Raw genomic sequence first — 57,671 nt, forward strand, 5'->3', positions numbered from 1 at the left:
CAACGCCAACCCCCAACTGCCATGGTCCTTCCTCGCCAATACCGGCCTGACCATCCACCCACCACACCAACCGAACTTACGAAAAGATCAGTAGTCGAACCGGGAGCTGGGTACCGGACCCGGTGAACCGAGATGGGAGCGCGGACCCGTCGCCCACGCGGACGCGGTGGCGGCGACGAAGGCGCCGAACATCTCGTCCGGTTCGTCCGGGGTCTGTCCGTCGCCGGGGTCGGGTTCACCGGCCGCCTCGGCGATCTCGGCGGCGATGTCCGCCTCCGGCCTCGGGTCCGGCGGGAGTTGTTCCACCCCGTTGTCGACCGCGCGCAGCCGTGGCCCCCAGGGCTCGACGACGCTCTGGCAGAGCAGGCCGCTCATATCGGCGCCGACGGCCGGGGGCCCGGTCCAGCAGGTGGCGTGCTCGTACAGGATCTGGCCGTCGGGGCGGTACCTCAGGGACTCGGCGAGGTCGCGGTCGACGGTGTTCAGGTCGTAGGCGACGACCACGGTGTCCGTACGCTGCGGATCGTACGGCTCCAGGGGCAGCGCGAGTACGCGGGCCGCCGCGACGCCGAGGATCTCTTGTGCGCGGCCGGGCAGCAGGGAGACGGTACGGGGCTCCCGGCCGGCGCCGCGCAGTGCGAGGGCCAGCCGGCCGAGGCCCCGCCGGCACTGCTCCACGCTGTCCTGGACATAGGCGTACCGGCCGTTCATCCCGGCGTCGAAGCCGTAGGGCGACAGGACGGCCAGATGGCCGCCGGTCAGGGTGTAGTGCCAGCCCCGCAGGTCCCGCCGGTCGAGCGGGGACGCCCCGGCGGCGAGTTCGGCCCGGTGCAGCATCCCCGAGATCCGTCCGTACGCCCATTCCCAGGAGTGGTCGTCGGGCGGGGGCAGCCGCATCACGCTGTCATGGGCCCGGGCGAGGTCCCCGGCCAGCAGGGAGTTGTAGACGAGGAGATAGCGCTCGGGCCAGGCGTGCAGCACGGCGTCACGCTCCGCGAGCAGTGCTGCCGCCTCCTCGTGGCGGTGCTCCCCCTCCAGCGCGGAGACCAGTTCGCTCAGCAGGGAGCGCGAGTCGGGCACCCTGCGCAGGGCCTGGCGCAGGGCGGGCACGGCAAGGAAGGAGATGCCCCGGTCGATACAGCCGTAGCCGAAGTCGAAGAGGGCCTGGGGATCGTCGGGTTTCCTCGTCAGTGTCTTCGCGGCCCCGGCGAGGTCCTCGAAGCCGACGGCGGTCGCGAGCTGGCGCACCACCTGCGCCAGGTCGCGCAGGGGTGTGGTTTCGGCGATCGGGCGCAGCGCCCGTACGGCTCCGGGAATGTCCCCGGAGTCCAGGAGCTTCTGCGCTCCGGCGAGTTGACTGGTCATCGCCAGTGATCATTGTGCGGCGGCCCCGGGGCCGCAAGACTTTTTCGCGCGGTACCGTCGGCGGATATGAACGGCGGGGCGGTGGGAGGCGGCCTGCGTACGGGAGCCGGGCCGGTGAACGCGGGAGCGGCGGCGTACGGCGGTGCCGGGGGCGGCCAGTTCATCTGAGGACCGCGGCCAGGACCGCGAGGGCGGCGGCGAGTGCGGCGAGGACACCGAGCGTCCAGCTCTTCCACCCCGCCCTCAACTGCCCGACCAGCAGAGATCCCCGGGCCTCACGGCGGGGTACGACGGTTTCACCGGTGATCCTCCGGCCGAGTCCGTACAGGGGCATGACCGTCTGGAGGGACTCCCCGCCCAGCAGGGTGGTGACGACGAGGAGGGGCCGGGCGTCGGGGCCCACCAGATGGGCGTCGAGGCCGAAGCCGTTGTGCTCTCTCTGCTTGTCGGAGGTCGGCTGGGCGGCCGTGTGACCGGCCAGGGCCGCCAGCATCCCGGCGGCTCTGCTCCGGGTCTCCGGGGAGTCGGTGTCCGTCCGGACCTCCCGCGGGTCGGGAAGGGCGGTTGCCCCCGGCATGCCGTCCCCGGCCCCGGTCAGCAGAGCCGCCCAGCGCGCCGGGTCGAGGGCGAAGCCCGGGGTGCCCGCGGGCAGTCCGTGGTCGAGGGGCAGTCGGTCCTCCAGGCTCCCCGTGAGAAACAGGCACGCGAGGGCGAGCATCCCGGGCGGCGGTGCAGCGGCGTCGGCGGTGCCGAGGACCGTCGCCCGCACGGCGCGACGCATATGGTCGGTGCCCGCCCCGGGCGGGCGCAGCCCGGTCAGCAGCAGAATCCACCGGGGCCTCAGATCGCTCCGCTGCCTCAGGGCGTAGAGCAGCAGTGACGGCTTGGTGTCGTCGACGAGGTCGCTCACCGACCGTCCGGCGCATCCCTCGAGCAGCAGATCGGGGTCCGCGCCGGGGCCCTGCCCGGCCGGAAGCCAGGTGTAGCCCTGTTCGGGGAGGGCCCCGCAGGACTGTACGGCCCAGACCGCCGGCGTACTCATCCGCGCCCCTGGTCCGCCGGATGCAGATAGGGATGGTCCTGGATCACCTGGATTCCGGCGCCCGTCCGGGTCCCCTCCGTGAACTGGGCGATCGCGGCCTCCAGGGCGCGGTCGGTGCGGAAGGTCTGCTCCATCATCTCCCGCCAGGCGCCGCGCCGCTCGCGGCGGTAGACGTTGATGACGAACCGCAGGGCGTAGCGCAGGGGCTGGTCGGTGTCGACGGGGCGGTAGGGCGCGCCGGGGCTGCGGCTGCGGTAGTGGAACTGGACCGTCCCGTCCTCCGACTCGGTGGTGGAGGAGAAGACGATGGATCCCGTGGTCTGCACGGGTACCAGGACACAGCCGACCCGGGGCCGTATCTCCGGGTGCGCGAGATGGGCGAACAGGGGCTGGTATCCGGCGCGGACCTGCTCGGCCAGTTCCTTGGCACCATGGGGTCCGGCGAGGTACTTCTCCCCCTTGAGCGGGGTGACGACCAGCAGCCGCGGCCGTTGGTCCTCGCGCAGGATCTCCTTGATCCGCTCGAACATCAGAAGCGGCTGGTTGATCCTGTTGTGGTAGAGCCCGTCCCGGGCGACGAGCGCGGGGGCGTCCACGGCCAGCACGATGACCTGGCTGTCCTGGAGGGTCTGGCGCACCTTCTGCCCGACGGCCTCACCGCTGAGGTCGCGCAGCAGTTCGCCCGCGTAGTCGGTGAACCGGAGGGTGAAGCGGGGGTTCTTGTTCTTGCGTCCCACGCCGATGTCGTAGCGGTGGAGGTCGATCCGCTCGGTGCCGGCGACCCCGTCGCGTACCTGGACCGAGCGGGAGAGGGACTCCAGGACGGCGACGGCGTCGCTGAGTTTGACCGCGGTGTCGCCGACCGGGGTGAGATCGAGGTCGGTGTCGCCGATGATCCGGGTGTACTGGGCGTACATCGAGGCCAGCAGGGAGGTCTTCCCCGCGCCCCGGGGTCCCAGCATGCACACATCGAGGACGTACTTCTCCGTCTTGCTCATGCCAGTGCCTCCTCGGGCTCCGGGTCGTCTGCCGGTACAGCGGAGTCACCGGCCGCGGCCACGGCCGCCGTGACGGCGGCGACGGCCTCCGACCATTGGCGCAGCTGCGCCGCGTGCTGGGCGAGGGCGGCGAACCGGCCCGGCCAGATCTCGGTCCGGGCGTCCTGGTAGAAGAGCCGCCACTCGTCCTGGGAACCGGCGGCGGCGATCACCCGGTCGTAGAACTCCTCGACGATCGAGAACACGGCGGCGCTGGGGTCCGCCAGCATCTTGTCCAGCTCGCTCCGGCAGGCGAACAGGGCCTCGTCGTAGGCGACTTCCAGCATCTCCAGGACCTGGCCGGTGGTGGGGACGGGGTCGTGCGGGAAGCTCATGGCGGGGGTGTCGGCGTGCAGACCGTCCAGACAGGCCCGTACGCGGTGCTGGAGCATGCCCCGGTAGGAGAGCTGGAAGTCGGCCAGCAGGCGCAGCGCGTAGCGGATCTCGCTGCCGCCGTTCTCCCTGACCCGGGGGATGCGCTCGGCGAGCGCCAGCAGAAACTCCCGGCCCCCGGAGGCGTCGATCCCCGCGAGGCCGCCCGGTCCGCGCAGCACCTCGGCGACCTCCTCGCGCATCCGGTCGGTCCGCGCGTGGAGGGCGCCGTCGCATTCGAGGAAGCGGCGCGAAAGCCGGGCGCGTGATTCGTTGAGGTACTTTCCGTACGCCACGCTCAGTCCGTTCTCGCGGGCCGCGCGCACGGTCAGCTGTTCCGCCGTCGGGTGGCAGGGGTCCTCCGCGGCCGCACGCAGGACGTCGTCGACGGCGTCCGCGAGCAGGCCGTCGGTCAACGCCCGCTGTTCCCGCAGGTGGTCCACGAGTCCGGCGAGGGAGTTGGCGAGCTGCCCGTGGACGTCCTCGAACAGTCTGATGAAGGGCACCGACCACACATCGGCCGGCTGGGCCAGATCGGCCAGCCGTCCCGCCCGTTCGGCCAGCCGTGCCACCCGTTCGCGCAGTTCCGCGGCCCTCTCGCGGCGGGCGGCGAGGTGCCGCTCGTCCAGCTCGTCCAGATGGTCCGTCAGATGGTCGAGGACCTGGTCCATCGCCGCGGCCACCTCGGCGGGCTCGGAGCAGTCCGCGATCCGCGCCCCGGACACCGTAAACCGGGAGGCGGGCAGCCACTGTTCCAGCATCTTGCGGGCGTTGGCGGTGTTGTCGCCCTTGGTGGCCGTGACACACCGGTTCACCACCAGGAACGAGCAGCTCTTCAGATCCGCCCAGGCGAGCCCGTCGCGCACATGGTCGAACAGCTGGTGGTCGGGGGTGTCGATGGCGTCCCCGGACGCGTCGGGACGGCGTACGAACACCACCACGTCGATCTCGTCCTGGAGGGCCGACACCAGACGGCGGGCGTCCTGGAGATTGGTGTCCCCGAGTCCCGGCAGGTCGATGAGCGACAGCCCGGTCCAGTCCTGGTGCTCGAAGGGCGTGGTGATCCGCACCTGCCGAACGGCCCGGAAGGCGTGGTACGGCTCCTTCTCCTCCGGATCCGCCTGGGCGACGAAGCGGCGGATCTCGCCCGCCTCGATCGGGTGCGGGGACGGTGTGGACAGATAGTGCCGGTACGCGGGCAGCGCTGCGTGGAACGCGGCCAGATGGCTGTAACGGCTGCCGCCGACCGCGCCGTCGCCGTCCGGCGCGGGCGGCAGCGGGCCGGCGAACCGGTCGAGCGTGGCGGGCGCGGGACCGAGGCCCAGTTCGGCGTAGTAGGGAGCGATCACCTCGCGCAGAAAGGAGCGTTCGGTGTAGAAGAACACCTGGGCCTGGGTGGCGACGCCCTCCTGGTGGCGCAGCACGCTGGTCACACCGGTGCAGAAGCCTCCGTCACCGGTGGGGACCTCACGGTCCGTCAGCCCGGTGAGGCTCTTGATCATCTCGCTCTTGCCCTGCCTGGCGCGGCCGATGACCCCGACGTTGAGCGTGGGCCGCCGGAACCGGGCCGCGGCCGCCTCCAGGGCGGCGGCCTCCTGGGGCAGTTCTTCGAGCAGCGCGGTCAGCTCGGCGCCGATGCCCGCCAGATGGCTCCGCGCCTCGTCGGGCACCTGTGTCACCAGATCGGCGCGCAGTGTCCGGAGTACGCGCAGGGCCTCCAGCACCTCCGCCACCCGGCCGTGGGCCCGGTCCAGTGCCAGCGCCTGCCCGGCCCTGCGGCTGCGTATCTCCTCGATGCGGGCACGACGCGACATACCCCACCCCCCCGTGACTCGCTACCGGCGGCAGCCCCGCCGCCGGGCACAGCGATGATGTCAGCACAGATCCCGGCCTGTCACGGCTTCCCCTGACTTCCGGTGGACACACCGAGGGCCGGACGGCCGCCATGGGACAGCGGTCGACGAGGGGGACGGGTGTGGCACGAGCCGATCCGGGGTGCGCGCGTTCCGGACGGTCCCGCGGGGTCCGCGCATCCCGTCCGGCCGGCAGGGGCTCGGGTGGTGGTCGGCCCGTTGGGGACACGTGCCACCGGTGGGCCGACCGGCTCTGCGGACCTCACGCGGGGCGGCGGGAAACCGGGCTGCCGGCGGGGACGGTCCGTGCTCGCGGCGGCGGGAAACCGGACCGTCCGTGCCCGGTTCCTCACCAGGTCACCGCCCGGTCGGGGTTCGGCCACCGATCGGCCACGGCGGGCGCGAAAACTCGTTGCCCACCGGCACCGGGCACCCTACGGTCGCGCTCATGCTGCCTGCCGTGGAAACAGACGAAGAGTGGGACGCGGTCGTCCCCGACGAGACCGTGATGCGACCGGCGGTGGAGGACCTCTGCGCCCGCCTCGGGCTCGACCGGGCACCCCTGGTGCGCTTCGCCGACGGTTCGCAGCCGGTCTACGCGGTGGGTGACGAGCACGTCCTGAAGCTCTTCCCGGGGACCGCCGCGACCGACGGCATCGCCGAGGGGCGGGTCCTGACCCACCTCCAGCAGCGGCTGCCCGTACCGACTCCGCAGGTGCGGGACTACGGCGCGTACGAGAACGGCTGGCGGTACATCCTGATGTCACGGCTCCGCGGTGTGGGGCTGTCCCATGCCTGGGAGCGCATTCCGGGCAGCGACCGGGAGCGGATCGTCGCCGAGTCCGGCGGGATTCTGGCGGCGCTGCACGTGATCGACCCCGAACCGCTGGCGGATGTCCTCGGCCCCGGGGACTGGGGCGCCTTCCTGGACTCCGGACGCGCGGCCGCCGTCGCACAGCAGCGTGACCGCGGGCTCCCGGAATCCTGGCTGGAGCAGATCCCGGGGTTCCTCGACTCGGTGACCCTGCCGAGGAGTCCCCGCCGCGCCCTGCTGCACACCGAGTTCATGCGCCAGCACCTCCTGGTCGACCCGGACAACTGGCGGCTCACCGGGCTGCTCGACTTCGAACCCGCGATGATCGGCGACCGCGCCTACGACTTCGCCGCCGTCGGCCTGTTCGTCACCTGCGGCGATCCCAAGCTGCTGGCGCGCTTCCTCACGGCGTACGGCCGGTCCTTCGATCCGGCCCGGATCCTCGCCTACACACTGCTGCATGTGTACAGCGATCTGCCCTGGTTCCTGCGGGAACTGCCGGCCCCCGCCGAGGCGACGCTGGAGTCGCTGGCCGATCGGTGGTTCACCGGGCTCTGACCGCCCCGGCCCGGGATCCGTGCGACCGGAGGGACCCGGCCCGGAATCCGAGGTGTCCGGGCCGGGCCGGCGGTCATCGCCGCCATCGGCAGGGACGCTGCGCGGGACACGGCGGTCGTGGCCGTCGCGGGGCCGGCAGCTGCCGGGGCCGCCCGGGGTGATCGGACGGCCCCGGCCGGCGGAACCGGGCGCCGGACCTCACACCCTCTCGACCCGGCGCGCGCCTCCGGTGGCGACGGGCACGGAAGCGGGCACGGGGACCGCCGGGCCGCGGCGGAGCCGCCGGATGTCGGGGAGCAGGGTCACCCCTGCCAGTACCGCGAGGGCGGCGCCCAGCCACAGCGGCGCGGTCAGCCCGAAGGAGCCGATGCCGATACCGCCGATGCCGGAGCCGATCACCACTCCCATGGTGATGAAGGACGAGTGGACGGTGTTGACGAGCGGACGGGCGTTGGCCGTGCGCTGAACCCTGCTGATCATGGCGGGGTTGAGGGTGACCCCGACGAATCCGATGCCGAGCATGGCCAGCAGCGCCGGGATCCTGAGGTCCGCGAACAGGGCGAAGGCCACCAGGAAGACGGTGTTGAGAGCGAGCCCGGTGACCAGGACGCGGATGGTGTGCGCGTCGGCGAGCCGGGCCACGACGGCGTTCCCGACGACCGTGGCCGCGCCGTACGCGAGCAGGAGCAGGGGCACGGCGCTCCGGCTGAATCCGGTGACCTCGGTGAGGATGGGGGTGAAGTACGAGAACGCGGCGAAGGTCGCGCCGATGATGAGCATCGAGGTGGACAGCACCAGCCACAGCCTGGGCGCGCGGAAGGCGGAGAGCTCCTGACGGAAGTCCCCCGAGTCGTCCGCGCGGTCGAGTGGGGGAACGGCGATCCTGGTGGCCACGGCGGCGATCACCGTGATGACACCGACGGCCGCGAACGCGGCCCGCCAGCCCCAGCGTTCCCCGACGAGGGTGGAGATCGGCAGGCCGAGGAGTGTGCCGACCATCAGGCCCTGCATCGCGACGCCGATCGCCCGGCCGCGCGTCTGAGGGGTGGTGATCTGCGCGACCAGGGAGAGCGAGACACCGAAGAACGCGCCGGACACGGTGCCGGTGACGACGCGGGCCACCATCATCAGCCAGTAGGTGGAGGCGACGGCGGCCAGGGCGTTGCCCGCCAGGAAGACCGCGTAGAGGATCATCAGCGCCGTCCGGGGGCGGAATCTGAGGACGGCGGTCGTGGCGAAGGGGCCGCCGACGGCCATCGCGAGCGCGAACGCGGTGATCAGATAACCGACTTGGGGAATCGTGACGTCGAGGTCTTCGGCGATCTGCGGCATCAGACCGCCGACGAGGAACTCGCTGCTGACCATGGCGAAGATGCCGAGGGCCATCAGATGGACGGACTTGGGCACGGGGTTCTCCCTCTCAGCGTGTGACGTGCGGTGCGGCGGCTCGCCGCGGAGGCAAGTTATGAACCGTTCGGTACAAAATTAGGGCGCGGTTCGGGCGGGTACACGGCGAACGACGGGTGACTCTGGGAGGCCCTCTATCGGCACGGGGTCCCGTATCGGCATGGGGAGTACGGGAGTTCACCCGTCCGGCGGCCACTGCACCAGAGCCGGCGCCCCGGCCGGACGGCGCGTCGGGGACCGAACGGCCGAGCAGCCCGGCGGCTCAGGAACTCATGGGATCAAGGACGAAGCGGTTCGGCGGGTCAGGGGCTCAGCGCATCGACCCCGGCGGCGGCGATCTGGTCCAGTTCGACACGGCCCGCACCCGCCTGGGCGGCGACCCGCATACCGGAGATGACCGACACCAGATACCACGCGAGCCCCTCCGCGTCCCGGGCCGAGGTGATGGAACCGTCCCGTCTGCCGTCCTCGACGACGGCCCTCAGCAGGGCCAGCCGCCTGCGCAGATCCTTCTCCAGGACCTCCGCGACCCCGGCGTCGCGCGCGGCGAGGGCGGTCAGCGTGTTGACGGTGAAACAGCCGACCGAGACTCCCCCTTCCCGGCTCTCCATCTCCGAGCGGACGATCAGCGCGAGGAGGGCCCTGATCCGCTCCAGACCAGTGCCGGCCCCCTCGTCGAGCAGCCGGGCCTGCCGGTCGGTCATGGTGCCGGCGTAATGCGTGAGCGCCCGGAGAAACAGATGATGCTTCGAGGTGAAGGTGTTGTAGATGCTGCTGCGTCCGAGGCCCGTGGCGTCGCACAGATCCTGCGTCGACGTGGCCTCGTACCCCTTGGACCAGAAGACGCGTGAAGCCGCGTCCACGGCCTGGGTCTCGTCGAACTCCCTCGGTCGCCCCATGAAGGAAACCGTACCACGATTTTGGAACGCTCAGAACAAAAAATGCCGCGCCGACACACCCGGACGGAGGGCCTCGGTTCCCTTGGGGGGCACGGCCCGGCGGGCTCCCGGCCCGAACGGCCACCGCACTTATGAGTATCGTTGCGGTGCACATCCGTATTTCTTGGGAAAGCCGCACCTGTGTCGCCCGGTACCCGGGCGGTGGGCGGGGCCGGTCAAGGGCGACCGGTCGAGCGCCACAGAGCCCCAGGCTGTCCGTTCCCGAAGTGCAAGGAGCCCGATCACCGATGGTGCCACCGCCCCTGTCTCCCGCGCCGTCCGCAGGACCCCTCAACGGTTCCGAGGACCGCGTACTCGACCCGCTGTACGCGCAGGTCCTGCGCCGCAACCCCGGGGAAGCCGAGTTCCACCAGGCCGTACGGGAAGTCCTGGAGAGCCTCGGGCCGGTGTTCGCACGGCGCCCCGAGTTCGTCGACGCAAAGATCATCGAGCGGATCTGCGAGCCGGAGCGCCAGCTGATCTTCCGGGTGCCGTGGGTGGACGACTCGGGCGAGATCCAGGTCAACCGGGGCTTCCGGGTGGAGTTCAACAGCGCCCTCGGGCCCTTCAAGGGCGGTCTGCGCTTCCATCCCTCGGTGAACGTCGGCATCGTGAAGTTCCTCGGCTTCGAGCAGATCTTCAAAAACGCCCTCACCGGGATGCCCATCGGCGGCGGCAAGGGCGGCAGCGACTTCGACCCGAAGAACCGCTCGGACGGCGAGATCATGCGGTTCTGCCAGTCGTTCATGACCGAGCTGTACCGGCATCTGGGCGAGTACACCGACGTCCCCGCGGGTGACATCGGTGTCGGGCAGCGCGAGATCGGCTATATGTTCGGCCAGTACAAGCGGATCACCAACCGGTACGAGTCGGGCGTCCTCACCGGCAAGGGCCTGAGCTGGGGCGGCGCCCAGGCCCGCACCGAGGCCACCGGATACGGCTGTGTCCTGTTCACGGCCGAGATGCTGGGGACCCTCGGCCAGGACTTCGACGGTCAGCGCGTCACGGTGTCCGGCTCGGGCAATGTCGCCGTGTACGCCATCGAGAAGGCCCAGCAGCTCGGCGCCACCGTGGTCACCTGCTCGGACTCCGACGGATTCGTGGTCGACGAGAAGGGCATCGACGTCGAACTCCTCAAGCAGATCAAGAACGTGGAGCGGGGCCGGGTCGCCGACTACGCCGAGCGGCGGGGCTCGGCGGCCCGGTTCGTCCCGGGCGCCGGCGTCTGGCAGGTGCCGTGCGATGTGGCCCTGCCCTGCGCGACCCAGAACGAGCTGACCGAGACCGACGCCCTGGCCCTGGTACGCGGCGGGGTCAAGGCGGTCGGTGAGGGCGCGAACATGCCCACCACGCCGGAGGCCCTGCGGGTGCTCCAGGACGCGGGCGTCGCCTTCGGCCCAGGAAAGGCGGCGAACGCGGGCGGGGTCGCGACGAGTGCCCTGGAGATGCAGCAGAACGCGTCCCGCGACTCCTGGACGTTCGAGCACACCGAGGACCGCCTCGGGGAGATCATGCGGCACATCCACCACACCTGCCATGAGACGGCCGAGCGGTACGGGCAGCCGGGGAACTATGTCGCCGGTGCGAATATCGCGGGCTTCGAACTGGTCGCGGAGGCGATGCTGGCCCAGGGCGTGATCTGAGGCCCGGCGCCTGTCGCGGAACATACGGCCGGGAGGGGCGGGACACGCTCCTCCCGGCCGTTTCACGCGCCCGCCCGGGACGGGGCGCCTGACGCGCACCCCCGGGTGACGGCCCTGAGCCGTACTCTCCGCACCGGCGCGCACACGGTCCCTCCCCCGTCCGCCGCAATGACGGAGCGGACGGGGTGGACGGCGTGGATGACGGCCGGTTCCGGCCGACCGTTCCGAACGCGACCAACACGTCACCTTCAGTGACCTCCGGCAGGTCCGGAGCCCGGGATGTTCGGCCCCCGGGCCCGGGTCGTTCGGCCCCTGGCAGCTCCTCACCACCTGATCGAGACTGGAGGAGGGACGGCGACGGCGCCGATGCGGTCGCCGCACCGATTGAGAGGGGAATGCTGTGAGGAACGGTCCGGTCGTAGTGGGCGTGGACGGCTCGCCGTCGAGTCTCGCCGCCGTGGAGACGGCCGCCCGGGAGGCGCGGCTGCGCGGGCTGGGCCTGCAGGTCGTGCACGCCTTCATCTGGCCGAATATGCATGTACCGCTCGGCCCCTCACCGATGGGTCCCCGCGACGGCGGGCTGCGCAATATCGCGGAGCGGGTGCTCTCTGAAGCGGTGGAGCTCGCGCGTCGCGTGGAACCGGATGTGGAGGTGACCTCCGACCTGGTCGGGGGCGAGCCGCTGACCGTACTGGAAGCGCAGTCGCGCACGGCGTCCCTGGTGGTCGTCGGAAGCCGGGGCATGGGCGGTTTCATCGGTCTGCTCGTCGGCTCGACGGCCGTGCACCTCGCCGCGTACGGCAGATGCCCGGTCATGGTGGTGCGCGGCACCCCGGATCCGTCCGGTCCGGTGCTGCTGGCGGTGGACGGCTCCCCGCAGGCGGAGGCCGCGGTGGGGTTCGCGTTCGCCGAGGCGTCGCTGCGCGGTGCCGAACTCGTCGCGATGCACGCGTGGAACACCTGGACCGAGCGGGGCGACGACGACCCCGGCTATCCGCAGAACCTGGTCGACGGCGCCGAACGGCTGGAGGCGACGGAGGAGCGGCTGCTCGCCGAGGCGCTCTCCGGGTGGCAGGCGAAGTACCCGGACGTGACCGTCCACCGGCGTCTGGTCCAGGACCGGATCCGTCCTGCCCTGATCGACGCGAGCGAGCACGCCCAGCTGCTGGTCGTGGGCGCGCGGGGGCGCGGCGGTTTCAAGGGGCTGCTGCTGGGCTCGGTCAGCCAGGCGGCGCTGCACCACGCGCACTGCCCGGTCGCGGTGGTACGCGCCGGTCAGGAGTGAGCCCCACCGCCCGTACGCCACGGGTGTGACCCGTGGCGTACGCGGTCGGGAACCCTCCGGCGGGGGCCGGACGACTTCGGGTACGTCCCCCGGCGGACGGCGGGCTGGCGCCCGGGGCCGTTTTCGGACCCCCGGCCCGGGCAGCTCGGGCGACCGGGTCGACTGCCCTGTGCGGGATTCCTACGATGCGTAGGAGTTCACGGCAACGGGTCCGCGCCCGATCGGCGCCGCCGGACGTGCCGGGCATCCATCGGGGGTACACATGTCAGAGCATGCCCAGGGGCAACGGACGGCCCGTGCCGTCTGGTCCGACTTCTGCGCCGTCGCGCCCAGTCCGGAGCTGCGCGAGCGGCTGAACGCACAGCTGGAGCAGCTGCGTTCGGGGGCCGAGGAGCTGGCCGAGCAGTTCACGGTCGCACGCGGGCCGCGACGGATCGGTTTCGACGACGGCACCATCTTCCCGCCGGACGAGTTCCCGCTGGGGACGCCGTTCGAGACCATCCAGTCGGCTGCGGCCGACCGGGCTCCGCTGCGGGGGCCGGTGCGGGTGGTCGTGGTCCTCGCCGACTTCTCCGACAAGGCGATGTCGGCGTCGAAGAAGCACTTCGAGGACCTGTTCTTCTCGCTCGGGGTCCTGCCCCACGGCAGTGTCCGCGAGTACTTCCGCGAGGTGACCCACGGTCTGATCGACATCGTCGGTGAGGTCGTCGGCCCGCTGCGGCTGCCGCAGACGCTCGCCTGGTACGCCAACGGCAACTTCGGCATCGGCAGGCCGAGCGGCACACCGAGGGCGCCGGTCATGGCGCAGGACGCGGTGCTGGCGGCCGACCCTCTGGTGGACTTCGCGCCGTACGACAACGACGGCAACGGGCTCGTGGACGCCTTCATCGTGGTGCACGCGGGCTCCGGCGGTGAGGCGAGCGGCCGGCCCGGGGACATCTGGTCGCACAAGTGGAATCTGCCCGCCGTGCACACCTCGGACGGGACGCGGATCTTCGCGTATCTGACGATCCCCGAGGACGCCAGGATCGGTGTCTGCGCCCATGAGCTGGGCCATCTGGTGTTCGGCTTCCCCGATCTGTACGACACCGACGGAACCTCGGAGGGCGTCGGCGACTGGTGTCTGATGGGAGGCGGTTCCTGGGGCGGCGGCGGTGACGTTCCCGTGCATCCGTCCGCGTGGTGCAAGGTCAACCAGGGCTGGGCGACGGCGAACACGGTCACCTCCCGTGCCACCGTCACCTTCGAGGACGTGAAGACCGGGCACACGGTCCAGCGGCTGTGGAAGGACGGCGCGGGCGGGCCCGAGTACTTCCTGGTGGAGAACCGGCAGCAGAGCGGTTACGACGTCTCGCTGCCCGGGTCCGGGCTGCTGGTGTGGCACATCGACGAGCGGCAGCCGGGCAACACCGACGAGAACCACTACAAGGTCGGCCTCGTCCAGGCCGACAACCGGCGGGACCTGGAGATGGCGCGCAACCGCGGTGACGCGGGCGACCCCTTCCCCGGCAGTACCAACAACACCTCACTGACCGGTTCCACCTCGCCGCACTCGAAGTCGTACGCGGGCGCCGACACCTGTGTCTCCCTGACGAACATCTCGGCCCCGGCCGCGACGATGACCGCGACGGTCGCCGTCTCCTGCGGCAAACCGCCGGCGAAGGAGTTCAAGGATCTCAAGGACTCGCGCAAAGAGCTGAAGAAGGACGTCAAGGAACGCCTGAAGGAGTTCAAGGAGCCCTTCAAGGAGCGCAAGGACCTCAAGGACCGGTACGAGTACAAGCGTCCGGAGCGTCCCGAGCAGCCGCGCGGGGACCGGGAGGGCGGCGAAGGAGCCGGGGACACGGCGGGCGGCGCGGACACCACCGGGAGCGCGTCGGGCGGCGGGGGCGACCGGGTCGTGGAGGCCGTCGCGGAGCTGCGGGCCAGGCTGGAGGCGGTGGAGGAGGCGCTGGGCATCGGCTCGGACCCCGGGGTGCCCGAGCCGTTCATCGGGTCCGCGCTGCGGCCCGACCTCACGGGCGGACCGGTGTACGACACCGATCCCCAGGCCCTGCGGCAGGCGATGGAGGAGGGCGACTCCGGCGCCAAGCGCGCCTTCGACACCCTCCCGCCGCGGTGACGGCGGCGGTCGTCGTCCTCGCCGCATACGGCGACACGGGCGCGGCGGCGGCGGCCCGCGGCGTCGCCGCCCGGCTGGGCGGCGACCGTGTCGTGTCCGTCTCGCCCGGCGAACTGGCCCGCGCGCGCTGGAGCCACCGGGTCGGGCCGGACGGCCGGGCCGCCACACGGATCGTCCTGCCCGGCGGCCGGGTCCTGGACGACGCCGGAACCGGCGCGGTGCTCCACCGGCTCCCGTACCTCACCCAGGCGGGGCTGAGTCGGTCCTCGTCGGCGAAGGACCGGGACTACGCGTCGTCGGAGCTGCACGCCCTGGTCGCCGGCTGGCTCCTTGGGCTCGGTTCCCGGGTGCTGGGCACGGTCAGCTCCTACGGGACCGCCCACGGTCCCCTGTCGGCGACCGCTGCGCTCGTCCACGCGGAGCGCAGCGGACTGCCGGTGGCCCGCCGGGGCGGGGCCACGCGCGCCGGGCTGATCGCCGCCGTCCGGCCGGGCGAGCGCCTGGAGCGGCGGCTCGCCTGGCCGGGCGGCGATACGGCCCCGGTCCCGGTCGAACTGTGGCCGGACGTCCCGCCCGACCCGGGGGGACGCGTCCTGGTGTGCCGGGAGGAGGTCGTCGGCCCGCCGGCCGCCCGCCACGCGGAGAGCTGCCGCCGGCTGGGCGGCCTGCTGCGGAGCTCCCTGTTCGAACTGTCCTTCGCCGCCGGGGCGGTGGTGCGGATCGATCCGCTGCCGCCGCTCGGCACGGACGCGCAGCGCTCGGCCGTGGCCCGCGCCCTGACCACCCTGGCCGGGACGGCTCCCGGGAGAGACCGGTGATCCTCTTCTACGGCTGCCGGGACGACGAGCCGCTCTCCCGGGCCGTGGACGCGGCCCGGGAGGCCGGTGTCGGCCATATCGTGCTCGACCAGAACCGCCTGGCGCACTACGACCTGGTCTTCGGCCCCGGTCTCGGCGACCGGCTGCGCGCGGAGGGCCGATCGCTGTCGCTGGACGAGGTCACCGCCGTCTACGCACGGCCCCTGGTGCCGCCGGCCACGGCCGGCGGCCCGACCGCCCAGGCCCGTACGGACGCCTTCCACCGCTGGTTCACCGAGTGGCTGGATGTGGCCGGGGCACTGGTCGTGAACCGTCCGGCGGCGATGGAGTCCAACGGGTCGAAGCCGTACCAGGCGCAGCTGATCGCCCGGGCGGGCTTCGCCGTGCCCGACACCCTGGTCACCGACGATCCGGACGAGGTGCGCGCCTTCCGTGATCTGCACGGCAGGATCGTGTACAAGTCCATCAGCGGGATCCGGTCCGTCGTACGGGAGCTGACGGTGGAGGACGAATCGCGGCTGCATCTGGTGCGGGGGCTGCCGACGCAGTTCCAGGCCTATGTGCCGGGGCGGGACGTACGCGTCCATGTCGTGGACGGGCGGACGTTCGCGACGGCGGTCGACTCACCGGCGATCGACTACCGCTACGCCCATCGGGACGGTCTGGGCGCCGAACTGAGCCCCTGCGTACTTCCCGGGGACGTGGTCCGGCGGTCGGTGGCGCTCTCGGCCGCGCTCGGTCTGCCGCTGTCCGGCATCGATCTGCGGGTCCGCCCGGACGGTGAGTGGGTGTGCTTCGAGGTCAATCCGATGCCCGCGTACACCTTCTACGAGTCGCACACGGGTCAGCGGATCGCGGCGGCCCTGGTCGCCCTGCTGGCCGGGGCGCACATGGGCGGCCCCGCGCCGGCGGGGGTGTGAGTACCGTGGTCGCGCCGGTGGAGAACCTCACGGCTCTCCGGGTCCGGGTGCTCGCCGTCGGCCCTCATCCCCGGCTCGCCGGGTGGGATCTGGCCTCGGTGGACGTCCTGTCCGCCGCGCCGGTGGCGGGCCGGGCCGATCTGTTGTCGGAGCGCGCCGGCGGACGGGTGGAGCTGGCGGTCCGCCGTGAACTGCTGTCGGGCGCCGGGGGCGGCTCGGTGCTGGCCCTGCGCGCCCGGCTGTGGATGGGGGAGATCATGGCCGAACCGCACCCGCTGCCGCAGGACTTCACCATCGAGCCCGAGCGGCCCTGAGCCCGAACGGGCCGTGGTGCTCCGCCAAGGGATCGGCCGCCTTCGCGGCCCGTCTCCATTTGCTCCGGGAGCGTCGGTGCGCCGGCGGAGTGCCCGTCGGTCGTACGGGATGACGGCGGACCGCCGGGTGCGTTGGGACGGACCCGGGATCCCCGCCGCACCTCGCCGTCGCAGGCGGGTCACGGTTCCCCGGACGGATCCGCCCCGGTGCCGTGCCCCGCCTCCACGACGCCCAGCGCCTCCTGGAGCGCGTCCCGTTGCTCCCGCGACATGAGGCCGAAGAACGCGACCAGCGCGGCGGCCGGACGGTCGCTCTGCGACCAGGCTTCGCTCATCAGCGCGGCCGCGTAGTCGGCCCGGGTGGAGACCGCCGTATAGCGAAAGGCCCGGCCGTCGAGTTCCCTGCGGAGCCAACCCTTCCGATAAACCTTGTGCATCACGGTCATCACCGTGGTGTAGGCGATTGAACGATCCTGCTGGAGTTCCTCCAGGACCTCCCGGACCGTCACGGATCGGTTCAGGCGCCAAACCTGTGTCATTACCGCGTCTTCAAGCTCTCCTAATTGCGCTTTCACAGGTTCTACACTAGGGATGCGTGAGGCGAAGACCCAAATAGTCTGCGGGTATCACGCTCAGGCCGGTCGGGGCACGGGCCTGTGTCAAGTGCGACGCACCTCGACCACCATAGGAATTCGGTCGGGGTGCGCCATGGCGGCAGCAGTCTCCCGGGTGGCGTGGCCCGGCACCGGCCGCAGCCGCCAGCGGGCGAGGATGGTCGCCAGGGCAATGGTGGCCTCGGTCCAGGCGAAGGCGTCGCCGATGCACTTGCGGTTCCCCGCGCCGAAGGGGACGAACGCCTCTCGGGGGATGGACTCCCGGCGCCCGGGCAGCCACCGGTCCGGGTCGAAGCGGTCGGGGTCGGCGTACAGCGCAGGGTCGCGGTGGACCGCGTACAGGCTGAAGGCGACCTCGACACCACTGGGAATGCTGTATCTGCCGAGTTCGACCGGTTCAGTCGTGCGGCGCATCAGCAGAGTGACGCCGTGCAGCCGGATCGCCTCGTCGAGGACCCGCCGGATCGTCGCCAGCCGGGGAATGTCCTCGATGGTGACGGGCCGGGTTCCCACGACCTCGTCGATCTCGGCGAGGACCTGCTTCTCCACCGCCGGGTGACGGGCCAGCTCGGCGAAGGACCAGCCGAGGACGGAAGCGGTCGTATCGCTCCCGGCGAAGAGGATCGTGACGAGTTCGTCCCTGACCTCCTCGTCCGTGAGACCTAGGCCGGTATCCTCGTCACGCGCGTCGAGCAGCAGGGACAGCAGATCCAGCTGTCCGTCACGCGCAGCCTCACGCGTGCTTCTCACAACATCGTCGATAATCTTCCTCATGCTCCCGGCAGCGCGGTCGAACTCACGGTTCGGACGGATGGGCAGCCTGTCGAGGAACTTGGGAGAAGCGGCGCGTAGCAGCATGTTCTTCAGGATGACGGGCAGGTCGCGGCGCGCAGCCTCCAGGGCGGGTCTGCCCATGTCGGCGGAGAACATCGTCTCCGCCAGCGTCTCGATCGCGTACTCGCTCATGGCATGCTCGATGTCGACGCGCTGTCCCGGGGTCCAGCTCTGCGCCAGCTCGACGGCACGACGGCTCATGACTTCCGCGTATCCTGCGATACGGGCACGGTGAAACACCGGCTGGATCAGTCGCCGGTGGGTACGGTGGATCTCGCCGCCTGCGTTGGCGAGGCCGTTGCCGACCAGGGGGCGCACACGGTCGTAGAGTCGGCCCTTCTCAAAGGAACGTGCCTGGGCAACGGTGACCTGGTGAATCATCTCGGCACTCGTGGCGATGCATATGGGCATCGTGCCGACGTTCACCCTGACCAGATCACCCGTCGTACGCAGGGACTTGAGGAAGCCGAGCGGATCACGCCCCAGTTTGAGGGCATGACCCACCAGAGGTATTGAGCCCGGAACGCGGGGTATGTGCTGCAAACCTTTGGACGCCACTGAGCAACTCCTGTTCTGGGCGATCGGCTGAGCCAACTCGTGGATGAGATATGTGAGACGACTGGGCAGACCTGTGCGGGGAGTGTCGCGGCAAGGGCACTACGATTACGTAGGCGCGGCGATGGAGTCCGGCGGCGCGCGACCGGGACCGCAGCGCGCGCGTGAAACCACGCATCGAAACTTGAAGGGGCCGTACTCGGCCAGGGGTAGCACCGGGCCCCCTCTCCAAGGCGCAGGTCAGAACGGTGTCGTGACTGCTGGACACGAATGATCAGCTGTCCGTATCGTACGCAGACCCCACTGTCCGTCCAAGAGCGCCCGCATGTCCGATACAAGATGTGAGGCCTGGTGGGACGGAGTACGACTCTCCGTCCCACCAGGCCTCATCTGTTGTACCGTCGCTGCGACGGTGGGGCGTCACCGCCTGCCAAAGAGCGACCTCCACCAGGAGCGACGGACGGGCGGACGTGCCAGCTGCGTGGCTGGGGATGCGACGGACGTGACGGCCGGCAGCGGCTGCGACTTCGGCGGCGGAGTGCTGACGTCGATCTCCTGAACCGTCGCGGGACGCCGTGGCGTGAATCGTACGGGTAGCGAGTTCACGCGCTGGGTCAGCCATGCGCTGGTAGTCGCCAACTCGCCCTCGGAGACGGCCAGGTCGAGACTGGGGAGAATCGTCAGCAGACTGTCGATGCCGGTGTCGGCGATAGCGCGCCCAATGTCCTGGCCGGGGCATTCGTGCGGACCGCTGCTGAAGGAGAGGTGAGAACGGTTGCCGTGCACCGGCGCCGACAAGTCGGGGCGGATCTCCGGGTCGACATTGCCCGCGGCCAGCCCGAGCATCAGCAGATCACCGGCCTTGATCGGCTGCCCGCCGAGCGTGGTGTCCCCAGTGGCCCACCGCCCGGGAATCACTGACAGGGGGGGAGCATCCCACAGAACCTGCTCCAGGGCGTCCGGCAGCGTCATCTGGCCACCGGACAGATTCGCGCGGAAACGGCGGTCGGTGAGCACCAGCCGGAGGGTGTTGGCGATCAGATTGACCGTCGTCTCGTTGGCGGCGATGAGGACGAGCCGCAGATGCTCGACGACCTCGTCCTCAGTGAGGGCGGACTCGTGGCTGATCAGCCGGGAGGCGAGGTCCCTCCCGGGGTTCTCTGTCTTGCGCTTCACCAGCTTGCGCAGGGTCTCCACCACGAACTCATTGCTCGCCATCGCGGTCTCGGTGCCCTTCATCAGGTCGAGAGCCGCCTCGACCAGTAGAGGACCATTTTCCTCAGGCATGCCGAGGAGCTGGGTCATCACCAGCATCGGCAGTTTCTCGGCATAGTCCCGGACGAGGTCGGCCTCGCCGGTAGCCTCGAACTCATCGACCAACTGGCGGGTGTAGCGGGTGACAAAGCGACGCACCCCATGGCGGTTGAACTGCCCCAACCCGTCGTTGACCGCGGTGCGCAGCCGTGCGTGCTCGTCACCGTCGACGAAGATGCACAGGGGCTGCCAGGTGATCATCGGGGCAAGCGGGGAATCCGGGGCCACCCTTCCCTGCTTGAACATCGTCCAGAGCCGCGAGTCGCGGGAGAACAGGGACGGCGTGCGCATGACCTCCAGGTTTTCCCGGTGTCCCAGCACCAGCCACGCGGGCAGGTCGCCGTGGAGCAGAACGGGTGCGACGGAGCCGTACTGACGGCGCAGCCCCTCGTACATCATCCTCGGGTCCGCTTCCGCCACAGGCCCGTAGAGCCTGGTCAGACCGCCGGCTCCCGTGTTGTGAGCGGGGCAGCCGGGAGGCGGCACAGCTGCGGAACCGTCGCTGGGAAAGTCTGAGCGCGGAGTGGACACGGAGCCTCCGAAGCCAAGGTGAGGAGCGACCGGGCGGGCGGACACAGTCACGGAGGGTCCCGGAACCGGCGCTGGTGAACGTCTTTGCTGGCATCGGACCACAGAGAGCCGCAGACACCTCTGCGGTCGTACAAGATCCTGAGCCGCAGTCAGCATATCCCTGTTCGGATTCTGTCCGGCAAGCCGCCAGTTCGACAATCGCGGACGTGAAATTCACAGCCGGTGGGGCGAGTTGGCCCCCTGGACGCGCCAGTGTGGATCACTCGGTGCTGATCTCCCGCTGCCGACTCCGCGCCCCGGCGTGACCGGCCGCCGGGACGGACGTCAGCGCAGCCCCGGAACGGCCGCCAGGTGACGGGCGATACGGACCATGGCACGAAGGTTGTCCTCAAAGAGATGCCCCTCCATCCCGACCTCCCGGGCCGCCGCCACATGGCCCGGAACGTCGTCGACGAAGAGGCAGTCCTCGGGGCGTACGCCGAGCCGCGGGCACACCGTCCGGTAGTGGGCCGGGCGGGGCGGTCTCCGGACAGTTGCCGACGCGCGGTTTTGTTTTTGTGGCTCGGTTCTCCCCCAGACTCCGTCCGGGGGGACCCCCACCCGGGGGCCCTAAGTGTGCGTCGACGGTCGATCGTGCTCGACCACTCGTTCCTCGCGGCCTCCGCGCGTTCTCCCATTCGACACCCACGGCCCCCTTCGGCTCACTCGCCAAGCCCAACGGGCGAGGGATAGAGCACAGGCCCTCGTTCACTCACCCACCGGGGCGGCAGGAGGGCCAGGCCCGACGGGCGAAGGGAGAGGGAGCGGGACCTCGTCCGCTCACTCGCCACGCCCAACGGGCGGAGGGGAAGGGCACAGGACCCCTTCAGCCCAGCCACCGGCCCCCAGGGCGAAGGGAACGGTGCAGGCGCGCTTTCGGCTCAGCTGTCGGGCATGTGGGGTGACGGGAAGGGCGCGGGGCCGGGTGGGTAGGCCGGGTCAGGGGTGTTCGTCCGGGCGTCAGCTGCCCGGGGGTGCGGCCGGGACGGGCGGGGCAGAGGGGGTGGTCGTGCGGTCGTCGTTGAAGATGCCGCCGGAGCCCGCGGGCGCGGAGTTGAGGACCCAGAGCCCCGCGAGGGTGGCCAGGGTGAAGACCACGGCGACCAGCACGGACAGGATCAGCCGTCGTCTGCGCTCCCGGCGGCGCCACTCGCCCTGTGCGGTCCGGTACGCGTCGGGCGCGGCGTGTACATGCCCGGCGAGTGCCTCCATGGCCTCGCGGAGGCGTTCCTCGGTGCCGGGTCCGTCGACCGGCCGGGCTTCCTGGCTGTTCATCGGCGGTTCTCCATCACCTGGGTCAGTGCGGCGAGACCGCGCGCGGTATGGGTTTTGACGGAGCCGGTCGAGATCCCCATGGCCTTGGCAATCTCGCTCTCCTTGAGCCCCATCCAGTGCCGCAGTACGAGGGCCTCGCGCTGCCGTGGCGGCAGCCGCTGGAGGGCCCGGATCAGCGCCTGCTGGTCGTCGTGGAGCAGGGCGGTGTACTCGGCCGAAGCCACCGGGTCGGCCGCGGGGGCCTCCGCGTGCTTGCGGACGATCTGGAGGTGGCGTATCCGCATCCGGGTCAGATTGCAGACCACCGAGCGCAGATAGGACTCGGCGCGGTCGGCGTCCCGCAGCTTGCGCCACTTGCGGTAGATCTCGTAGTAGGCCTCGGCCACGATGTTCTCCGGATCGTCCGCCCCCAGCAGCGCGGCGAGCCTGAGCATCGAGGTGTAGTGGAGCGCGAAAAGGCTCGCGAGGGCCTCCTCGCGCTCGGTTTCGGCGGGATCGGTCACCGCACCGGGCGGCTGCGCGGCGGCGCTCCGCCCGTCGTCACGCGTTCCGGGCGGCTGCTCCGCCGGCCGGCCGGTTTCCTCGCCCCGGCCGACGGGCTCTTGTGGCGGGGCGAACAGAGTGCGGGCGGAGCGTGGGGTCCGTCTCATGGCGAACTCGTTCCCGTCTCGGGGCGGGGCTGGGCTGCGGTACCGGGGGACGCCGAGGTGGTGTCCGGCCCGCGCGGCGCGCCCCTCCACCGCAGCAGGACGGTGCCCACGGCGACCACCGCCAAGTTGACGAGCAGGGCCGCGAGACCCGCGTAGATCTCCGGGGAGTGGCCGCCCGGGCCGAACGGGACGACGGGTGAGAAGCCCTCCCGGACAACCATGACCGTACCGAATCCCATGCCCGCGGCCCACCCCGTGAGCAGAGCGCGCGGGTGGGGCCATCGGGTGTAGAGGCCGATGGCGACGGCCGGGAAGATCTGCAGAATCCATACGCCGCCGAGGAGCTGGAGATTGATGGCGGCCTGGTCGCGCAGCCCGAAGACAAAGGCGATGGCGCCCACCTTGGCGGTCAGGGAGACGGCTTTGGCGATCCGTACCTGCCGCTTGGGGGTGGCGGTGGGGTGGAAGTACTCGACGTACACGTTCCGTACGAACGAGGTGGCCGCCGCCACCGACATCACCGCGGCCGGGACCAGCGCACCGACCGTGATGGCGCCGAAGACGAGTCCGGCCAGCGGCGCGGGCATCAGCCGGTCCACCAGCATCGGCACCGCGGACTCGGCGCCTCCGGCCGGGGTGCGTACTCCGGCCGCCACGGCGGCGATGCCGAGCAGCCCGAAGAGCGCCAGGACGGCCGTCCATCCCGGCAGGCCCACACAGACCTTCCGCAGGGTCGTGGGCCCGGAGGCGGCGAAGGAGACGGTCAGGATGTGTGGATACATCAGCAGGGCGAGCGCGGATCCGAGGGCGAGGGACGCGAAGGCCGGCTGCTGATCGGGCGTGAGCAGCAGGGACGCCTCTCCCCCGCCCTGGGCCGCGAGCGCGCTGTCCGCCGCGTCGAAGACCCCGCCGGGGCCGCCGAATTCGTCGAGGACCAGCCACACCAGCGCGAGGACGGAGGCGAAGACCGCGACCCCCTTGAAGCCGGAGATGACGGCGGGCGCGCGCAGCCCGTGCCGGTAGGTGGCGACGGCCAGCCCGGCGAAGAGCACCACCATCAGCAGATCGCCGGTCGCGCTGTCGGCGGGGTTGATCCCGCCCGCGTCCAGGACGGCCCGGATACCGAGGAGCTGGAGCGCCAGATAGGGCATGGTCGCGAGGATGCCGGTGAGCGCGACGGCGAGCGCGAGCGGCGGTGAGCCGTGGCGTCCGCGGACGAAGTCGGCCACCGTGATGTAGCCGTGCTCCCGGGCGACGGCCCACAGCCGGGGCAGCAGGACGAACGCCATCGGACAGACGATCACGGTGTACGGGACGGCGAAGAAGGCGAGCGCGCCGTTGCCGTACGCGAGTCCCGGCACGGCCGTGAAGGTGTACGCCGTGAAGATCGTGCCGCCCAGCAGCAGCCAGGTCCATCCCGGGCCCAGACTCCGGTCGGCGAGCGCCCAGCCGTCCAGCGACGGCAGGGCCCCGGTCGTATGGAAGCGCCGGGCGCGCGCGGCCAGGAGCGAGGCCGCGCCGATGACGGCGAGGAACGCCGCCGCTACGGCACCTTCGGTCATCGGTCACCGTCCGTGCTGCGTACCGTGGGCGCCCTGTGACGCCCGGCTGTCGCCCGGCCGCTTCAGGCGGACACCCCCTGGTTGCGCGAACGGGCCGTTCCGAGGACAGGGAAGCCACGGAAATCTTCCGGCGATCCCGTGTCAACCAAACCGCGGTGACCGGCAACTCTTCCACAGACCGGCCCGTACGACGACGGCACCGCCGGCACCGGTGCCTGTGGTGGGGGACGGACGGCGCACAACGGACAACCGCGGAGGAGACCGTGAGGGGAAGAGCCCGGCGACCGGGGAACGGTGGCGCAGGTCCGGCGCGCCGGATCGCGGCCGGTATCTGTCTGCTCGCGCCGGTTGTCGCCCTGCTGTGGGTGCCCTGGTACGCGCGGGAGCGGCCGGAGTTCGCGGGGGTGCCGTTCTTCTACTGGTACCAGTTGGCCTGGGTGCCCGGGTGCAGCCTCGGCATGTTCGCCGCCTTCCTGCTGACGCGGCGCCGGCCGGATTCCTGATCCCGGTCCGCCGTGCCGGGCCCGCCGCGGTGCACCGCCCCCGGTCGTCCCCGAGTCCCCCGCCCGCCTCGATCCGTCCGCTCCGTCCCGCTCGCCCCTCCGCACTTCCGCCCCCCGGGCCCGGGCGTCAGCCGCCCCCGGGTTCCGCCCCGATCGCGGTCCCGCTCGCATCGGCCGGCCACCGCGCCGGCCTCCGTCCCCCGTTGTCCCGCCTGCATAGGAGCCAGCATGTCCCGGCCCTCCGTGCCCGTATTCCGGGCGAATCCGAAATCGGTCCTCCTGTGGACGACCGTCGCCGTCACCGGCGCCATCTGCTGGGGGGTGCTCGCGCTCGCCCGGGGTGAGGAGATCTCGGCCGTCTGGCTGCTCGCCGCCGCCCTCGGGACGTACGCCATCGCCTACCGCTTCTACTCCCGATTCATCGTGAACCGGGTCCTCAAGCCGGACGACACCCGGGCGACGCCCGCCGAACGGCTGGAGGACGGCGTCGACTACCAGCCGACCGACCGCCGGGTGCTGCTCGGCCACCACTTCGCCGCCATCGCGGGGGCCGGACCGCTGGTGGGGCCCGTACTCGCCGTGCAGATGGGCTTTCTGCCCGGCACGATCTGGATCGTCTTCGGTGTGATCTTCGCCGGGGCCGTCCAGGACATGGTCGTGCTGTTCCTGTCCATGCGCCGGGACGGCAAGAGCCTCGGGCAGATGGCCCGGGAGGAGATCGGGAAGGTCGGTGGCGCGGCGGCGCTGATCGCCGTCTTCGTCATCATGATCATTCTGCTGGCGGTGCTGGCGCTGGTCGTCGTCAACGCCCTCGCCCACTCGCCCTGGGGAACCTTCTCCGTCGCCATGACCATCCCGATCGCGCTGTTCATGGGCTTCTATCTGCACATCCTGCGGCCCGGCCGGGTGCTGGAGACCAGTGTGATCGGTGTGGCCCTGCTGCTGCTCGCGATCGTCGGCGGCGGCTGGATCCAGGACTCCTCCCTCGCCGACACCTTCACCCTCAGCCCGACCACCCTGGTGTTCTGTCTCGTCGGCTACGGTTTTCTCGCCTCGGTGCTGCCGGTGTGGATGCTCCTGGCACCGCGCGACTATCTCTCCACGTTTATGAAGATCGGCACGATCGCGCTGCTCGCGATCGGGGTGGTCTTCGCCGCGCCCGTGCTCAAGGCCGACCCCGTCAGCACGTTCGCGTCCTCGGGGCAGGGACCGGTCTTCGCCGGGTCGCTGTTCCCGTTCCTGTTCATCACCATCGCCTGCGGAGCGCTCTCCGGGTTCCACGCCCTGGTGTCCTCCGGTACCACACCCAAACTCATCGCCAAGGAGTCGCAGGTCCGGACGATCGGGTACGGCGCCATGCTCATGGAGTCGTTCGTCGCCGTCATGGCCCTGATCGCCGCGGCCGTGCTGGACCCCGGGCTGTACTACGCGATGAACGCGCCCGCGGGGCTGCTCGGGTCCACCGCCGAGTCCGCCTCCCAGGCGGTGGCGGGGCTCGGATTCACCATCTCACCCGGGGAGTTGGCCGCCGCGGCGAAGGCCGTCGAGGAGAGCACCCTCGTCGCCAAGACCGGTGGCGCGCCGACGCTCGCGGTGGGGATGTCGCAGATCTTCTCCGATGTCGTCGGCGGCACGGGGATGAAGGCGTTCTGGTACCACTTCGCGATCATGTTCGAGGCACTTTTCATCCTGACGACCGTGGACGCCGGCACCCGGGTCGGCCGGTTCATGCTCCAGGACATGCTCGGCAATGTCTGGAAGCCGATCGGCCGGGTCAACTGGAAGCCGGGGATCTGGCTGGCCAGCGCCCTGGTCGTGGCCGGGTGGGGCTATTTCCTCTACGCGGGCGCCACCGACCCGCTCGGCGGAATCAACCAGCTGTTCCCGCTGTTCGGCATCGCCAACCAGCTGCTCGCGGCGATCGCGCTCACGGTGGCGACGACGCTGCTGATCAAATCGGGCCGGCTGCGCTGGGCCTGGGTGACGGGGGTGCCGCTCGCCTTCACCGTCGCCGTCACCTTCACCGCGAGCTGGCAGAAGGTCTTCTCGCCCGACCCGAGGGTGGGCTTCTTCGCCCAGCGGACCCGGTTCGCCGACGCCATCGACGCCGGGAAGGTCCTGCCGCCCGCGAAGAGCATGGACGACATGGACACCATCGTCCTCAACTCCACGGTCGACGGGGTGCTGATCGTGCTGTTCGTGCTGCTCGTCGCCACGGTCCTCGTCAACGCCGCCGTGGTGTGCGTCCGTACCCTGCGCTCCCCCACCCCGCCGCCCACGACCGAGACACCGTATGTGGCCTCGCGGCTCGATGTGCCCGGGGAACTCGCCGGGGCACGCGAGTGAGCCGGGCCGCCGCCCTGCTTCGGGCCGTACGCCGGGGGCTCGGCGCCGTGCACTGGTATCTGCGCGAGGTCTCCGGTGAGACGGCGTACGACCGGCACTGCGAGCACCACCGCAGAAACCGTCCGGACCTTCCGCCGCCGACGAGACGGGAGTTCCAGCGGATGCGCAGCCGGCGGCTGGAGGAGGAGCCGCTCTCCCGCTGCTGCTGATCCCGGGTGTCCCGGGCGGGCCCGGGGCACCCTGTGGTGGTCCGGGCCCCGCGCCTCCCCGCCGAGGCCCGTGCGAAGGCGCCCGCCCCCGGAGGGGTGGGCGCCTGTTCGTGCGCCTCGGTCAGCACATCTTGTAGTCGGCCTTGGTCGAGTTGTACGAGCAGGTGTCCGCCCTGGCTCCGCTCGCCTTCTTCAGCGTGGCGGTGTCCTTGTCGTTGTTCCAGACGTAGGCCGCCCGGCCCTGGTAGCGGTTGGTCGCCGTGTTGGTGCCCTTGCCGGTACGGACGGTCACCGTCTTGCCCTTGCCGAGGGTGAAGGTGCCGAAGACGTACTTGTGGTTGGACGCGTCGGTCAGTGTCCAGCCCTTGAGGCTGACGGCCCCCGAGGTGGTGTTGCGGATCTGTACGTACTCGGCGTTCAGACTGGCGTTGGAGCGCCTGTCCGTGCCGGGGCTGTCGTAGTAGATCTTGTACAGATGGACCGATCCCGCGGCGGCCTGGGACGGCGCAGGCATCAGAACGAGTCCGCCGAGGGCTGCCGCGACGAAGGCCGCGGCGGTGGAACGGGTACGGAGCATGAGCATCCTTCATGTTCAGGCCGGGCACCCCCCATTTCCGGGCCCGGCAGACGGCCCACAGTAGGGCCAACCCGACCTGAGCGAAGGAGACTTGACAGAACACGCCGGACCGGACACGGCCACAGGTGCGGCGGCCGGGCCGCCGGCCGGGGGATCACCGGCGGGCCGCCGTGCCCGGGTGCTCACTCGGCCGGGAAGCTCAGCCACTCGGCGACCGCGTCGGCGATGGGCTGCTCCGTCTCCAGCTCGATGAATCCGAACTGGCCGCCCTGGTTGCACTCCAGGAACCACCAGGTGCCCTCGCCGTCCTCCGCGAAGTCGAAGGCGCCGTAGGCGAGTCCGGCGAGCTTCTTGTACAGGGCCACCGCCCGCTCGACCGTGGGCGGCACCTCCACGGGCTCCCAGAGGTGCCCCGTCCCGCCGTAGCGTCCGTCCACCTGCCCGGGCTCGGCGACCTTGCGCGCGGCGAAGGACTCGTCCCCGACGCTGGTCAGCCGGATGTCCGCCCGTTTGGCGATGTACCGCTGCAACAGGGTGGGCCCCGCCGACACATTGGTGAAGTCCGCGTCCTGCGGCACCAGTGTGGTGGGAAGGGCCATCGGCGGATCGCTGGGGGGCTTGCCCGAGACGGCCTTCACCACCACATGCCGGTACTGGTCGGCGAACTGGCGGGCGACCTTCGGATATGTGGTAATCACGGTCGCGGGCACCGGGAACCCGCTGCGGTGGGCGACGCGCAGCTGCCACGGCTTGAGGCGTGCCCTGGCAGCCGCACTCGTGTCGTTCATCCAGCGGGCCGCCGTGCAGTCCAGCATCCCGTACAGCGCCTGGCCGCTCTCGGCGGTCAGCCACGGGGACGGTTCGGCGGCGTGCGCCGCCGGCTCGCTGGGCCTGCGCACCCAGATGGAGCGCAGGCCGTCCATGCTGACCACTCGCCCGCCCGTGGACAGATAGCCGCGGAACTCCCCCCGCACGTACTCGGCGGACAGAGCGCCCTCCCCGGGGAGATCACCGGGATCGAACCGGACGAGCGGCACGCCCCGCTTGTGGAGCTGCGCCACCACCATGTCCGCGGTCACATCCTGCTCGCAGGTCAGGATCAGCACCGTCATCTGAGGGAGGTCAGTCGTCGAAGTGGGTCGCGGAACCGGCTGTCGAGGTGGTGGTTCCGACCGCCGCCAGCAGCGCCCTGTCCATGATGGCGGGGCGCCCGTCCGGGAGGACGTTCAGCTGGAGGGTGGAGTCGTACGAGTACTGGTCGATCACTGGTGACAGCTCGGCCGGACGTGCGTAGTTCCACGCGAACGGTTTCATGCTTCTCTCCCTGCCCCGCACGGGACTGTTCTCGGACCACTGTGTGGCCACGTAAGGAGCAATACGTGTCGGTGATGTAGCCAGTTCATCACATACCGTCATATTGCGGTAAACGGCGCGCCAGTCGGCGTCCGACCCGCACAACCGCGTTGTCCAATCGTGAACACGACTGCCAACACGGGCCGTTGACGCTTTCCTGACACCTATAGAGACGCTCTTCGGAGCAATTCCGTGCACTCGAAGTTGAAGTGACCTCCGTCACCATCTGTCCCACCTGCCTCTTTGGGCACGACAGCATCAATGGTCCCGCAGACAACGACTTCATGGTGAACTCTGCGTGATGAGCTGTTTCTTTTCGGTAAGTCCTGTCGGGGCGCGCCACGATGGAGCCGGAAGCCCGGTCCCGGCCGTGGCGACCGCAGGGGAACGCCCTCTCCGCGCAGGACATCATCAGCGTAGGGGAAATACCTGTGGCACGGCTGTGCGCGCCTTTCCCGAACATACGGATCCGATATACGGGCGCGGTGTTTTCCCGATGACGGCGTCCGTCCGGCGGGGGTGGGGCACGAAGCCGCGAGCCGTCGGGGTAATTACCGTGATCGAGTGCCCACAGCGCGTAATTTCATGGGCCAGTGACCCCGGCCGTCAGAGATAGGTGAGCCGCTCCAGGGTGCTCCGGAATCCCTGCCACGCCTGCTCGGTGTCGGAGGTCCTGGTGTGGGGTCCGCGGAACAGCCCGAGACAGGCGGTCACATCCTCCAGGTCCCTGCGGAGCCGGTAGAAGGCGAGCGCGGATTTGTCGGGGGTCCGGCCGGTGAGGTCCTCGTAACGGCTCAGTTCCCCGGGCTCCCTGACGACCAGCCAGAGATCGCGCTCGGGCACGGAGAGCCCCACGGTGTCCCAGTCCACCAGCGCCGGTCCGCCGTCCCGCCACAGCAGATTGCCCGGATGCGGTTCGCCGTGGGTGACGACGAGTTCCCCGCCGTTGCCCCGCCCCTCCGCGATCCGCCGGTCGAACTCGTCGAGCCGCAGCCGAAAGCGCCTCCCGGCGCCGGCCAGCAGGTCCCTGGCGGGTTCGGCGAAGGGCCCGCCGCTCCACGGCTCCGCCACCTCCCTCAGGGTCTGCTCCAGCCGGTTGCGGGCCGACAGGTCCAGCGGGGCCACGGGGGCCGGGTCCGGGGCCTTCGCGCGGTGGAGCGCGGCCAGTGCCTCCACCGTCATGGCCCGCCGTGAGGCGGTGAGTTCCTCGCCGACGTGCCCCGGCGCGCCCTCCACATGGGGGAACACACTGATCGCGTACCGGTCGTCCAGCCGCCGGACCGTCTCGCCGTGCGCGGCGCGCAGGGGCGCCACGACGAAGTCGAGCCCGCCGCGCTCCGCGAGCCAGGACGCCGTGTCCATCGCCCGGTACAGCCCCTGCCAGGCGGTGTCCGCGTCCGTGCCGCAGTGGTCCTTGTTCTCCAGGTCGGCCACCGTGACGAAAAAGCGCTCTCCGCGCGGGCCGCCGGCCGTCCAGTGGTAGTCGCCCAGGCCGAGGGGAACGTAGGCCAGTGACCGGGCCTCGATGCCCCACGCCTCCAGAGCGTGCCGTACACCGGACTCGTTCATTCCTTCCGGCTCTTCTTTCATGGCGGTGACGCTAGTCCCTTGTCTCCCGCCGGTGCATGCGTTTATCGGTACGCCCCCGGGGCGGTGCCGTGGCCGACGGCTGTGACCAGGACGCATCCGGCCACCGTGAGGAGGACCACGGCCGGTGCCACCGCGCCGCGAGGCATCCCGTCCCGTCTCGTCTCGTCCGCAGAGGGACCCGGTCAGTCCGCGGTGATACCCGGGGACGCTCCGAGGTAGTGGAATCCGGGCTTCGGGTGCATCAGAAACTCATGGTGGGAGATGTTCCACGCGTACGCCCCGGCCAGCGCGAACACCACCCGGTCGCCCGCGCGCAGCCCCGGCGCGGGGACCGCGCGCGCCAGCACGTCCTTGGGTGTGCACAACTGGCCGACCAGGGTGACCGGTCCGCCGTCCGGCGCGGCAGACCGCGGCCAGGCGTGCGGCCAGCGGTCGACGGGCAGTACGGCGCACGGCTGGTCGTGGCCCTTGGTGGCGGGGGTGCGCAGATGGTGGGTGCCGCCGCGGACGACCGCGAAGGTCTCGCCGTGGCTGCGCTTCACATCCAGCACCTCGGTGGCGTACCAGCCGCAGTACGCGGTGAGGGCCCGTCCCGGTTCGATACGCAGCACGGTCCCCGGGTGGGCGTCACCGAGGCGGGCGAGACCCTTGCCGTAGGCGGCCCAGTCGAACCGTTCGTCCGGGCGGGTGTAGTCGACGGTCATACCGCCGCCGACGTCGACCTCGTGCAGGGGTACCCCGTGGCGGGCCGCGAGCGCCGCCGACCATTCGACGACGGCCGAGGCCACGGCGAGCTGGGCCCCGGCCGTGAGCCCGCTGGCGAGATGGGCGTGGACGCCCCGCCACCGCAGCCCCGGAAAGGTGCCGTCGGTGAGCAGGCGCACCAGGTCGTCGGCCTCCGAGGGGTCCGTCCCGAACGGCGCGGGGCGCCCGCCCATCGCCAGGGCGCTCGACTCCAGCACGCCCGGGGGAACCGGGATGTTGAAGCGCAGCAGGACGGCCACCGGGGCTCCCGCGGCGAGGTGGGCGAGCATACGCAGCTCGTACGCGCTCTCCACATGGAAGCGGTCCACCCCGAGCCGCAGTGCGGTCTCGATCTCCGCGGGTGTCTTGCCGGGGCCGCCGAAGGCCAGCGGCCGGCCCGGAACGACGCCGGCCGTGTGGGCGAGTTCACCGCCCGAGGAGACCTCGTAGCCGTCGACGTACGGGGAGAGCGCGGCCAGGATCCCGGCGTCCGGGTTGGCCTTGGCCGCGTAGTACAGCTCGACCCGCCCGGGCAGGGCCGCCCGGACCGCGGCCGTGTGCCTGCGCAGGGCGTCCAGGTCGTAGAGGTAGGCGGGCAGCCCGCCCGGGGGCAGGGAGAGGGCGAGTTCGCGCACCCCGGACGGAACGTCGGCCGGGTCCGCCGGGCGGGCGGGGGCCGTCGGGCCGGGCAGGGTTCGGGCGGTCGGATTCATCGCGGGCTCCGGTCGGCGTCGGCACGGGTGGCTTGGCGGATCACGTCCTCGGCGAGCGGGGACGGCAGCCGGACATAGCCGGCGTCCCGGTCGGCCGAGCGCTCCCAGCGGGTGAGCAGATTGGCTTTGGCGGGCAGGGGGACGCCCGCGAGCAGGGCGCTGAGCCGGGGCGGGCAGCCGTGCTCGGCGGCGTACCGCTCCAGGGTGCCGCGCACCTGCGACCAGAGGGCGGGCTCGGTCCCCGGGTGCAGATCGGCGAGCGCGGCGAGCATCTCGGCGATGTGATTGACGAGGAGGCAGTACACGACCCGGTCCCAGCCGCGCCGGGCGTCGTACGTCAGCGGCCCGGCCACCTCCGGGGGCAGTGCGGCCAGTGCCGGGGCATGGTGCTCGGGCAGGAGTTTGGTGCCCTCCAGGTCGCGGAAGAGGATCTGTTCGGGGCGGCCGTCGGGGCCGGTGCCGAGGACGACGTTCTGCAGATGCGGTTCGAGGACGAGCCCGTGGTCGAAGTAGGCGGCGAGGACCGGCGGGACGAGGAGGTCCAGATACCGCCGCCACCACCGCAGGGCGGCGCCCGGGCCGTGGCCCGCCAGCCGGGACACATGTCCGGGCCCGGTGGGGTACTCGTCGGCGACGGCCGCGGCGAGCAGCGGGGTGATACCGGGGCGCAGCAGTCGTCCGAGCCCTTCGCGGACGATCACTCCGAAACCCTCCAGCAGCCGGGTGTCGGGGCGGCCGTCGGGTCCGGGGAGCGCGATGCCGCGATAGGCGGGTTCGCGGAGCATGCCGGTGCCCGGGAAGCGGGTGGCCAGTTCGGTGAGGGCGGGGGCGAGCAGCCGGGTGAGGGCGACGGCGCCGGAGAGCTCGTAGAAGGCGTTCTTGCGCACGCAGTTGGTGATGCGGACGTCGAGGCTGAACTTGAGGAAGGTCTCGCCGTCGTAGAGGGTCCGCACGGAGGCGGTGGGGGTGAAGCGCCGCTGTCCGGGGCCCAGGTCGAGTACGTCCCCGCGGCCCAGGGCGGGGCGCAGGGCGGGCAGCAGTCCGGTGTACTGCCAGGGGTGCGCGGGCAGCAGCCGGTAGCCGTCGGGGACGGCCGCCAGCCGGTCCAGCGGTGCGGCTGCTCCCGGTTCGGCGCACTCCTCGGCCACGAGGTCCTCGCGGACGGCGAGCAGCCGCAGCGGGAAGGAGACCCCGGCCTCGGGCGCGTACGAGGACCAGACGGCAGGGTCGCCGCCGTGCGCCTTGGGGGTGGGGTGGAAGCGGTGGCCGAGCGCGAGGGACTGCTCGGACGCGAGGTAGGTGTCGAGCGGGTCCGGCTCCGGAACCGGCCCCGGTCCCCCTGCCGTCCTGCCGGGCGGACGGGGGCGGTGCGGCAGGGCGGTGAGGGCCGCGGACACACCCCGGTGGCTCGCGTCGATCTGGCCCAGGAACTCGTCGTTGTGGGCGCCGGTACGCAGGCTCAGCTCGGCGTGGACGTACTCGGCGAGCCGCCGCCAGCCGACCTCGGACCAGCCGTCACCGGACTCCTCGGTGACCGGTCCGGTGAACCGGTGCGCGCCCAGCAGTGAGGTACGGCGCAGGGCGACCCTCAGCAGCACCCCCCGTCGCGGCAGCCTCAGCAGGAGGCGGCCGTCGATGACGGCGGTCTGGTGCTCGGGTCCCGACACCTCCCGGAGCAGGCAGTTGAGGAGGGTGTGCGCCACGGCGTCGTCGGCGGTGGGCAGCCCTCGCGGCGGGCCCGCGGCGGGAGTGGGGAGGTCGGGGGTGGTACTCGTCATCGCTGGTCACTCCCCCGGAGCAGATAGTTGGGACCGGTGGTGTAGTGCTTGTTGATGTCCAATGCGCCTGATCTCTCCTTGGCGAGCAGGGTCCCCGCCGTGACCATGGCCTTGACGGGCAGCCGTGCCGCGTCCAGGACGTGTGCGCGCAGGAGGGCGCCGGGCTCTCCGGGGCCGGTGCCGAGGCGTTCGGCTGCCTCGCCGAGCCGGTCGCGCACCAGCGCGAGCAGCCGGCCGAGAGGAGCGCGCCCGTGCCGTGCGAGTCCGAAGGCGTACGCCCCCGCGCAGAGGTGAACGGTGATGGTGGTGAACAGGTCGAGGACCGGGCCGTCGTCGTCGGTGACGATCCGCCGGTCGGCGAAAGCAGGCGGGTCCGTTCCGAGGGCGGCACGGAACCGGCCCGCGTGGACGCGCGGGCCGTCGTTGTCCTTGAGGAGCAGCCGCAGTCCGTGCCGCTCGTCCAGGAGCAGCGAGATGTTCTGCTGGTGGGACTCCAGGGCCACCCCGTAACCGAGGAGTGTGGTGCCCCAGTCGAACAGCAGGGTCAGTACGGCGTCGAGGAGCGTGAGCGGATCGCCGCCGAAGTGCCGCTCGGCGAGGGCGTCGGCGATGAGCCCGCCGCCCGGGGCGGGGCTGAGCAGGGCCGCCATGGGGACGACAGCGGTGTTGTCGAGATCCGGGGGGCAGCGGCGCACCAGGGCCGCGAGGAGTTCGTGTCCGGCGTGGGCGAACCGGGTCTCGTCGGTGTGCAGGACCCTGTCCCGGAAGCGGGGTTCACGGGCGATCACGGCCTCGACGAGCCGCTGCCCCGCCGCGCCGTCGACGAGACTGCCGGGTTTGATGGTGCGGCGGTTGAGCCGGCCCAGGGTGGCGGTCGCCAGGGGCAGTTTGAGATGGACGCCGGGGTCGCCGGCGAGGGCCACGGTCCGTGTCGACAGGGTCGGTACGACCTCCAGATACGGCCGGTCCGCGAGCAGCGCGCGGCCGGTGAGGCCGACGGTGTCCAGGGCCTCGCGCAGGGGCCCCGCCGCGGTGAGGGGGTGGACGGGGAGGAGGAGATGGCTTCCGTCGAGATCCCCGGGCAGGCCCAGGGCCGAGGGGGCCCCGGGACCGGCGTCCAGCGCCCGGTCCGGCCCCGGGTCACCGGTCGGCGGCACCCCGGCGGCCGGTGACGGGGTGCCGCCGGCCCCGGCCCCGGCCCCGGTCACGGTGACGGCGTCCCGGGGGACGGCGAGCCAGCGGAGTCGGAAGCGGGGGTGGAACTCGGGGGCGTACGCCCGCAGATCCGTGTCTGTGAATCCGGGCCGCCCGCGTCCGGTGGGGTAGACGGGATGGTCGAGCCGCGCGGCGAGCGTGTCGAAGGCGAGTCCGGCGGCGGGACCGGTCCAGTCCGCCGGTCTCGGCCCGTAGCGGGCGGTCAGGCGCCGGTTGGTCTCCCCGCAGGTCTCGCGGTGCAGGCGCCGGGCCGCCAGGGTCCGCCGGCACTCGGCGGCGAAGGCGGCGAAGCCGTCACGGTCCCCCGGATGGCCGGTGAGATCCGCGAGCGCCGTCAGGACGGTGTCGCAGGTGGTGAGTTCCGTGCCGTCGGACTCCCAGCGCAGCAGGGGCAGCCGGGCCTCGGTCTCGCACTGGAAGCCGGGCACGGCGCCGCGGACCGGGAGCAGCAGGGCGTCCCCGTCGCCGGTGTCCCGGCGGAGCCAGGTGCCGTCGGGCAGCTCCACGGAGGTGCTGCGGCTGCGCAGTCCGACGGCGTCCTCGCGGAGCAGGGTGCTGAGTACGTCGAGCAGCAGGGCGGGGTCGGCGGATTCCCCGGGCTCGGCGGGTGGCATGGGCTCGGCGGGCTCCGCGGGCTCGGCGGGTGGCACGGGTTCAGTGGGCTCGGCGGACTCCGCGGGCTCGGCGGGGGCCGGGAGAGCTGCGGGCCCGGCGCTGGGCACGGGTGCGGTGGATGGGGCGGTCATGGGGTGATCTCCCAGCTCTGCCCGGCGAGAAAGCCGTTCACGGCCCGGTCCACGGACTCCCGGTCCCGACCGGTGGCCCGGACGACACCCAGGAAGTCGCGGTTGGTGTGGTACAGCTCGTGTCGCTCACCGACCGATCGCACCGGACGGTAGGTCAGCCGTACGTCTCCGGAGGCCAGATCGGCGGGTCCGGGCGCGGCGGTCAGTGTGCCCGCGCGGTCGGCACAGGGGTAGTCGAGCCGGGCCGCGCCGTCCCTGCGGGCCCGCAGATCCGCGGGGAGCGGCTCACCGAGGTGGGTGCGGAGGATGTGCTCGAACAGGGGGATGCCGAGCAGTTCGGCGAGCAGCAGGTCGCACTGGTCGCCGATGGCCCGGTAGTTCACCTCGACGATGCGCGCGCGGCCCTCGCACAGGACGAACTCGGTGTGGCAGGCGCCGAAGCCGACGCCCAGTTCGGCGAGCCGCTCCAGGACCTGGGCCACGACCGGCGCGGGGAGGGCGGGCTCGTACGTCAGCCGCTCCTCGATGAAGTACGGCGGGGGCGACAGCTCGGTGCGGAAGCCACCGAGGACATGCAGGCGCCGGCCGTCCCCGAGTGTCTCCAGGGTGTGCAGTTCGCCCGGCAGGAACTCCTCCGCGACCAGCACGGCCCCGGGACGGCGGGCCCGGACGCGCTCGTAGTGCCGTATCAGCTCCGCGGGCCCCCCGGCCCGTACGACGTCCTCGCTGGCGACCCCCTCGCGGGGTTTGAGCACACAGGGGTAGGGGACGTCGAGTGCGGCGAGCGCCGGGGCGTCCAGTCCGGGGGCCAGCTCGACCGAGCGGACGGCGTCGTCACCGGGGCCGTGTGCGGCGAGGTGGCGGCGCATCTCGGCCTTGTCCTTGGTGCGGAGGGCGGCCCGCCAGTCCTTGGCGGGCAGTCCGAAGTAGGCGGCGGCGAGCGCGGTCTGTGCCTGGAGGTGGTCGCTGTTGCTGAACACCGCGCCGGGCGGCCGATGGGTGGAGATCCGTGTGATCACCGCGTGGTGGTCGCGCACATCGCACTCCAGGATCTCCAGGTCCGGATGGCGGTCGCGATGCGCCCCGGGCTGATCCGTGAGCAGTGTCGTCCTCAGGCCGAGCCGTTGCGCGGCGGGCAGGAATCCCTCGGTCACCGAATCTGTGGGATTGAGGGCGAGCACATACATCTGCGTGTTCCGCACGTTCTGCACGTTCTGCGTCGACTGAGTGGCCTGCGTGGTCTGCATGGGTGAAATACTTCCGCGCGCACATTTACCGGGCATGGGACAAACAGAAACAACGGCCGACAACGGCCGGGTGGCCGAACCGGCCCGTTCGAGGGCCGGAATTGAACTGCCTGGTGGGGGCGGCCCGTTTGCTTCGGATCATCACCCCGGAGCTTAGGTTAGGCATCCCTAAACATGCCAATGAGGCGCGCCGCGCCGTCAGTTCGCGAACAGTCGCTCGATGTGGTTAAGGTGAGCCTTACCTTCCTCTTGATCAATTCCGTTCCCCGAGGAGTATGTGTTGTCCCTGGCCCCGGCGCCGACCGGAGCTGCCCTCAGCTGCTCCACCCTGCTGGCCTCCACACACCACCGGCTCGCCGCGCACTGCGGCACGACCCCCCGCATCGAGGTGGCGCGGCCACGGAGACCGGCCGGGCAGGGCTGGATCGACGGCGCGGAACTGGCGTACCACCCGGGGCTGCTCGACGCCTTCCTCGAAGCCGAGCGGGGACGCATCCGGGAGCGTTACGGCCACAGCGCGCGGCCCGATGTCGTGGCCTCCCGCGCGCTCCACGGATATCTCTGGGCGGCCTGTCTGCTGATCGCCGGCCCCTGGTATCTGGACCGCAGGGTGCCCGCGCTCGCCCCCGCGGATGTGCGGGTCAGCCGGACGACCGACGCGCTCGCCGTCGTCCCGGGCGGCTTCACCTGCCTCCCCGAGGACCCTGCCGCGGGACTGCCCGGGGTACGGGTCGTCGTGGACGAGGAGGCCCTGCGCGCGGAGTTGCGGGCCGCGGTCGCCAGCCATGTGCGGCCGCTGCTGGCCGCGATGGGCCCCCGGCTGCGCCGGGGACCGCGCGCCTTGTGGGGCATGGTCGGCGACGATCTGGTCTCCGCGATCTGGCACCTCGGGCGGCGGCTCGACGAGGAGGAGCGCGCGGTCACCGAGGCGGGCCGGCTGCTGCCGGGGCCGGTCGCCCCCTTCCTCGGCGGCGCGGACTTCCGCCGGCTCACGGGACGCGAGGGGCGGTCCTATCCCACGCGTACCCGCATGGGGTGCTGCCTCTACTACACGATCAGGCCCGCCGAGGCGTGTGCGACGTGCCCCAGGACGTGCGACGGCGAGCGCCTGCGGCGGCTGGAGGGGCCCGAGCGCCGGTAGGGCGTACCGCCGGAATCCGCCGGTCCCCGCGAGGCCCGGCACCCTGACCCGACGACCCCGAAGGCGCGCCCCACCCGGGGCCCGGGAGCCCTTGAGCCCGGGAGGCGCCCATCACCCGGGCCCGGTGCGCCCATGAGCCACCCCCCGGCCGCGCTGCCGGGATCAGCCGAGCCCACCCCGTACGGGAGTCGACCCTCGGTCCGTCGGCCCGGCACACCGGGCCACGGGGCGCGCCCTCCCGGGCGACGGAACGGCTCGGGCGACCCGCCCCGGTCCGCCGTCGGCGACCCGCCCGCCCTCCCCCAACCGGACCACCCTCCCCAAAGGGACATTCCTGATAAATACAGCTTATGATCACGCATCCGGGAACGCTCATCCTGATCATGGCCGCCGCTGTGCTCGCCCCTCTTCTCGCCTATGGATTCGGCCGCTGGATCCGTATTCCCCTGGTGATTTTCGAGATTCTGCTCGGCATCCTCATCGGGCCCGACGTCCTCGGCTGGGCCCGGCAGGACGCCGTCGTCGACACGCTGTCCCATCTCGGGCTCGCCATGCTCATCTTCCTCGCCGGATACGAGATCGAGTTCGGCGCCATCCGCGGCGACACGCTGCGCCGCTCGATCCGGGCCTGGCTGATCTCCCTCGGACTCGGACTGGGGATCGCTCTGGCGCTCACCGGGGCGGAGCTGAGCCGGAGTCTGGTCATCGGTACCGCGCTGACCAGCACCGCGCTCGGTACCGTACTGCCGATCCTGCGGGACAGCGGCGATCTGCGCGGGCGGTTCGGGACCGTGATGCTGGCCTTCGGCGCGGTGGGCGAGTTCGGCCCGATCATCGCGATGGCGCTGTTGCTGAGCGGCCGGGCTCCCGGAGAGTCACTGGCGCTGCTGATCGGGTTCGCGGCCGTGACGGCGGCGGCGGTCTTCTGGGCGCTGCGGCCCCGCCCGCCGTGGTTCTCCCGGGTGATCGCGAAGACCCTGCACAGCAGCGGTCAGTTCGCCGTACGGTTCGTGATGCTGCTGCTGGTGTCGATGCTCGCGCTGTCGGCCGTCTTCGGCCTCGACACCCTGCTCGGCGCGTTCGCCGCCGGGCTGCTCACCCGTCTCGTACTCAACGGCGCCGCGCCCGAGAGCAGCGGAGAGATCCTCGGCCGGATCGAGGCGATGGGCTTCGGTTTCCTGGTGCCCGTCTTCTTCGTCGTCACGGGGATCCAGTTCGATCTGGACGCGCTGCTCGGCGGCGGCCGGGCGCTGGCGCTGCTGCCGTTGTTCCTGGTCCTCTTCCTGGTCGTACGCGGCCTTCCCGTGTACGCCCTGGCACCGCGCGATCTCCACGGAACGGACCGCAGGGCCCTGACGCTGTACGCCGCCACCTGTCTGCCTCTGGTCGTCGCGATCACCACCATCGGGCTGGACGAGAAGGTCATCACCACCGGGGAGTCGGCGTCGCTGGTGGGCGCGGCCATGGTGTCCGTGCTCGTCTTCCCTCTGCTGGCGCTGCGGCTGCGTGCCGGGGAGGGCGAGGCGGCGGCTTCCGCCGGGCGGGGCATCGGGTCGGAGTCATGGTGAGGACGGGTTCCCCGCCCGGGGAGGTTCCGGCGGGGAGGGAGGTTCCGGTCGGCCGAGAGGTTCCTCCGGCCCGGGAAGTTCCGCCGGCTACGGGGACAATGGCACCCGGCGGGCATACCCATGGCCCGCGGCGGATGGCTCCACGGGAGCGACAGGGGGAATGTGATGGGCGGTCAACTGCCGGCGCCGATCGTGGACGAGGTCGTCGGCTCGTCCCTGGACATCGATCCGGACGGCACCGCGCCCGTGACGGTCCGGGTACCACCGTATCCCGGTATGGCGGCCAATGATGTGATCACCGTGTGCTGGCAGGTCATGCACGATCGCCGCGAGGTCGCACTCCGGGTGCCCGGCGCCGCGGTCGGGCGCTCCATGGTCTTCCGGATCCACCACGCGTCTCTGACCTCGGTCCTGCCCGTGGAGGTGTCCTACACCGTGGAGTGGGCGGGCGGCCCGGCCGACGCCGGCGTGTCCCGGACGCTGGTTCTGAATCCTCCGGCGCCGGGCCGGTGATTTCCGGTCCGGTGGACGATCTGGCATACATCGGATAGACCGGGACAGGCACCCGAGTGGCTGAGTGGCCGCGTCCGGTGCGGAAGAACGCGCAGATGAACGAGGAGACAGCGGTGGGCGACATTCAGAAGCAGGTTCAGGCGGCCCTCGACCGACGGGTGGAGTCGGGTGCGGAACGGGGCGTTCAGGTCGCTGTCTACCGGCACGGCGAGCTGCTGGTCGACGCGGTGGCCGGGGTGACGGACCCCGCGACCGGGCGGCCGGTGACCCCCGCGACCGTCTTCTACAACTACTCGATCGGCAAGGCGGCGACCGCGACGGTCGTCCATGTCCTCGTCGAGCAAGGGCTCTTCGGATACGACACGCCCGTCGCCGAACTGTGGCCCGGGTTCGCCGCGCACGGCAAGGAGGCCGTGACCGTACGGCACGTGCTGAACCACACCGCCGGAGTGCCGGGGCTCCCGCTCGACACCACGGTCGACGACATCTGCGACTGGGAACGGATCTGCGCCACCGTCGCCGACTCCGAACTGTGGTGGAAGCCCGGCACGGCCATGGGCTACCACGCCTACACCTATGGATACATCCTCGGTGAGATCGCCCGCCGGGCCACCGGCAAGCGCATTTCCCAGCTCCTCGCCGAGGAGGTCGCCGGGCCGCTGGGGGTGGCCGACGAGCTGTACTTCGGCATGCCGGAGACCGAGCACGGCCGGCTGGCCGTGCTGGAGGAGCCGGAGGGCGCGGCCGAGATGATGGCGCAGATGCCTCAGGACCTGCCCATGTTCAAGGCCGGTCCGATGTCGCTGTTCCCGTCGGCCGCGCTGGGCAACCGCACCGACGTCCTCGCCGCGGACATCCCCGCCGGTTCCAAGACCTCGGCCCGTGCCATCGCGCGGATGTACGCGGCGCTGCTGGGACAGCTGCCCGGGACCCGGCTGATCTCCCCGGAGCGGCTGCGGGAGGCCACCGCCGTGTCCTCCGAGGGCACCGACCAGGTCTTCGGGAACGAAGCCACCTGGGGGCTCGGGTACTCCCTGGGCCTGCCGATGGCCGCGGAGCCGCGCCGGGGTGTGTTCGGCATGGCCGGAGCGGGCGGGAGTTACGCCTACGGGGACACCGCCACGGGGATCGCGTGCGCGGTGACGAAGAACCGGCTCACCATGGACTTCGACGTCATCATGGAGGTCGTCGCGCTGGTGGACGAGGAGGTGGCGGCCGGCTGAGGCACGCGGGCGCCCCGGGACGGAGGCTGCCGTGCTCTTCAAGCGGGCCGTGCTGGACGCGATCGTACGGGGAGAGGTCGATCTCGCCTACCGGACCTGGCGGGCGCCCAGGGTGAAGGCCGGAACACGGATGCGTACCGCGATCGGCGTGCTGGAGGCGGTCTCGGTCGGGCCCGCCGACGCCGCCCGTATCTCCGCGCGGGACGCCCGCCGGGCGGGCTATGCCTCCGCCGAAGCGCTCCGGGCCGTCCTGGCGGAGCGCGAGGGGACGGTCTACCGGATCGAGCTGCGCCACGCCGGCGACGATCCCCGGGTCGGGCTGCGGGCCGACGACACGCTCGGCCCGCAGGCGGCCGAGGAGCTGCGGCGGCGCCTCGGCCGCCTCGACGCGGCCTCCCGCCACGGTGCCTGGACCCTGAAGGTCCTGACGCTCATCGCCGGGAATCCGGGCGTCAGCTCCGCCGCTCTGGCACCGCGTGCCGGGCGCGAGCGCCATCTGTTCAAGGCGGACGTCCGCAAGCTGAAGGAGCTGGGCCTGACCGAGAGCCTGGACGTCGGCTACCGGCTCTCCCCCCGGGGTGAGGCCGTGCTGTGTGCGCTGCGGGCCCGTCCGAGTGAGGATGGATAGGGGGCAGGCCCGTCAGGAGGCCTCATGACGTACGCAGAGAGCTATGAGCTGGTGTTCCAGGCGGCGGCCGTGGAGGACGACGTGGTGATCGTCCGGCGCACGGACCGTGCGGGCGCGGGCGGCTCCCCCATCTACGAGGACGACACCGGGATCGTACGTGCGGAGATCAGTGACCGCGGCGAGGTCCGGATGCTCGCCAGCGGGGGCCACCAGGCTCCGGGGATGCCGGTCACCGTCCGTCCGCTGACGCCCTGAACACCGTCCGCTGACACCCTCACCACCGCGTGCGACCGCAGACCCCGTGGGTGGCACGGTCACGGCCCCGGGGGCGGGTTCCCGGTGGGGTCTCCCCCGGCCACCGGTGGTGGACCGGCCGCGGCGCGATGAGACGACGGATCGCGGTCCGGCGGGCGCCCGCGCGCCTTCGCCGGTCCGGTGACGCGCCAGGGCCACGAGACCGCGGGAGCGGCGCCCGCAGGCTCGTATCCTGCGTGCCCGGTCCGCCGGGTCCCATGGGCTCCGGTCGCTGAAAGCCCCGGCAACCGACAACCGGCGAGACGGACAGGTGCGCGCGGGCCCCGCGGGGCGCGTATCCGGGCAGGCGCGGCGCCTGTCCGGGCGGGCGCGGGCCCGGATACGCGCCCGGTGCGGACGGTCGCGGGTAATTCGGTTGCCTTCGCCGGCGACCCGCTGCTGGACTCCTCCGCGACAGCTCAACCAACCCGAGGAGTCGGTCGTGCGAGGAACTCTCATGTCCATCGAGAAGGGCTTTTCCATCCACGTGGAGGACATGAGGGTTCGTGCGAACGTTGAATCTGGGAATTCTGGCGCATGTCGACGCCGGTAAGACAAGCCTGACCGAGCGGCTTCTGTACACCGCCGGAGTCATCGACACCATCGGAAGTGTCGACGAAGGCAGCACCCGGACCGATTCCCTGGCACTGGAACGACGGCGCGGTATCACCATCACATCCGCGGTCGCCTCCTTCGCCGTCGCAGACATCACGGTCAATCTGATCGACACTCCCGGACATCCGGATTTCATCGCCGAGGTGGAGCGGGCGCTCGGCGTGCTCGACGGCGCCGTACTGGTGGTGTCCGCCGTGGAGGGAGTCCAGGCACAGACCCGGGTCCTGATGCGGGCCCTGCGGCGGCTGCGCCTGCCCACGCTCTTCTTCGTCAACAAGATCGATCGCGAGGGAGCCGACACCGACCGGGTGGTGCGGGCCGTCGCCGAGAAGCTGAGCCCGGCCGTCGTACGGCTGGACCGTGCGGTCCTCCAGGGCACCCGCGACGCCTCCTCCGTACCGTACGAGGAGACCGATCCCGCCTTCGCCGGGCCGCTGTTGGATCTCCTGACCGCACAGGACGACGCGCTGCTCACCGCGTTCGTCGAGGACGAGCGGGCCGTGTCGTGCGAACGCCTGCGGAACACGCTGGCCACCCGGACGAAACAGGCCCTGGTGCATCCGGTGCTCTGCGGATCGGCGATCACGGGAGCCGGTGTGGAACGGCTGATCGCGGGGCTGGCGGAGTTCCTGCCCGCCGAGGAGGGGGATGCGGCCGGGCCGGTCGCCGGCACGGTCTTCAAGGTCGAACGGGGCCGGGCGGGGGAGAAGATCGCGTACGTCCGTATGCGCTCCGGCACCCTGCGGACCCGCGACCGGCTGCCCGTCGGCCCGTCGGGCGAGGGGAAGGTCACGGCGATCGAGGTGTTCGACCGGGGCCCGGCGGCGCACGGCACCTCGGTGACGGCGGGCCGGATCGGAAAGGTCCGGGGGCTGGACGGAGTCCGGATCGGCGACACGGTCGGCGATCCGTCGCTGTCCGGGCCGGGCACTCCGGCACGGCAATTCCCCCCGCCCTCACTGGAAACGGTCGTCGTTCCCCGGCGCCCCGCGCAGAAAGGCGCGATGCACACCGCGCTGACCCGGCTCGCCGAACAGGACCCGCTGATCGATCTGCGGCAGGACGACCTCCGGCAGGAGATCTCCCTTTCCCTCTACGGGGAAGTCCAGAAGGAGGTCATTCAGGCGACGCTGGCGGAGGACTTCGGTGTGGACGTCGTCTTCCGGGAGACGACGACGATCTACCGTGAGCAGGTCGTCGGCACCGGCGCGGCCGTGGAATTCATCGACAAGGAACCCAATCCGTTTCTCGCGACGGTCGGCCTGCGCGTGGAGCCCGCGCCCGGCGGTACGGGAGTGGAGTTCCGGCTCGGGGTCGAACTGGGTTCCATGCCCTACGCGTTCTTCGCGGCCGTCGAGGAGACCGTGAAGGAGACGCTGCTGCAAGGGCTCCACGGCTGGGAGGTCCGCAACTGCGCGGTCGTCATGACCCATTCCGGCTACTGGCCCCGGCAGAGCCACGCCCACGGCACCTTCGACAAGAGCATGTCGAGCACGGCCGGGGACTTCCGTGCTCTCACGCCCCTGGTGCTGATGGACGCGCTGCGGCGGGCGGGTACAAGGGTCCTTGAGCCGATGCACCGCTTTGTGCTCGATGTCCCGGCCGACACCCTGGGCACCCTGCTGCCCGCGCTGGGACGACTGGGCGCCACCGTGGAGGCACCCGTATCGAACGGGCCGTCATCCGTACTGGAGGGCGAGATCCCGGCGGCCCGGGTGCACCGGCTCCAGCGGCGGCTGCCCTCCCTGAGTCATGGCGAGGGAGTGCTGGAGACCGCCTTCGCCGGCCACCGGCCGGTCACCGGAACGGTTCCGGCCCGGCCCCGGACGGATCACGACCCCCTGGACCGGAAGGAGTATCTGCTGAAGGTCGTACGACGGGTCGGCGCCGGACAGGGATAGCGCGGGCAGGTCCCCGCTCCTCCACCGGGCCGGATCGGTCAGCCCGGGGCGGGGCGACTCCCCCTGCTCCGCCACCGGGGGAAGCCGCCCGCACCCCGACGGGCGGCGCTCTGGGCCCGGAGCCCGTCGGGCAGGGGCCGGTCGGGCGGCGGCCGGTAGGGCCAGTGGGGGCAGGGCGGTGGGCGCGTTCGGAGGTGCGGGCTTGGCGGAAACCCCCCTGACGGATTAGGTTAGGCAACCCTAACTTTCTTCGGAGTGTGGAGTACTGGATGCGTCTGTTCAACACCCCTGTCGCTCTGCCGACGACCGCGGAGCGGATCCGGTCCATCCTCATGGCCGCCGATTCCATGACCGTCGTCACCGACGAGGGACGCACCGAGATCTCACGGCTGCACGGCCCGGGCGGCACCGAGCACATCCATCTGCACCCGGCGGAACCCCACCCGTGGGACTCCGGCGCCGGTGCCGCACCGGACGGACCCGTCCCCGCCCTGCTGGAGTTCACCGATATCGCCCCGACCCCGGTCCGCGACCGGGTACGGGCCCGGGTGTTCCTCGGGGGCCGGCTGCTGCCCGCCTCGGAGCACTCCGGCCCCGCGGGCAGCCGCTGCATGGAGTTCGACCGCGCCGTCCTCGAACGGGCCGGCGAACGCAGCGCGGTCGGCCTCGGCGACCTGATGGAAGCCGAGACCGACCCGCTGGCGACCTGTGAGGCGGGCATGCTCACCCATATGGTCGACGACCACCGTGACATCGTCGGCCTGCTGCTGCGCCTGGTGAAGCCCCGGCTCACCGTGGGTGCCCGGCGCGCGCTGCCCCTCGCCATCGACCGGTACGGCATCACCCTGCGCCTGGAGTACGCGCGTTCTCACGAGGACGCCCGGATCCCCTTCCCCTCCCCGATCAAGGACGTCGACCAGGCGGGGGCCCGTATTCACGCCCTCATCGCGACGGCCCGCCATCGCTCACCCCGGAGCCGTCTGCTGAGCGACTCCTGAGCCCCGGCCGGACGCACGCGGCAGCGGGACACCGGAACACCGGGCCCCGGGACTCAGTGAGGCGCGCTCAACGTCCACGCCGGCGGAGGACCGCGGATGTGCCGAGCGCCAGCAGCAGTAGAACCGCGGCCGTCCCGCCGGCGAGCAAGGCGGCGCTGTCGCCGTCCGTGTCCGCCGCGGCCCGGGCGGACCGCCCGTCGGGCGGCAGCGGCGCGGGGGTCCGAGGAGCCCCCGCGGCATCCTCGGACGAGGCATCCGCGTCGGGGCCGGGACCACGCTCCGGATCGGCGGAGGTTCCGGGATCGGCGGAGGTCAGAATGAGGTCCGAGCAGGAGTAGTACGTGTCCGGGGTGTCCGTGTTCCGCCAGACCGTAAAGAGCACATGACGGCCGGTCAGCCCCGCCGGGAGTCTGCCCGCGATGCGGTACGCGCCGTCCTTCGGCGCGGGGTCGGTCACGGTCGCGAAGGGCTCGGTCGCCAGATCCGCCCAGCGCAGCGGGGTGGCCGGATCGTACCCCTCCCTGGTCAGATACAGGCTGAACGTCCCCCGGTGCGGGATGGTGGACCGGTAGGTGACATCGAGTTCGCCGCCGGACCTCAGCGGAGTCGACGGCCAGTCCGCACGGGGCGTGTCGAGTCCCCTGTACGCGGGCAGCCCCGCGCTGCACAGCTGACCGTCCGGGATCGTCTCCCGGTCCCGGCCCCGGACATCGGGCACTCTCAGGTTGTCCCAGGCACCGATCGGCACCCCGCCGTTGGCCGCCACGGCCGCACGGCAGGCCGCCGATCCGGGCCGCTCTCCCCCGGGTCCGCACGCGGCGGCCCGGCTGACGGGATCCGTCGGCGCACCGTGCCCGTACGCGACTCCCGGTCCCAGCAGGGCGAGTACCAGAGGTACGGCGCCGACGAGGGCGAGGGCGTGGGCGGTGCGGCGGTGGGCGGTCATCCGGAGGGCCTCCTTGTCGGCCGGGCGGCCTGCCCTGTACTACGGCCGCGCGAGGGTGAGCGTTCACCCTCCGCCGACCGGCGTTCCGTTCCCTCTCGGCCGACCGGCGTTCGCGGTCGTCGCGGCGGCCGACGCCGCCGAGAACCTCTCCTCGTCAGCACCCTTCGTGCCCGGCGTACGGTCCCGTACCGCACGGGCGCCAACCCACGTGCGACGGCCAGGGGTTCCCCAGCGGCTGATCACCGGGACCGGCGGGTGGCCCGATACCTGCGCCGGGTCCGTACCGGCCGCTCCCCGCGTCTGCCTTGAGCCTTCACGCGGCCGGGCTGCCGAGGGGCGGGGCCGGCCGCACGGCGCGGCCCTCGGGACGAACGGCGCGGGCCTCCGGACGAACAGCGCGGGCCGGCCCACCATCCGGTGGACCGGCCCGATTTTTCCCACGCGTCCCTGTACGGACGCGAGTGACGCGTCGGAGCGTCACTCGGGTCGGGAGGAGGCGCGCCTGCTCCTGCCGCTTCTCATGGACGCCGCCGTGCAGGCCAGCCCCAGCAGGAAAGTGAGGCCGCCGATGACGGCATTGGTCCAGATGACTCCCTTGTCCGGGTTACTGCCCACGACCCACGGCGCGACGATCAACCACGCACCCATGACGCACATGGCCCAGCTCAGCCCGTACATGCGCTGAGGCATGACGGTGAATCCGAGCGCGAGCACGACGATCGCGGCACCCATGATCAGGTTGTGTGTCGCGAGGGCGGGCTGATTGCCCGAGAAGTGGACTATCCACGGGGACACCGCGCATGCCAGGCCGACCAGGAACACCGGGCCGTCCACCAGGGCGACATCGCGCCCTCCGAGCACACGGGCGTAGCGGTCCCGCATTTCTGTGATGTCGGGATGACCCGCCATATCTCCCCTGTGTGAGACGTCGGCCATACGACTCGCCTCCTTCTGTGCGCTGCAAGTCCGACCGCACTGCGCGTCTAGAGCCGCGCACTTTCATTTTGCTCTTATCTGTTCCTTATCGGTAGCGATACGGACGGATAGATTCCGGTTTTCGGGTGCGGCATCCGGCGGGAGTCCGCCGCCGAATGCACCTGATCAGCGCGGACGTGCCGTACGGGGGCACGAATACGGCAGCGATCCCGCCGGGCCGATCCGATGAGCCGCGGTCACCCGGTTGCCGCATCCGGCCACCTCCTCCCCGCAGGGGCAGAATGCCTGGTCAGGAGATGTCCACCCGAAGCAAACCACCGGAGTGGCGGAGTCCGGACCGGTTGCGCCGGGTGGACCGCCTTCCCACCGTGAGTGGGCACCGACCCCTCTCGGAAGGACCACCCGAATGCGTCTCGCACCGGTGACTCGTGTACTCGTGCCGTCGGCACTGTGCGCGGGCCTTGTTCTCACGGCGATCGGCCCGGCGGCCGCTCTCTCCACTCCCGCACCCGAGCCCGTGGCCGCCGTGGCGGGGGCGGATTCCCCGGTGACCGGTACCGCGCGGCTGAGCTCACACATCGAGGCCCTGCGCGCAGCCGGGGGAGTCCCGTCCGGCGTGACCGGGCTGCTCGACGAGGTACTTGCCGCGAGCGACGGGCAGTTGTCACCGGCCAGGGCCGCCCGCCACCAGGCCGAGGCCGAGGCCGCGCTCGACACCCTGGAAGCCGAACTCGCGCAGACCGGGGACACAGGAGCCGTGGACGGCCTGCTGGCCTCGCTGCGGACGGCGCTGGCACAGCTGGTCGGCGCGGCGACATCCGGTCTCACCGGGCTCGTCGGTTCGGTGAGCTCGACCGTGACCGGTCTGGTCGGCGCGCTGCTGAGCGCGGTCTCGGGTCTCGGGCTGCCCCAGGTTCCGGCGGTCCCGGCCGTGCCGGTCGACGGCGCGGTGCCCGCCGTTCCCGCTGTTCCCGCCGTTCCCGCGACACCGACTGTTCCGACGGTTCCCGCTGATCCGGGCGTACCTTCCGTACCGACCGTGCCCGGCACTCCGACCGTTCCCACGGTCCCGACCCTCCCGACCGCTCCGGCGCTCCCCTGACGGGACCCGACTGTTCCGGCGCTTCCCTGTCCGGCCCCGGCCGACCCGACGGGGACCGGCCCGTGGGACACCACCGCGTACGGCGGGCCCTCAGCGGCCCGCCGGCGGTGGGCGGTTCAGTCCCGGAGCGCGCCCGCGGACTCCGTCCGGAGCACCGCCGCGGGCGCCCCGGCGCCGGCGGTGGCCACGATCCGGCCCCGGCCCGCGTCCGTACGGCGCTCCAGGCGGCCGGAGAGCACGGCGAGGGCGAGCGCGGAACCGGCGAGCAGGGCGCCGACCCAGTTGGGGGCCCTGTACCCGAGACCCGCGGAAATGACCACGCCGCCGAGCCAGGCCGCGAGCGCGTTGCCGAGGTTGAACGCCCCGATGTTGACGGCGGAGGCCAGGGTGGGCGCGCCGGCCGCCTGGTCGAGGATCCGTTTCTGGAGCGGCGGAACGGTCGCGAAGCCGAGTGCTCCGACGAGGGCGAGCGTGACCGCCGCGGCGACCTTGTGCTGGAGGGTGAGGGTGAACAGGGCCAGAACCAGCGAGAGCCCGGCCAGGGATACGTACAACAGGGGCATCAGCGCACGGTCGGCGAACCGTCCGCCGATGAGGTTGCCACCGACCATGCCGATTCCGAACAGGACGAGAAGCCAGGTGACCGACGAGGCGGCGAATCCACCGACCTCGGTGGCCATCGGCGAGATGTAGGTGACCGCGGCGAAGACTCCGCCGAACCCGAGCACGGTCATGGCCATGGCCAGCAGGACCTGCACATTGCCGAAGGCCGCGACTTCACGGCGGAGCCGTAGCACCTCGGGGCGGGCCTGTTCCGGCACCAGCCGGGCCACACCGAGGAGCCCCAGCACACCGAGGGCGGCGACGGCCAGGAAGGTGACGCGCCAGCCCGCGCTCTGCCCCAGGAAGGTACCGAGGGGCACGCCGACGACGTTGGCGACGGTCAGTCCGGTGAACATCAGCGCGATGGCCCCGGCCTTCTTCCGGGGGGCCACGAGATCGGCGGCGACGACCGAGCCGATACCGAAGAACGCGCCGTGGGCGAGTGAGGCGACCACACGGCCGGCCAGCATCACGCCGAAGGAAGGCGCCACGGCCGACAGGGCGTTCCCGGCGATGAAAAGGCCCATCAGCAGCATCAGCATCCTCTTGCGGGAGGTTCTGGCGCCGAGCGCGGTCATCAGCGGGGCGCCGGCCACCACACCGAGGGCATAGCCGGTGACGAGGAGTCCGGCCGTCGGAATGGTCACCCCGAAGTCCGCCGCGACCTCCGGCAGCAGACCCATGATCACAAACTCGGTGGTGCCGATTCCGAACGCGCCGACGGCGAGGGCGAGCAGTGCGAGCGGCACGAGAGATCTCCAATGATTGCAGCAGCCCTTTACATGCACTCACAATAATTGCAGACGACTGTTACTTGCAAGCGCACTATATTTGGGCCCGCTCGGACAGACCTCAGGCAGAACACTCTCGACAGGCTTCGTACCGGGCCCACCCGGCATCCGGCATCCGGCATCCGGCATCCGGCATCCGGCCCATGCTGCACGGATCGGGAACCGGCCGCTGGTCGGCTGCGCGGCGTCGGGTCGTTGCCTGCTGACGGGCACCCGCGCGGTACAGGCTGTCCGCACGGCGGCGGAACGGCGGGAGCGGGACGCCTCCCACCGAAGAGGCGCGACTCGGCGCGGATTGCCCGTGGTGGTCCCGGGGATGCCGGCGTACACCTACCGGCGGCGTGTACAGGTCCCCTCACTCGCCGCCATCGTACCGGTCCCGTGAGTGGGCCATGTGTGAACGAAGTACGCGAGAATGGACGGGTGTTAGGCAACCTACCTGTGGAATCGACCAGCTTTGTCGGACGCGACTGGGAGCTGTTCCGCCTGGATCGCGCACTGGGGAAACACCGGCTGATCAGCCTCGTCGGCAGCGGCGGAGTGGGCAAGTCACGGCTGGCGCTGCGCGCCGCCCGGCGGGCGGCCGAACGATACCCCGATGGAGTGGCGTGGGTGGAACTCTCCCCGCTGGAGGGGGACCGACTGCTGCTGACCACCGTCTCGGAAGCGTGCGCCCTTGCCGACCACACCTCCCGGATGCCGGTCGACGCACTGTGCGAGTGGCTCGCGGAAAAGCGTCTGCTGCTGGTGCTGGACTCCTGTGAACACCTCGTCGCGGCGTGCCGGACGCTGATCGGGGATCTGCTGACCACCGCTCCAGGACTGACCGTACTGACCACGAGCCGGGAACCCCTCGGGCTGAGCGACGAACGCCTGATCGAGGTGGAACCCATGCCGGTCCACGGGCCGGACGGGCTGGAACTGTTCACCCAGCGGCTGGCCTCGGCGCGGCGTACCGTTGACGGCGCGGCGGCCAAGGACTCGGCCGACCCGGACGCGCCCGATCAGGAAGGGCTGGATCCGGCTGCGCCGGGCCGGGGAGGCGAGTGCGGGAGCGGTACGGACAGGTCGCGTGACGTCGGCTCACCGGACAGGGACGGGAACGGGGACACAGACCCGGCCCCGGGTACAGGTGGGGGTACGGGTACGGCGGACGTACGTACCGACACGCGTACGCCCCCGAACGGGGGGCCGGCCGGTCCGGACACGGGTGCTCCCGGAGCCGAGGGGGCCCCTGGCTCCGGAGGGGACAAGTCGCAGCGGATCGCGGCCGCCTCCGCGTGGATCTGCCGACGGCTCGAAGGCATCCCGCTGGCACTGGAACTGGCCGCGGCCCAGGCGGCCCGTACGGGTGTCGAGGAGGTCGCCGCCCGGCTCGGCTCACGCTTCGACCTTCTGGAGGCCGCCGAGGACGGCGATGTGCAACCGGAGCGCCACCGGACGATGCGGACGACCATCGGCTGGAGCCATGAACTGTGCGCACCCCTCGAACGACTGCTGTGGGCCCGGCTGACGGTCTTCCGAGGGGACTTCGACGAGGCCTCGGCGCGCGCCGTGTGCGCGGGCGGCCCACTGGAGGCCGAGCGGATCGGACCGCTGCTGGAACGGCTGGTCTCCGTGTCGGTCCTGCGGGTCGTGCGGGCCGACGACGGTGTCCGCTTCCGAATGCTCGACACGATCCGGGAGTACGGACGGCTGTGGCTGTGCGCACTGGAGGAGGAGACCACGGTGGCGCGGCGCCACGCCGCCCATCATCTGCGGTTCGCGCTCCGGGCCGAGAGTGAGTGGCTGGGTCCCGGTCAGGCGCGCTGGTACCGCAGGATCGGCGCCGCGCACACCGAACTGTGCGCGGCACTCGACCACTTCCTCACCGACTCCCCCCGGCACGCCCTCCGGCTCGCCGGGCTGCTCGGCTTCTTCTGGAGCTGCTGCGGCCATCTCCACGAGGCCCGGGACTACCTGGAGCGGACGCTCGCCGCCCACACCGGGCCGGGTCCCGACCGGACCCGGGCGCTTTGGGCCCTCGGGATCACGCTCACCCTTCAGGGCGAGTACGAGAAGGCTCAGCGCGTCAGCGACGCCTGCACCCGCTCCGCGTGCCACGACGACACCGCGGAGAGCGAGCTTTCGGCCGCGTATCTCAGCGGCCTCATCGCGCTGCTGACGGGCCGTCCTCTCGATGCGGACCGGGCGGCCGCGCAGGCGCTGAACGCCGCCGGGGGTCTCCCGTTCGCCTCGTCGTCACGGCTGCGCTGCCATCTCGTCCGCGTCTTCGCGCTGACGGCCCTGGGGCGGCTGCCCGAGGCGCGTGAACACGCACTGCGGCTGCGTCACGGCTGTGTGACCCGGGGAGAGTCCTGGACCCGTGCCTATCTCGACTACCAGCTCAGCCTGATCGCGCTCTTCGCGGGAGAGCCCCGGGTGGCGGCCGAGTACGCGCGGGCCATGCTCGCGTGCAAGAGGGGCCTCGGGGACAGTTTCGGCATCGCGCTGGGGCTCGACGTCCTCGCCGCGGCGATCGCCGCGGGCGGCGACGGTGAACGGGCGGGCCAGGTGTACGGAACCGGCCAGGCGTTCTGGAGCACGGTGGGCCACCCCCAGCGCGGCACGCCGGAGCTGCGGGCGGTCCGGGAGGCCTGTGAACGGGCGGCCCGGGCCGGTGTCGGTGACGCCGTCTACGAACGCGCCTACCGGGAGGGCACCGCCGCGGACCTCGACACCGGGCTGCGCGCCGCCCTGCTTCCACCGGGTGGCTGAGCGGTTGAGCCGGCGGGTTGTTGAGCCGGCGGGACTCCGGGGGCGGGGGCCTGGGCCGGTGGGCGGTTCGGAGAACGGGGCGGGCCCGGCCGGGCTGGTGGAGCGTTGCGGGTGACGGGGGCCCGTGCGTCGGGGTAGCGGGCCCGGCCCGGGCCTCAGACCAAGTGGGACCTGCCCGCCTCCCTGCACCCGGTTGTCGCGGGGCTCAGGCGGGTGCCGGGGCCAGGCCGGACGCCGAACGGGAGAGCGCCGACAGAACCGGACGGATCAGGGGATGCCGTTCCGCTCCCCGGCGCACCGCCGCGAACACCCTGCGGGTCGCCGCGGGGCCGGAGACCGGGCGTACGACGGTGCCCTTCAGCTCCGTACCCCTCAGCGCCGACCGTGGTACGAGCGCCACCCCCGCGCCCGCCGCCGCGAGTGCCACCACCGCGCGGAAGTCGTCGGAGGAGTGGACCAGACGGGGCTGGAAGCCGGCCAGTTCGCAGGCCAGCAGCACCATGTCGTGGCAGGGATTGCCGGGGTAGGGACCGATCCAGTCGCTGTCGGCCAGTGCGGCGAGCTCGATCCGGTCGTTCACACCGAGCGGGTGGCCGGCCCGGAGGACGGCGTCGAAGGGTTCCGCGTGGAGCGGGACGCGGGCCAGCCGTGGATCGTCGGCGCCGGGTGCCCCTCGGTACTCGACGGCCACCGCCAGATCCGCCTCGCCGTCGAGCACCAGCGGAAGGCTCTCGTCGCCCTCGGCGTCCCGGACGCAGATCCGGATCCCCGGGTGGTCCTCGGCCAGGATCCCGATCGCCGGGGCGACGACCTCGGCGATACCGGTGGCGAAGGCCGCGACCGTGACCTCGCCGCGGGTGCCGCCGGCGTACGCGGCCAGTTCGGCTTCGGCCCGTTCCAGCTGGGCCAGCACGGTGTGGGTGTGCGCGAGAAGGATCTCGCCCGCCGCCGTCAGCCGCACACCCCTGCCACCGCGGATGAGCAGGACGTGGCCGGTCTCCTGTTCCAGGGCGTTGAGCTGCTGGGAGACGGCCGAGGGGGTGAGGTAGAGGGCGGAGGCCGCGGCGGTCACCGTACGGTGGTCCGCCACGGCCCGCAGAATACGCAGCCGTCGGGGGTCGATCACGTCGTCATTCTGCCAGCGGGCACTGAGCCGTACGGGTCCGGATCAGCCCTTCAGCTCCCTCCGGGCGTCGATGAACGCCGCCACGGCCTTCTCCACATCGTCCGGTGAGTGCGCGGCGGAGAGCTGGACGCGGATCCGTGCCTGTCCCAGGGGGACGACCGGGTAGGAGAACCCGACGACATAGACGCCACGCTCCAGGAGCAGTTCGGCCATCCGGCCCGCCTCGGCCGCGTCGCCGATCATGACGGGGACGATGGGGTGGTCGCCGGGCAGGATCTCGAAGTCCGCCTCCGTCATGCGCCGGCGGAAGAGGGCGGTGTTGTCGATCAGACGTTTCCGAAGGTCATCGGCCGACTCCAGCAGGTCGAGGACCGTGAGGGAGGCGGCAGCGATCACCGGGGCGAGGGAGTTGGAGAAGAGATACGGGCGGGAGCGCTGGCGCAGGAGCGCGACGATTTCGGCGCGCGCTGCGACATAGCCGCCGGACGCGCCGCCGAGGGCCTTGCCGAGTGTGCCGGTGACGATGTCGACGCGGTCCATGACACCGGCCAGCTCGGGGGTCCCCCGGCCGCCGGGACCCACAAAGCCCACGGCATGGGAGTCGTCGACCATGACCAGGGCGTCATAGCGGTCGGCGAGGTCGCAGATCTCCGCGAGGGGGGCGACATAGCCGTCCATGGAGAAGACGCCGTCGGTGACGACGAGCCTGCGGCGGGCGTCCTGGGTCTCCTTGAGCTGCTGCTCCAGTTCGTCCAGATCGCGGTTGGCGTAGCGGTGGCGGCGGGCCTTGGAGAGCCGGATGCCGTCGATGATGGAGGCGTGGTTCAGCGCGTCCGAGATGACGGCGTCCTCGGGGCCGAGAAGGGTCTCGAACACACCGCCGTTGGCGTCGAAACAGGAGGAGTAGAGGATGGTGTCCTCCTGGCCGAGGAACGCGGAGAGACGGGCCTCCAGTTCCTTGTGTACGTCCTGGGTTCCGCAGATGAACCGCACGGAGGCCATCCCGTAGCCCCAGCGGTCCAGGGCCGCTTTGGCGGCGGCGATCACCCGGGGGTGGTCGGCGAGGCCGAGGTAGTTGTTGGCGCAGAAGTTGAGCACCTCGCCCGAGGCGACGGACACGGTGGCGCTCTGCGGCGTGCCGATGACGCGCTCGGGCTTGTGGAGACCGGCTTCGCGGATCTCGTCGAGGGTGTCACGGAGATCGTCGCGGACGGACGCGTACATGGGTGAGTGCTCCCTTGGGATGGTGGCGAGCCGGGTCGTGGGCGGAGAGTCGAGGTCGGTGGACGGAGGTCGGCCGGTGGAGGTCGGTGGGTGGAGGTCGGTGGGGCGGTGCCCGGGGCGACCGCCCGCGCGGAGCCGGCGGTCGAGCGACGGTCCACAGCCGTCGGCGTTCGGACCACAGCGGGCGGCGGACCGCGGTTCGGGGATCCCGGATCTGGATCCGGACCGCGGATCGGTGGTCGGCAGGTCCCGGATCGGCGGTCATCCGGTCCAGTCGAGGATGATTTTTCCGCTCCGCGCGGTGGCGGCCTCGTCGAAGGCGGTGTCGAAGTCCCGGTAGTCATAGCTGCCGGTGATCACCGGAGTGAGGTCGAGCCCGGCTTCCAGCAGCACGGTCATGGAGTACCAGGTCTCGTACATCTCACGGCCGTAGATGCCCTTGACGGTGATCATCGAGGTGACGATCCTGGCCCAGTCGACGGCGAACTCCTCCGCGGGCAGGCCCAGCACGGCGATACGGCCGCCGTGGGTCATATTGTCGATCATGTCCCGCATGGCCTCGGGCTGCCCGGACATCTCCAGGCCGACGTCGAAGCCCTCCTTGAGTCCGAGCTGAGCCTGAGCGTCGGCGACGGTGTGCTCGGAGACATTCAGCGCGAGGGTGGCTCCCGCCTTCCGGGCGATCTCCAGGCGGGACTCACTCACATCGGTGATGACGACGTTGCGGGCACCGGCGTGCCGGGCGACGGCCGTAGCCATGATGCCGATCGGGCCGGCACCGGTGATCAGAACGTCCTCGCCGACCAGCGGGAAGGTGAGGGCGGTGTGCACGGCGTTCCCGAAGGGGTCGAAGATCGCGGCGATGTCCAGGTCCACCCGGGTGCGGTGGACCCAGACGTTCGACGCGGGCAGGGTGACGTACTCCGCGAACGCACCGTCCCGGCCGACCCCGAGACCGACCGTGCTGCGGCACAGATGGCGGCGGCCCGCGAGACAGTTGCGGCACTTGCCGCAGACGAGGTGTCCCTCACCGCTCACCACATCGCCCACCCTGATGTCCCCGGCGTCCCGGCCCACGGCCGCGACTTCGCCGACGAACTCATGACCCAGCACCCGTGGGGTGCGCACGGCCTGACGGGCCCAGGCGTCCCACGAACGGATGTGCAGATCGGTGCCGCAGATCCCGGTGCGCAGCACCTTGATCAGTACATCCCCCGGGCCGGCCTCCGGCTCCGGCACATCCATGAGCCATAGGCCTGGCTCGGCATGCTGCTTGACAAGTGCCTTCATCAGGGCGGCTCCAGGCATGGTGTCGGACGGCCAAGGACGAGTACGGCCAGGCTGGACAGCTACGGCTGACCCCGCAAACCGTGACAGCGCCGGTCGGCGGACCCGCACCAATCTGCCGACCGCGGTCCGGGGAGTCCATCGAGGATTTCTTAAGCGGGCCCACAGCGCAGCTTCACGTCCGGCGGGAGAGGCCGGTCCCCCGGGACCGCGACGACGCCCGTGGAGTGGTGGCGCCGGGGCGCAGGGGACATCGCGAGGGAGCCGGGAGTCCGGATTTTTGCTGTGAGAGCGGCACATCGCTCGCGCATATGGCCTAGCGGTGCGAGCCTGGGAGGATGAGCTGGGCATCATGGACGACCACCGGAGTGTATTCCGGTCGTGGAGGAGTGCTCACCGACGAGGTCGGCGTACTGACCGGGGACCTCACGGTGCACACCACCTGGGCCGGGGGTGAGGCGCGCGTCGCTGTCCAGTACAGCGGCGCGTCCGACTGGTTCACCATGTCGGGAAGTCCGACGCCCTGCTCCTCGGAGGACGAGAGCCGGGCCCTGCACCAGGCCGTGGTTCAGGCAGTGGAGGACGGCGGCGGCGCCACCGTGCCATCCATACCGCACGCTACTTCTTAGCACTCTGTTCCCCTCCTCTCGTTCGGATCGTGCCCGGACTCGCGTGCCCCGGTATCGCACCTCTCCCCGTAGCCTGCCGGGCACGGGCGTCATTCCCCGCGACGTACCCGCGCGCCGCCCCGCCGCGCCGCCGGCCTGAACCCACATGGACCCGGTGGACCCGGCCCCTGTCACCGTCCGCCGGGCTTCTCCGCCGGAGCGGACGCCAGCCGGTTGTCTGGCCACCCAGGAGCACCCGGCCGAGGCCGTCCTACGGCCCTCGCGATGGTCTCCCAGCCGGGAGCCCGGCGGCCCCGTGGGTCCGGTGGGGAGACGCGGTGATGGTCCCCTCGGGGCAGCCGGAGCGGTACGGCGGGCACAGGGGCCGACTCGGAGGAGGGTCGGAGTACCACGGAACGTCTCCACCGGCGGGCGCTCACCGGAACGACAGGCTCCGGAATGGCGGGTCCCAGAGCGGCTCCGCTCTCGGCACGGTTCCCGCTCCGCAGGGCTCTGCCCTCCGCACG

48 protein-coding genes are annotated in these 57,671 nt (G+C 71.5%); 21 read left to right on the forward strand and 27 right to left on the reverse strand.

Annotation, left to right across the window (positions count from 1 at the left end):
• Window positions 1–87: 87 nt before the first annotated feature.
• The 4 genes from ACIBCM_RS31040 to ACIBCM_RS31055 all read right to left on the reverse strand — a co-directional run bounded on the left by ACIBCM_RS31040 (window position 88) and on the right by ACIBCM_RS31055 (window position 5,630).
• Window positions 88–1,365: a hypothetical protein gene (locus ACIBCM_RS31040; RefSeq protein ID WP_399249053.1), complete on the reverse strand. Its 1,278-nt coding sequence runs from the start codon at window positions 1,363–1,365 to the stop codon at window positions 88–90.
• Between the two features lie 160 nt (window positions 1,366–1,525).
• On the reverse strand, window positions 1,526–2,407 hold the full coding sequence (locus ACIBCM_RS31045) for a hypothetical protein (RefSeq protein WP_399249055.1): 882 nt from the start codon (window positions 2,405–2,407) through the stop codon (window positions 1,526–1,528).
• A complete protein-coding gene (locus ACIBCM_RS31050) occupies window positions 2,404–3,405 on the reverse strand; it encodes a hypothetical protein (RefSeq protein WP_399249057.1) in 1,002 nt (333 codons plus the stop codon). The genes ACIBCM_RS31045 and ACIBCM_RS31050 overlap by 4 nt, the downstream gene beginning before the upstream one ends.
• Window positions 3,402–5,630: a hypothetical protein gene (locus ACIBCM_RS31055; protein ID WP_399249059.1), complete on the reverse strand. Its 2,229-nt coding sequence runs from the start codon at window positions 5,628–5,630 to the stop codon at window positions 3,402–3,404. The genes ACIBCM_RS31050 and ACIBCM_RS31055 overlap by 4 nt, the downstream gene beginning before the upstream one ends.
• Before the next feature lie 487 nt (window positions 5,631–6,117).
• On the opposite strand from ACIBCM_RS31055, the gene ACIBCM_RS31060 reads away from it, so the two are divergent.
• Window positions 6,118–7,041 (forward strand): phosphotransferase, encoded by a 924-nt coding sequence (locus tag ACIBCM_RS31060; protein ID WP_399249061.1) that lies wholly within the window; start codon window positions 6,118–6,120, stop codon window positions 7,039–7,041.
• Between the two features lie 198 nt (window positions 7,042–7,239).
• Here ACIBCM_RS31060 and ACIBCM_RS31065 read toward each other — a convergent pair whose 3' ends face one another.
• The gene (locus ACIBCM_RS31065; RefSeq protein ID WP_399249063.1) at window positions 7,240–8,448 is read right to left on the reverse strand and encodes an MFS transporter; all 1,209 of its coding nucleotides are present in this window, start codon (window positions 8,446–8,448) and stop codon (window positions 7,240–7,242) included.
• 302 nt (window positions 8,449–8,750) lie between these two features.
• Window positions 8,751–9,347, reverse strand: a complete 597-nt coding sequence (locus tag ACIBCM_RS31070; RefSeq protein WP_399249066.1) for a TetR/AcrR family transcriptional regulator — start codon at window positions 9,345–9,347, stop codon at window positions 8,751–8,753.
• A 287-nt stretch (window positions 9,348–9,634) separates the two neighbouring features.
• On the opposite strand from ACIBCM_RS31070, the gene gdhA reads away from it, so the two are divergent.
• The 6 genes from gdhA (at window position 9,635) to ACIBCM_RS31100 (ending at window position 16,488) form a co-directional block, all read left to right on the forward strand.
• Window positions 9,635–11,029, forward strand: coding sequence for an NADP-specific glutamate dehydrogenase (gene gdhA, locus ACIBCM_RS31075; protein WP_399249068.1), 1,395 nt, complete (start codon window positions 9,635–9,637; stop codon window positions 11,027–11,029).
• A gap of 400 nt (window positions 11,030–11,429) precedes the next feature.
• Complete coding sequence (locus ACIBCM_RS31080; RefSeq protein ID WP_399249070.1) at window positions 11,430–12,314, forward strand: universal stress protein; 885 nt, start codon at window positions 11,430–11,432, stop codon at window positions 12,312–12,314.
• A gap of 262 nt (window positions 12,315–12,576) precedes the next feature.
• Window positions 12,577–14,436 (forward strand): M6 family metalloprotease domain-containing protein, encoded by a 1,860-nt coding sequence (locus tag ACIBCM_RS31085; RefSeq protein WP_399249072.1) that lies wholly within the window; start codon window positions 12,577–12,579, stop codon window positions 14,434–14,436.
• Complete coding sequence (locus ACIBCM_RS31090) at window positions 14,433–15,254, forward strand: hypothetical protein (protein WP_399249074.1); 822 nt, start codon at window positions 14,433–14,435, stop codon at window positions 15,252–15,254. The genes ACIBCM_RS31085 and ACIBCM_RS31090 overlap by 4 nt, the downstream gene beginning before the upstream one ends.
• Window positions 15,251–16,174, forward strand: coding sequence for a RimK family alpha-L-glutamate ligase (locus ACIBCM_RS31095; protein WP_399249076.1), 924 nt, complete (start codon window positions 15,251–15,253; stop codon window positions 16,172–16,174). Before ACIBCM_RS31090 ends, ACIBCM_RS31095 begins: the two co-directional genes overlap by 4 nt.
• Window positions 16,171–16,488, forward strand: a complete 318-nt coding sequence (locus tag ACIBCM_RS31100) for a hypothetical protein (RefSeq protein ID WP_399249078.1) — start codon at window positions 16,171–16,173, stop codon at window positions 16,486–16,488. Before ACIBCM_RS31095 ends, ACIBCM_RS31100 begins: the two co-directional genes overlap by 4 nt.
• Before the next feature lie 179 nt (window positions 16,489–16,667).
• Here the strand turns inward: ACIBCM_RS31100 and ACIBCM_RS31105 are convergent, their stop codons facing one another.
• From ACIBCM_RS31105 to ACIBCM_RS31135, 7 genes are all read right to left on the reverse strand, one after another.
• The gene (locus ACIBCM_RS31105; protein ID WP_399249080.1) at window positions 16,668–17,063 is read right to left on the reverse strand and encodes a BlaI/MecI/CopY family transcriptional regulator; all 396 of its coding nucleotides are present in this window, start codon (window positions 17,061–17,063) and stop codon (window positions 16,668–16,670) included.
• An 84-nt stretch (window positions 17,064–17,147) separates the two neighbouring features.
• Window positions 17,148–18,494, reverse strand: coding sequence for a cytochrome P450 (locus ACIBCM_RS31110; RefSeq protein WP_399249082.1), 1,347 nt, complete (start codon window positions 18,492–18,494; stop codon window positions 17,148–17,150).
• A gap of 417 nt (window positions 18,495–18,911) precedes the next feature.
• Window positions 18,912–20,336, reverse strand: coding sequence for a cytochrome P450 (locus tag ACIBCM_RS31115; RefSeq protein ID WP_399249085.1), 1,425 nt, complete (start codon window positions 20,334–20,336; stop codon window positions 18,912–18,914).
• A gap of 324 nt (window positions 20,337–20,660) precedes the next feature.
• Window positions 20,661–20,936 carry an HAD-IA family hydrolase gene (locus tag ACIBCM_RS31120; RefSeq protein ID WP_399249087.1) on the reverse strand — a complete coding sequence of 92 codons (276 nt, stop codon included), beginning with the start codon at window positions 20,934–20,936 and terminating at the stop codon, window positions 20,661–20,663.
• A 399-nt stretch (window positions 20,937–21,335) separates the two neighbouring features.
• Entirely contained in the window at window positions 21,336–21,650 is a 315-nt protein-coding gene (locus tag ACIBCM_RS31125; protein WP_399249089.1) for a hypothetical protein, read from the reverse strand.
• Window positions 21,647–22,300 (reverse strand): sigma-70 family RNA polymerase sigma factor, encoded by a 654-nt coding sequence (locus ACIBCM_RS31130; RefSeq protein ID WP_399249091.1) that lies wholly within the window; start codon window positions 22,298–22,300, stop codon window positions 21,647–21,649. The genes ACIBCM_RS31125 and ACIBCM_RS31130 overlap by 4 nt, the downstream gene beginning before the upstream one ends.
• Window positions 22,297–23,862 carry a sodium:solute symporter gene (locus tag ACIBCM_RS31135; RefSeq protein ID WP_399249093.1) on the reverse strand — a complete coding sequence of 522 codons (1,566 nt, stop codon included), beginning with the start codon at window positions 23,860–23,862 and terminating at the stop codon, window positions 22,297–22,299. The genes ACIBCM_RS31130 and ACIBCM_RS31135 overlap by 4 nt, the downstream gene beginning before the upstream one ends.
• 263 nt (window positions 23,863–24,125) lie before the next feature.
• On the opposite strand from ACIBCM_RS31135, the gene ACIBCM_RS31140 reads away from it, so the two are divergent.
• The 3 genes from ACIBCM_RS31140 (at window position 24,126) to ACIBCM_RS31150 (ending at window position 26,920) form a co-directional block, all read left to right on the forward strand.
• Window positions 24,126–24,365: a DUF3311 domain-containing protein gene (locus ACIBCM_RS31140; RefSeq protein WP_399249095.1), complete on the forward strand. Its 240-nt coding sequence runs from the start codon at window positions 24,126–24,128 to the stop codon at window positions 24,363–24,365.
• 228 nt (window positions 24,366–24,593) lie between these two features.
• Window positions 24,594–26,711 (forward strand): carbon starvation CstA family protein, encoded by a 2,118-nt coding sequence (locus ACIBCM_RS31145; protein WP_399249097.1) that lies wholly within the window; start codon window positions 24,594–24,596, stop codon window positions 26,709–26,711.
• Window positions 26,708–26,920, forward strand: a complete 213-nt coding sequence (locus ACIBCM_RS31150; protein WP_399249099.1) for a YbdD/YjiX family protein — start codon at window positions 26,708–26,710, stop codon at window positions 26,918–26,920. Before ACIBCM_RS31145 ends, ACIBCM_RS31150 begins: the two co-directional genes overlap by 4 nt.
• A 121-nt stretch (window positions 26,921–27,041) precedes the next feature.
• On the opposite strand, the gene ACIBCM_RS31155 is transcribed toward ACIBCM_RS31150, so the two are convergent.
• The 8 genes from ACIBCM_RS31155 to ACIBCM_RS31190 form a co-directional block, all read right to left on the reverse strand.
• Window positions 27,042–27,497 carry a lamin tail domain-containing protein gene (locus ACIBCM_RS31155; RefSeq protein ID WP_399249101.1) on the reverse strand — a complete coding sequence of 152 codons (456 nt, stop codon included), beginning with the start codon at window positions 27,495–27,497 and terminating at the stop codon, window positions 27,042–27,044.
• A gap of 182 nt (window positions 27,498–27,679) precedes the next feature.
• Window positions 27,680–28,609 (reverse strand): ATP-grasp ribosomal peptide maturase, encoded by a 930-nt coding sequence (tgmB, locus tag ACIBCM_RS31160; RefSeq protein ID WP_399249103.1) that lies wholly within the window; start codon window positions 28,607–28,609, stop codon window positions 27,680–27,682.
• A gap of 10 nt (window positions 28,610–28,619) precedes the next feature.
• Window positions 28,620–28,811 (reverse strand): putative ATP-grasp-modified RiPP, encoded by a 192-nt coding sequence (gene tgmA, locus ACIBCM_RS31165; RefSeq protein ID WP_389264353.1) that lies wholly within the window; start codon window positions 28,809–28,811, stop codon window positions 28,620–28,622.
• Between the two features lie 645 nt (window positions 28,812–29,456).
• Window positions 29,457–30,440: a phosphotransferase enzyme family protein gene (locus ACIBCM_RS31170; protein WP_399249104.1), complete on the reverse strand. Its 984-nt coding sequence runs from the start codon at window positions 30,438–30,440 to the stop codon at window positions 29,457–29,459.
• 182 nt (window positions 30,441–30,622) lie between these two features.
• On the reverse strand, window positions 30,623–31,897 hold the full coding sequence (locus ACIBCM_RS31175; protein ID WP_399249106.1) for a type III PLP-dependent enzyme: 1,275 nt from the start codon (window positions 31,895–31,897) through the stop codon (window positions 30,623–30,625).
• Complete coding sequence (locus ACIBCM_RS31180) at window positions 31,894–33,675, reverse strand: IucA/IucC family protein (RefSeq protein WP_399249108.1); 1,782 nt, start codon at window positions 33,673–33,675, stop codon at window positions 31,894–31,896. Before ACIBCM_RS31180 ends, ACIBCM_RS31175 begins: the two co-directional genes overlap by 4 nt.
• Entirely contained in the window at window positions 33,672–35,504 is a 1,833-nt protein-coding gene (locus tag ACIBCM_RS31185) for an IucA/IucC family protein (RefSeq protein ID WP_399249217.1), read from the reverse strand. Before ACIBCM_RS31185 ends, ACIBCM_RS31180 begins: the two co-directional genes overlap by 4 nt.
• A gap of 128 nt (window positions 35,505–35,632) precedes the next feature.
• Window positions 35,633–36,883, reverse strand: coding sequence for an acetyl-CoA carboxylase biotin carboxylase subunit family protein (locus tag ACIBCM_RS31190; protein WP_399249110.1), 1,251 nt, complete (start codon window positions 36,881–36,883; stop codon window positions 35,633–35,635).
• Window positions 36,884–37,163: 280 nt separating this feature from the next.
• Between ACIBCM_RS31190 and ACIBCM_RS31195 the strand changes: the two genes are divergently transcribed.
• The 8 genes from ACIBCM_RS31195 (at window position 37,164) to ACIBCM_RS31230 (ending at window position 45,764) form a co-directional block, all read left to right on the forward strand.
• Window positions 37,164–38,024 (forward strand): (2Fe-2S)-binding protein, encoded by an 861-nt coding sequence (locus tag ACIBCM_RS31195; RefSeq protein ID WP_399249112.1) that lies wholly within the window; start codon window positions 37,164–37,166, stop codon window positions 38,022–38,024.
• Between the two features lie 353 nt (window positions 38,025–38,377).
• Entirely contained in the window at window positions 38,378–39,592 is a 1,215-nt protein-coding gene (locus ACIBCM_RS31200; RefSeq protein ID WP_399249219.1) for a cation:proton antiporter, read from the forward strand.
• A gap of 165 nt (window positions 39,593–39,757) precedes the next feature.
• Window positions 39,758–40,105 (forward strand): hypothetical protein, encoded by a 348-nt coding sequence (locus ACIBCM_RS31205; RefSeq protein ID WP_399249114.1) that lies wholly within the window; start codon window positions 39,758–39,760, stop codon window positions 40,103–40,105.
• Between the two features lie 95 nt (window positions 40,106–40,200).
• Entirely contained in the window at window positions 40,201–41,328 is a 1,128-nt protein-coding gene (locus ACIBCM_RS31210; RefSeq protein WP_399249116.1) for a serine hydrolase domain-containing protein, read from the forward strand.
• A 31-nt stretch (window positions 41,329–41,359) separates the two neighbouring features.
• Window positions 41,360–41,956 carry a hypothetical protein gene (locus tag ACIBCM_RS31215; protein ID WP_399249119.1) on the forward strand — a complete coding sequence of 199 codons (597 nt, stop codon included), beginning with the start codon at window positions 41,360–41,362 and terminating at the stop codon, window positions 41,954–41,956.
• Between the two features lie 24 nt (window positions 41,957–41,980).
• On the forward strand, window positions 41,981–42,211 hold the full coding sequence (locus ACIBCM_RS31220; RefSeq protein ID WP_399249121.1) for a DUF6296 family protein: 231 nt from the start codon (window positions 41,981–41,983) through the stop codon (window positions 42,209–42,211).
• A 545-nt stretch (window positions 42,212–42,756) separates the two neighbouring features.
• Entirely contained in the window at window positions 42,757–44,766 is a 2,010-nt protein-coding gene (locus tag ACIBCM_RS31225) for a GTP-binding protein (RefSeq protein ID WP_399249123.1), read from the forward strand.
• A 269-nt stretch (window positions 44,767–45,035) separates the two neighbouring features.
• On the forward strand, window positions 45,036–45,764 hold the full coding sequence (locus ACIBCM_RS31230) for a DUF2470 domain-containing protein (protein ID WP_399249125.1): 729 nt from the start codon (window positions 45,036–45,038) through the stop codon (window positions 45,762–45,764).
• Window positions 45,765–45,831: 67 nt separating this feature from the next.
• Here ACIBCM_RS31230 and ACIBCM_RS31235 read toward each other — a convergent pair whose 3' ends face one another.
• Window positions 45,832–46,710 (reverse strand): lytic polysaccharide monooxygenase, encoded by an 879-nt coding sequence (locus tag ACIBCM_RS31235; protein WP_399249127.1) that lies wholly within the window; start codon window positions 46,708–46,710, stop codon window positions 45,832–45,834.
• Between the two features lie 477 nt (window positions 46,711–47,187).
• On the reverse strand, window positions 47,188–47,646 hold the full coding sequence (locus tag ACIBCM_RS31240) for an SPW repeat protein (protein WP_399249129.1): 459 nt from the start codon (window positions 47,644–47,646) through the stop codon (window positions 47,188–47,190).
• Window positions 47,647–48,052: 406 nt separating this feature from the next.
• On the opposite strand from ACIBCM_RS31240, the gene ACIBCM_RS31245 reads away from it, so the two are divergent.
• Entirely contained in the window at window positions 48,053–48,748 is a 696-nt protein-coding gene (locus ACIBCM_RS31245; protein WP_399249131.1) for a hypothetical protein, read from the forward strand.
• Between the two features lie 116 nt (window positions 48,749–48,864).
• On the opposite strand, the gene ACIBCM_RS31250 is transcribed toward ACIBCM_RS31245, so the two are convergent.
• The gene (locus ACIBCM_RS31250; RefSeq protein ID WP_399249133.1) at window positions 48,865–50,100 is read right to left on the reverse strand and encodes an MFS transporter; all 1,236 of its coding nucleotides are present in this window, start codon (window positions 50,098–50,100) and stop codon (window positions 48,865–48,867) included.
• Between the two features lie 483 nt (window positions 50,101–50,583).
• Here ACIBCM_RS31250 and ACIBCM_RS31255 point away from each other — a divergent pair, with 483 nt between their 5' ends.
• Window positions 50,584–52,899: an ATP-binding protein gene (locus ACIBCM_RS31255; protein WP_399249135.1), complete on the forward strand. Its 2,316-nt coding sequence runs from the start codon at window positions 50,584–50,586 to the stop codon at window positions 52,897–52,899.
• Window positions 52,900–53,104: 205 nt separating this feature from the next.
• On the opposite strand, the gene ACIBCM_RS31260 is transcribed toward ACIBCM_RS31255, so the two are convergent.
• From ACIBCM_RS31260 to tdh, 3 genes are all read right to left on the reverse strand, one after another.
• Window positions 53,105–54,025 carry a LysR substrate-binding domain-containing protein gene (locus ACIBCM_RS31260; protein WP_399249137.1) on the reverse strand — a complete coding sequence of 307 codons (921 nt, stop codon included), beginning with the start codon at window positions 54,023–54,025 and terminating at the stop codon, window positions 53,105–53,107.
• A gap of 42 nt (window positions 54,026–54,067) precedes the next feature.
• Window positions 54,068–55,249, reverse strand: coding sequence for a glycine C-acetyltransferase (locus ACIBCM_RS31265; RefSeq protein WP_399249139.1), 1,182 nt, complete (start codon window positions 55,247–55,249; stop codon window positions 54,068–54,070).
• A 261-nt stretch (window positions 55,250–55,510) separates the two neighbouring features.
• Window positions 55,511–56,539, reverse strand: a complete 1,029-nt coding sequence (gene tdh / locus ACIBCM_RS31270) for an L-threonine 3-dehydrogenase (protein ID WP_399249141.1) — start codon at window positions 56,537–56,539, stop codon at window positions 55,511–55,513.
• Window positions 56,540–56,874: 335 nt separating this feature from the next.
• Between tdh and ACIBCM_RS31275 the strand changes: the two genes are divergently transcribed.
• Complete coding sequence (locus ACIBCM_RS31275) at window positions 56,875–57,165, forward strand: hypothetical protein (RefSeq protein WP_399249143.1); 291 nt, start codon at window positions 56,875–56,877, stop codon at window positions 57,163–57,165.
• Window positions 57,166–57,671: the final 506 nt, after the last annotated feature.

The sequence above is a fragment of the Streptomyces sp. NPDC051018 genome, assembly GCF_044456085.1.
Classification (GTDB): domain Bacteria; phylum Actinomycetota; class Actinomycetes; order Streptomycetales; family Streptomycetaceae; genus Streptomyces.

Excerpts from the sequence above, each read along its gene's own strand:
- ACIBCM_RS31235 (WP_399249127.1), bottom strand. The coding sequence starts at position 46,710 with ATGACCGCCCACCGCCGCACCGCCCACGCCCTCGCCCTCGTCGGCGCC.
- ACIBCM_RS31185 (WP_399249217.1), bottom strand. The coding sequence starts at position 35,504 with ATGCCACCCGCCGAGCCCGGGGAATCCGCCGACCCCGCCCTGCTGCTC.
- tdh (WP_399249141.1), bottom strand. The coding sequence starts at position 56,539 with ATGAAGGCACTTGTCAAGCAGCATGCCGAGCCAGGCCTATGGCTCATG.
- ACIBCM_RS31180 (WP_399249108.1), bottom strand. The coding sequence starts at position 33,675 with ATGACGAGTACCACCCCCGACCTCCCCACTCCCGCCGCGGGCCCGCCG.
- ACIBCM_RS31045 (WP_399249055.1), bottom strand. The coding sequence starts at position 2,407 with ATGAGTACGCCGGCGGTCTGGGCCGTACAGTCCTGCGGGGCCCTCCCC.
- gdhA (WP_399249068.1), top strand. The coding sequence starts at position 9,635 with ATGGTGCCACCGCCCCTGTCTCCCGCGCCGTCCGCAGGACCCCTCAAC.
- ACIBCM_RS31245 (WP_399249131.1), top strand. The coding sequence starts at position 48,053 with ATGCGTCTCGCACCGGTGACTCGTGTACTCGTGCCGTCGGCACTGTGC.
- ACIBCM_RS31275 (WP_399249143.1), top strand. The coding sequence starts at position 56,875 with ATGAGCTGGGCATCATGGACGACCACCGGAGTGTATTCCGGTCGTGGA.
- ACIBCM_RS31040 (WP_399249053.1), bottom strand. The coding sequence starts at position 1,365 with ATGACCAGTCAACTCGCCGGAGCGCAGAAGCTCCTGGACTCCGGGGAC.
- ACIBCM_RS31135 (WP_399249093.1), bottom strand. The coding sequence starts at position 23,862 with ATGACCGAAGGTGCCGTAGCGGCGGCGTTCCTCGCCGTCATCGGCGCG.
- ACIBCM_RS31085 (WP_399249072.1), top strand. The coding sequence starts at position 12,577 with ATGTCAGAGCATGCCCAGGGGCAACGGACGGCCCGTGCCGTCTGGTCC.
- ACIBCM_RS31145 (WP_399249097.1), top strand. The coding sequence starts at position 24,594 with ATGTCCCGGCCCTCCGTGCCCGTATTCCGGGCGAATCCGAAATCGGTC.
- ACIBCM_RS31050 (WP_399249057.1), bottom strand. The coding sequence starts at position 3,405 with ATGAGCAAGACGGAGAAGTACGTCCTCGATGTGTGCATGCTGGGACCC.
- ACIBCM_RS31240 (WP_399249129.1), bottom strand. The coding sequence starts at position 47,646 with ATGGCCGACGTCTCACACAGGGGAGATATGGCGGGTCATCCCGACATC.
- ACIBCM_RS31130 (WP_399249091.1), bottom strand. The coding sequence starts at position 22,300 with ATGAGACGGACCCCACGCTCCGCCCGCACTCTGTTCGCCCCGCCACAA.
- ACIBCM_RS31265 (WP_399249139.1), bottom strand. The coding sequence starts at position 55,249 with ATGTACGCGTCCGTCCGCGACGATCTCCGTGACACCCTCGACGAGATC.
- ACIBCM_RS31070 (WP_399249066.1), bottom strand. The coding sequence starts at position 9,347 with ATGGGGCGACCGAGGGAGTTCGACGAGACCCAGGCCGTGGACGCGGCT.
- ACIBCM_RS31220 (WP_399249121.1), top strand. The coding sequence starts at position 41,981 with ATGACGTACGCAGAGAGCTATGAGCTGGTGTTCCAGGCGGCGGCCGTG.
- ACIBCM_RS31060 (WP_399249061.1), top strand. The coding sequence starts at position 6,118 with ATGCTGCCTGCCGTGGAAACAGACGAAGAGTGGGACGCGGTCGTCCCC.
- ACIBCM_RS31230 (WP_399249125.1), top strand. The coding sequence starts at position 45,036 with ATGCGTCTGTTCAACACCCCTGTCGCTCTGCCGACGACCGCGGAGCGG.
- ACIBCM_RS31205 (WP_399249114.1), top strand. The coding sequence starts at position 39,758 with ATGGGCGGTCAACTGCCGGCGCCGATCGTGGACGAGGTCGTCGGCTCG.
- ACIBCM_RS31155 (WP_399249101.1), bottom strand. The coding sequence starts at position 27,497 with ATGCTCCGTACCCGTTCCACCGCCGCGGCCTTCGTCGCGGCAGCCCTC.
- ACIBCM_RS31170 (WP_399249104.1), bottom strand. The coding sequence starts at position 30,440 with ATGAAAGAAGAGCCGGAAGGAATGAACGAGTCCGGTGTACGGCACGCT.
- tgmA (WP_389264353.1), bottom strand. The coding sequence starts at position 28,811 with ATGAAACCGTTCGCGTGGAACTACGCACGTCCGGCCGAGCTGTCACCA.
- ACIBCM_RS31190 (WP_399249110.1), bottom strand. The coding sequence starts at position 36,883 with ATGCAGACCACGCAGGCCACTCAGTCGACGCAGAACGTGCAGAACGTG.
- ACIBCM_RS31055 (WP_399249059.1), bottom strand. The coding sequence starts at position 5,630 with ATGTCGCGTCGTGCCCGCATCGAGGAGATACGCAGCCGCAGGGCCGGG.
- ACIBCM_RS31175 (WP_399249106.1), bottom strand. The coding sequence starts at position 31,897 with ATGAATCCGACCGCCCGAACCCTGCCCGGCCCGACGGCCCCCGCCCGC.
- tgmB (WP_399249103.1), bottom strand. The coding sequence starts at position 28,609 with ATGACGGTGCTGATCCTGACCTGCGAGCAGGATGTGACCGCGGACATG.
- ACIBCM_RS31210 (WP_399249116.1), top strand. The coding sequence starts at position 40,201 with ATGAACGAGGAGACAGCGGTGGGCGACATTCAGAAGCAGGTTCAGGCG.
- ACIBCM_RS31125 (WP_399249089.1), bottom strand. The coding sequence starts at position 21,650 with ATGAACAGCCAGGAAGCCCGGCCGGTCGACGGACCCGGCACCGAGGAA.